General features: G+C 68.2%; 54 protein-coding genes, 1 tRNA gene and 3 pseudogenes (2 of these 58 cut by a window edge). 26 read left to right on the top strand and 32 right to left on the bottom strand.

Going from position 1 to position 55945, the window contains the following annotated elements:
* The 6 genes and pseudogenes from hemL to hemE form a co-directional block, all read right to left on the bottom strand.
* Window positions 1-970, bottom strand: the 5' portion of a protein-coding gene (gene hemL / locus BLR46_RS00530) for a glutamate-1-semialdehyde 2,1-aminomutase (RefSeq protein WP_425441375.1). The gene continues 317 nt to the left of window position 1, outside the view; 970 of the gene's 1287 nt are visible here — the first part of the coding sequence; its start codon is at window positions 968-970; the stop codon falls past the left edge of the window.
* Entirely contained in the window at window positions 967-1887 is a 921-nt protein-coding gene (hemB, locus tag BLR46_RS00525; protein ID WP_245701493.1) for a porphobilinogen synthase, read from the bottom strand. Before hemB ends, hemL begins: the two co-directional genes overlap by 4 nt.
* Before the next feature lie 38 nt (window positions 1888-1925).
* Window positions 1926-2519 (bottom strand): uroporphyrinogen-III synthase, encoded by a 594-nt coding sequence (locus tag BLR46_RS15360; RefSeq protein WP_245701492.1) that lies wholly within the window; start codon window positions 2517-2519, stop codon window positions 1926-1928.
* 150 nt (window positions 2520-2669) lie between these two features.
* Window positions 2670-3551: pseudogene (gene hemC / locus BLR46_RS15355) on the bottom strand (hydroxymethylbilane synthase); the annotation flags it as partial.
* Window positions 3542-4798 carry a protoporphyrinogen/coproporphyrinogen oxidase gene (locus BLR46_RS00515; RefSeq protein ID WP_093247899.1) on the bottom strand — a complete coding sequence of 419 codons (1257 nt, stop codon included), beginning with the start codon at window positions 4796-4798 and terminating at the stop codon, window positions 3542-3544. The gene BLR46_RS00515 and the pseudogene hemC, both read right to left, overlap by 10 nt.
* Window positions 4795-5802, bottom strand: a complete 1008-nt coding sequence (gene hemE / locus BLR46_RS00510) for a uroporphyrinogen decarboxylase (protein WP_093247897.1) — start codon at window positions 5800-5802, stop codon at window positions 4795-4797. The genes BLR46_RS00515 and hemE overlap by 4 nt, the downstream gene beginning before the upstream one ends.
* A gap of 47 nt (window positions 5803-5849) precedes the next feature.
* Between hemE and BLR46_RS00505 the strand changes: the two genes are divergently transcribed.
* The 3 genes from BLR46_RS00505 to hemQ are packed head-to-tail and all read left to right on the top strand — an operon-like array spanning window position 5850 to window position 8891.
* Window positions 5850-7109 (top strand): glutamyl-tRNA reductase, encoded by a 1260-nt coding sequence (locus BLR46_RS00505; protein ID WP_093247895.1) that lies wholly within the window; start codon window positions 5850-5852, stop codon window positions 7107-7109.
* Window positions 7106-8182: a ferrochelatase gene (locus BLR46_RS15175; RefSeq protein ID WP_093247893.1), complete on the top strand. Its 1077-nt coding sequence runs from the start codon at window positions 7106-7108 to the stop codon at window positions 8180-8182. The genes BLR46_RS00505 and BLR46_RS15175 overlap by 4 nt, the downstream gene beginning before the upstream one ends.
* On the top strand, window positions 8163-8891 hold the full coding sequence (hemQ, locus tag BLR46_RS15170) for a hydrogen peroxide-dependent heme synthase (protein ID WP_093247891.1): 729 nt from the start codon (window positions 8163-8165) through the stop codon (window positions 8889-8891). The genes BLR46_RS15175 and hemQ overlap by 20 nt, the downstream gene beginning before the upstream one ends.
* Here hemQ and BLR46_RS00490 read toward each other — a convergent pair whose 3' ends face one another.
* From BLR46_RS00490 to BLR46_RS00465, 6 genes are all read right to left on the bottom strand, one after another.
* A complete protein-coding gene (locus BLR46_RS00490; protein WP_093247889.1) occupies window positions 8892-10079 on the bottom strand; it encodes a TIGR04053 family radical SAM/SPASM domain-containing protein in 1188 nt (395 codons plus the stop codon). It lies immediately after the preceding gene.
* A 65-nt stretch (window positions 10080-10144) separates the two neighbouring features.
* Complete coding sequence (folP, locus tag BLR46_RS00485; protein ID WP_093247887.1) at window positions 10145-11041, bottom strand: dihydropteroate synthase; 897 nt, start codon at window positions 11039-11041, stop codon at window positions 10145-10147.
* The gene (locus tag BLR46_RS00480; RefSeq protein ID WP_093247885.1) at window positions 11038-12444 is read right to left on the bottom strand and encodes an alpha-amylase; all 1407 of its coding nucleotides are present in this window, start codon (window positions 12442-12444) and stop codon (window positions 11038-11040) included. The genes folP and BLR46_RS00480 overlap by 4 nt, the downstream gene beginning before the upstream one ends.
* Before the next feature lie 18 nt (window positions 12445-12462).
* Window positions 12463-12906 (bottom strand): hypothetical protein, encoded by a 444-nt coding sequence (locus BLR46_RS00475; RefSeq protein ID WP_093247883.1) that lies wholly within the window; start codon window positions 12904-12906, stop codon window positions 12463-12465.
* 141 nt (window positions 12907-13047) lie between these two features.
* Window positions 13048-14127 carry a transaldolase family protein gene (locus BLR46_RS00470; protein ID WP_093247881.1) on the bottom strand — a complete coding sequence of 360 codons (1080 nt, stop codon included), beginning with the start codon at window positions 14125-14127 and terminating at the stop codon, window positions 13048-13050.
* 78 nt (window positions 14128-14205) lie between these two features.
* Window positions 14206-14952 carry a GntR family transcriptional regulator gene (locus BLR46_RS00465; protein ID WP_093247879.1) on the bottom strand — a complete coding sequence of 249 codons (747 nt, stop codon included), beginning with the start codon at window positions 14950-14952 and terminating at the stop codon, window positions 14206-14208.
* 135 nt (window positions 14953-15087) lie between these two features.
* On the opposite strand from BLR46_RS00465, the gene iolC reads away from it, so the two are divergent.
* The 4 genes from iolC to BLR46_RS00445 are packed head-to-tail and all read left to right on the top strand — an operon-like array spanning window position 15088 to window position 20371.
* Window positions 15088-16089 (top strand): 5-dehydro-2-deoxygluconokinase, encoded by a 1002-nt coding sequence (gene iolC, locus BLR46_RS00460; protein ID WP_093247877.1) that lies wholly within the window; start codon window positions 15088-15090, stop codon window positions 16087-16089.
* On the top strand, window positions 16082-16948 hold the full coding sequence (iolB, locus tag BLR46_RS00455) for a 5-deoxy-glucuronate isomerase (protein WP_093247875.1): 867 nt from the start codon (window positions 16082-16084) through the stop codon (window positions 16946-16948). The genes iolC and iolB overlap by 8 nt, the downstream gene beginning before the upstream one ends.
* Window positions 16949-18832, top strand: coding sequence for a 3D-(3,5/4)-trihydroxycyclohexane-1,2-dione acylhydrolase (decyclizing) (gene iolD, locus BLR46_RS00450; protein ID WP_093247873.1), 1884 nt, complete (start codon window positions 16949-16951; stop codon window positions 18830-18832).
* Between the two features lie 27 nt (window positions 18833-18859).
* A complete protein-coding gene (locus tag BLR46_RS00445) occupies window positions 18860-20371 on the top strand; it encodes a CoA-acylating methylmalonate-semialdehyde dehydrogenase (RefSeq protein WP_093247871.1) in 1512 nt (503 codons plus the stop codon).
* Between the two features lie 309 nt (window positions 20372-20680).
* Here the strand turns inward: BLR46_RS00445 and BLR46_RS00440 are convergent, their stop codons facing one another.
* On the bottom strand, window positions 20681-21544 hold the full coding sequence (locus BLR46_RS00440) for a sugar phosphate isomerase/epimerase family protein (protein ID WP_093247869.1): 864 nt from the start codon (window positions 21542-21544) through the stop codon (window positions 20681-20683).
* A gap of 183 nt (window positions 21545-21727) precedes the next feature.
* On the opposite strand from BLR46_RS00440, the gene iolG reads away from it, so the two are divergent.
* Window positions 21728-22711 (top strand): inositol 2-dehydrogenase, encoded by a 984-nt coding sequence (gene iolG / locus BLR46_RS00435; protein WP_093247866.1) that lies wholly within the window; start codon window positions 21728-21730, stop codon window positions 22709-22711.
* Between the two features lie 54 nt (window positions 22712-22765).
* Here the strand turns inward: iolG and BLR46_RS00430 are convergent, their stop codons facing one another.
* On the bottom strand, window positions 22766-23356 hold the full coding sequence (locus BLR46_RS00430; RefSeq protein WP_093247864.1) for a histidine phosphatase family protein: 591 nt from the start codon (window positions 23354-23356) through the stop codon (window positions 22766-22768).
* Between the two features lie 164 nt (window positions 23357-23520).
* Between BLR46_RS00430 and nrfH the strand changes: the two genes are divergently transcribed.
* The 8 genes from nrfH to BLR46_RS00395 all read left to right on the top strand — a co-directional run bounded on the left by nrfH (window position 23521) and on the right by BLR46_RS00395 (window position 30568).
* Window positions 23521-24018 (top strand): cytochrome c nitrite reductase small subunit, encoded by a 498-nt coding sequence (nrfH, locus tag BLR46_RS00425; protein WP_093247862.1) that lies wholly within the window; start codon window positions 23521-23523, stop codon window positions 24016-24018.
* Window positions 24019-24023: 5 nt separating this feature from the next.
* The gene (locus BLR46_RS00420) at window positions 24024-25478 is read left to right on the top strand and encodes an ammonia-forming cytochrome c nitrite reductase subunit c552 (RefSeq protein WP_093247860.1); all 1455 of its coding nucleotides are present in this window, start codon (window positions 24024-24026) and stop codon (window positions 25476-25478) included.
* Window positions 25478-26113, top strand: a complete 636-nt coding sequence (locus BLR46_RS14960) for a tetratricopeptide repeat protein (RefSeq protein ID WP_176761596.1) — start codon at window positions 25478-25480, stop codon at window positions 26111-26113. Before BLR46_RS00420 ends, BLR46_RS14960 begins: the two co-directional genes overlap by 1 nt.
* A 2-nt stretch (window positions 26114-26115) precedes the next feature.
* A complete protein-coding gene (locus tag BLR46_RS00415; RefSeq protein ID WP_176761595.1) occupies window positions 26116-27567 on the top strand; it encodes a cytochrome c biogenesis ResB family protein in 1452 nt (483 codons plus the stop codon).
* Window positions 27568-27578: 11 nt separating this feature from the next.
* The gene (ccsA, locus tag BLR46_RS00410) at window positions 27579-28490 is read left to right on the top strand and encodes a cytochrome c biogenesis protein CcsA (protein WP_093247856.1); all 912 of its coding nucleotides are present in this window, start codon (window positions 27579-27581) and stop codon (window positions 28488-28490) included.
* Window positions 28477-29085: a TlpA family protein disulfide reductase gene (locus BLR46_RS00405; RefSeq protein ID WP_093247854.1), complete on the top strand. Its 609-nt coding sequence runs from the start codon at window positions 28477-28479 to the stop codon at window positions 29083-29085. The genes ccsA and BLR46_RS00405 overlap by 14 nt, the downstream gene beginning before the upstream one ends.
* Before the next feature lie 97 nt (window positions 29086-29182).
* Window positions 29183-29265, top strand: a tRNA-Leu gene (locus BLR46_RS00400).
* Between the two features lie 166 nt (window positions 29266-29431).
* Window positions 29432-30568 (top strand): tyrosine-type recombinase/integrase, encoded by a 1137-nt coding sequence (locus BLR46_RS00395; protein ID WP_176761594.1) that lies wholly within the window; start codon window positions 29432-29434, stop codon window positions 30566-30568.
* A gap of 66 nt (window positions 30569-30634) precedes the next feature.
* On the opposite strand, the gene BLR46_RS14745 is transcribed toward BLR46_RS00395, so the two are convergent.
* The 3 genes from BLR46_RS14745 to BLR46_RS00385 are packed head-to-tail and all read right to left on the bottom strand — an operon-like array spanning window position 30635 to window position 31960.
* Entirely contained in the window at window positions 30635-31087 is a 453-nt protein-coding gene (locus BLR46_RS14745) for a HEPN domain-containing protein (protein WP_143008150.1), read from the bottom strand.
* Window positions 31084-31662, bottom strand: a complete 579-nt coding sequence (locus BLR46_RS00390; RefSeq protein ID WP_093247850.1) for a winged helix-turn-helix domain-containing protein — start codon at window positions 31660-31662, stop codon at window positions 31084-31086. Before BLR46_RS00390 ends, BLR46_RS14745 begins: the two co-directional genes overlap by 4 nt.
* 49 nt (window positions 31663-31711) lie before the next feature.
* A complete protein-coding gene (locus BLR46_RS00385) occupies window positions 31712-31960 on the bottom strand; it encodes a helix-turn-helix domain-containing protein (protein WP_176761593.1) in 249 nt (82 codons plus the stop codon).
* Window positions 31961-32332: 372 nt separating this feature from the next.
* On the opposite strand from BLR46_RS00385, the gene BLR46_RS00375 reads away from it, so the two are divergent.
* The gene (locus BLR46_RS00375; RefSeq protein ID WP_093247848.1) at window positions 32333-32695 is read left to right on the top strand and encodes a type II toxin-antitoxin system death-on-curing family toxin; all 363 of its coding nucleotides are present in this window, start codon (window positions 32333-32335) and stop codon (window positions 32693-32695) included.
* Window positions 32696-32863: 168 nt separating this feature from the next.
* On the opposite strand, the gene BLR46_RS00370 is transcribed toward BLR46_RS00375, so the two are convergent.
* Together BLR46_RS00370 and BLR46_RS00365 are read right to left on the bottom strand one after the other, a co-directional pair.
* The gene (locus BLR46_RS00370; protein WP_093247846.1) at window positions 32864-33127 is read right to left on the bottom strand and encodes a type II toxin-antitoxin system RelE family toxin; all 264 of its coding nucleotides are present in this window, start codon (window positions 33125-33127) and stop codon (window positions 32864-32866) included.
* The gene (locus BLR46_RS00365; protein ID WP_093247844.1) at window positions 33124-33378 is read right to left on the bottom strand and encodes a type II toxin-antitoxin system Phd/YefM family antitoxin; all 255 of its coding nucleotides are present in this window, start codon (window positions 33376-33378) and stop codon (window positions 33124-33126) included. The genes BLR46_RS00370 and BLR46_RS00365 overlap by 4 nt, the downstream gene beginning before the upstream one ends.
* Window positions 33379-33598: 220 nt before the next feature.
* Here BLR46_RS00365 and BLR46_RS00360 point away from each other — a divergent pair, with 220 nt between their 5' ends.
* A complete protein-coding gene (locus BLR46_RS00360) occupies window positions 33599-34324 on the top strand; it encodes an AAA family ATPase (protein WP_093249460.1) in 726 nt (241 codons plus the stop codon).
* Window positions 34325-34427: 103 nt separating this feature from the next.
* Here the strand turns inward: BLR46_RS00360 and BLR46_RS00355 are convergent, their stop codons facing one another.
* The 3 genes and pseudogenes from BLR46_RS00355 to BLR46_RS00345 form a co-directional block, all read right to left on the bottom strand.
* Complete coding sequence (locus BLR46_RS00355) at window positions 34428-34967, bottom strand: DUF1990 domain-containing protein (RefSeq protein ID WP_218118267.1); 540 nt, start codon at window positions 34965-34967, stop codon at window positions 34428-34430.
* A gap of 202 nt (window positions 34968-35169) precedes the next feature.
* Window positions 35170-35235, bottom strand: a pseudogene (locus BLR46_RS15565) (ribbon-helix-helix protein, CopG family); the annotation flags it as partial.
* Between the two features lie 75 nt (window positions 35236-35310).
* Window positions 35311-36210, bottom strand: a complete 900-nt coding sequence (locus BLR46_RS00345; protein ID WP_245701416.1) for a tyrosine-type recombinase/integrase — start codon at window positions 36208-36210, stop codon at window positions 35311-35313.
* 473 nt (window positions 36211-36683) lie between these two features.
* Here BLR46_RS00345 and BLR46_RS00340 point away from each other — a divergent pair, with 473 nt between their 5' ends.
* Together BLR46_RS00340 and BLR46_RS15350 are read left to right on the top strand one after the other, a co-directional pair.
* Window positions 36684-37163: a DUF2975 domain-containing protein gene (locus tag BLR46_RS00340; protein ID WP_093247838.1), complete on the top strand. Its 480-nt coding sequence runs from the start codon at window positions 36684-36686 to the stop codon at window positions 37161-37163.
* Window positions 37164-37313: 150 nt separating this feature from the next.
* Window positions 37314-37376, top strand: coding sequence for a helix-turn-helix domain-containing protein (locus tag BLR46_RS15350; RefSeq protein ID WP_245701491.1), 63 nt, complete (start codon window positions 37314-37316; stop codon window positions 37374-37376).
* Window positions 37377-37452: 76 nt separating this feature from the next.
* Here the strand turns inward: BLR46_RS15350 and BLR46_RS00330 are convergent, their stop codons facing one another.
* The 8 genes from BLR46_RS00330 to BLR46_RS00300 form a co-directional block, all read right to left on the bottom strand.
* The gene (locus BLR46_RS00330; protein WP_093247836.1) at window positions 37453-37950 is read right to left on the bottom strand and encodes a GNAT family N-acetyltransferase; all 498 of its coding nucleotides are present in this window, start codon (window positions 37948-37950) and stop codon (window positions 37453-37455) included.
* A 788-nt stretch (window positions 37951-38738) separates the two neighbouring features.
* Window positions 38739-39293: a hypothetical protein gene (locus tag BLR46_RS14740; RefSeq protein WP_143008149.1), complete on the bottom strand. Its 555-nt coding sequence runs from the start codon at window positions 39291-39293 to the stop codon at window positions 38739-38741.
* A gap of 112 nt (window positions 39294-39405) precedes the next feature.
* Window positions 39406-39939 (bottom strand): P-loop nucleotide/nucleoside kinase family protein, encoded by a 534-nt coding sequence (locus tag BLR46_RS00325; RefSeq protein ID WP_093247834.1) that lies wholly within the window; start codon window positions 39937-39939, stop codon window positions 39406-39408.
* Between the two features lie 632 nt (window positions 39940-40571).
* Entirely contained in the window at window positions 40572-41042 is a 471-nt protein-coding gene (locus tag BLR46_RS00320; protein ID WP_143008148.1) for a hypothetical protein, read from the bottom strand.
* 333 nt (window positions 41043-41375) lie between these two features.
* A complete protein-coding gene (locus BLR46_RS00315) occupies window positions 41376-41693 on the bottom strand; it encodes a ribosomal maturation YjgA family protein (protein ID WP_093247829.1) in 318 nt (105 codons plus the stop codon).
* 50 nt (window positions 41694-41743) lie between these two features.
* Window positions 41744-42298: a hypothetical protein gene (locus BLR46_RS00310; protein ID WP_093247827.1), complete on the bottom strand. Its 555-nt coding sequence runs from the start codon at window positions 42296-42298 to the stop codon at window positions 41744-41746.
* Between the two features lie 21 nt (window positions 42299-42319).
* Window positions 42320-42529, bottom strand: a complete 210-nt coding sequence (locus BLR46_RS00305; RefSeq protein ID WP_093247825.1) for a DUF3289 family protein — start codon at window positions 42527-42529, stop codon at window positions 42320-42322.
* Between the two features lie 29 nt (window positions 42530-42558).
* Window positions 42559-43050 carry an MmcQ/YjbR family DNA-binding protein gene (locus BLR46_RS00300; RefSeq protein WP_093247823.1) on the bottom strand — a complete coding sequence of 164 codons (492 nt, stop codon included), beginning with the start codon at window positions 43048-43050 and terminating at the stop codon, window positions 42559-42561.
* 394 nt (window positions 43051-43444) lie between these two features.
* Here BLR46_RS00300 and BLR46_RS00295 point away from each other — a divergent pair, with 394 nt between their 5' ends.
* Together BLR46_RS00295 and BLR46_RS14735 are read left to right on the top strand one after the other, a co-directional pair.
* Window positions 43445-44314 carry a carbohydrate kinase family protein gene (locus BLR46_RS00295; protein WP_143008147.1) on the top strand — a complete coding sequence of 290 codons (870 nt, stop codon included), beginning with the start codon at window positions 43445-43447 and terminating at the stop codon, window positions 44312-44314.
* Between the two features lie 285 nt (window positions 44315-44599).
* Window positions 44600-44743, top strand: a pseudogene (locus tag BLR46_RS14735) (IS110 family transposase); the annotation flags it as partial.
* A gap of 170 nt (window positions 44744-44913) precedes the next feature.
* Here BLR46_RS14735 and BLR46_RS00290 read toward each other — a convergent pair.
* Window positions 44914-46212 carry a hypothetical protein gene (locus tag BLR46_RS00290; RefSeq protein WP_093247819.1) on the bottom strand — a complete coding sequence of 433 codons (1299 nt, stop codon included), beginning with the start codon at window positions 46210-46212 and terminating at the stop codon, window positions 44914-44916.
* Window positions 46213-46819: 607 nt separating this feature from the next.
* Here BLR46_RS00290 and BLR46_RS00285 point away from each other — a divergent pair.
* From BLR46_RS00285 to BLR46_RS00275, 3 genes are all read left to right on the top strand, one after another.
* A complete protein-coding gene (locus BLR46_RS00285) occupies window positions 46820-49330 on the top strand; it encodes a hypothetical protein (RefSeq protein WP_143008146.1) in 2511 nt (836 codons plus the stop codon).
* A gap of 109 nt (window positions 49331-49439) precedes the next feature.
* A complete protein-coding gene (locus tag BLR46_RS00280) occupies window positions 49440-49700 on the top strand; it encodes a hypothetical protein (protein WP_093247815.1) in 261 nt (86 codons plus the stop codon).
* Between the two features lie 116 nt (window positions 49701-49816).
* Complete coding sequence (locus BLR46_RS00275) at window positions 49817-51118, top strand: ISL3 family transposase (protein WP_093247813.1); 1302 nt, start codon at window positions 49817-49819, stop codon at window positions 51116-51118.
* A gap of 74 nt (window positions 51119-51192) precedes the next feature.
* Here the strand turns inward: BLR46_RS00275 and mobF are convergent, their stop codons facing one another.
* Window positions 51193-55221: a MobF family relaxase gene (gene mobF / locus BLR46_RS00270; protein WP_176761592.1), complete on the bottom strand. Its 4029-nt coding sequence runs from the start codon at window positions 55219-55221 to the stop codon at window positions 51193-51195.
* Window positions 55222-55512: 291 nt separating this feature from the next.
* On the opposite strand from mobF, the gene BLR46_RS15500 reads away from it, so the two are divergent.
* On the top strand, window positions 55513-55945 hold the start of the coding sequence (locus tag BLR46_RS15500) for an RHS repeat-associated core domain-containing protein (protein WP_093247809.1). 2399 nt of this gene lie beyond the right edge of the window; only the first 433 of its 2832 coding nucleotides appear in the window; the start codon lies at window positions 55513-55515; its stop codon lies off the right edge, out of view.

Raw genomic sequence — 55945 nt, 5'->3', positions numbered from 1 at the left:
CGTGGGCGTACACGTCGGCGTCGGCCAGCGTGAGGGTGGCGATGCCGGCCGCGGTGGCGAGCGGGTTCCCCGACAGCGTCCCGGCCTGGTACACCGGGCCGACGGGGGCGAGCAGCTGCATGATCTCGGCCCGGCCGGCGAGCGCCGCGAGCGGCATCCCGCCGCCGACGACCTTGCCGAACGTGACGAGGTCGGGGTCGGTGCCCTCCTCGATGCCGAGCCAGCCGCCGGGGCCGACGCGGAAGCCGGTGAGCACCTCGTCGACGATGAGCAGCGCCCCGTGCTCGCGGGTGAGGCGACGCAGTTCGGCGTTGAAGCCCTCGGCGGGCGGCACGACCCCCATGTTGGCGGGGACGGACTCCGTGATGACGCAGGCGATCTGCTCGCCCGCCTCCTTGAAGACGCGGGCGAGCGCCTCGGCGTCGTTGTACTCCACGACGATGGTGTCCGCGGCCGCGGCCGCGGTGACCCCGGCCGAGCCGGGCAACCCCTGGGTGGCGACGCCGGAGCCGGCGGCGGCGAGCAGCGCGTCGGAGTGGCCGTGGTAGCAGCCGGCGAACTTCACGATCTTGTCGCGCCCGGTGGCGCCGCGGGCGAGCCGGATGGCGGTCATCGTCGCCTCGGTGCCCGTGGAGACGAACCGCACCTGCTGCGCCATCGGCACGCGGCCGCGGATCAGCTCGGCGAGCTCCACCTCGGCCCGCGTCGGGGCGCCGAACGAGAGCCCCCGCTTCGCGGCCTCGCGGACCGCCTCGACGACGCCGGGGTGGGCGTGGCCGAGCAGCGCCGGCCCCCAGGAGCAGACGAGGTCGACGTAGCCGACGCCGTTGACGTCGAAGACCTGCGCGCCGTGCGCCTCACCGACGAACACCGGGGTGCCGCCGACGGAGCCGAAGGCGCGCACCGGCGACGAGACGCCGCCAGGGATGATCTCCTTCGCGCGGGCGAACAGCTGGTCCGTGTCGATCACTTGAGCCATGAGGCCATCTCCAATCCCCAGTAGGTGAGCACGATGTCGGCGCCCGCGCGGACGATCGCAGTGACGGACTCCTCGATCGCGCGCTCGCGGTCGATCCAGCCCCGTTGCGCGGCGGCCTCGATCATCGCGTACTCGCCGGAGACCTGGTAGGCGGCGACGGGCACGTCGGAGATCGCGGCGACGTCGGCGAGGACGTCGAGGTAGTAGCCGGCGGGCTTGACCATGACCATGTCGGCGCCCTCGGCGAGGTCGAGCTCGGCCTCGCGCAGGCCCTCGCGGCGGTTGGCGGGGTCCTGCTGGTAGGTGCGGCGGTCGCCCTGGAGCGTGGAGTCGACGGCCTCGCGGAAGGGGCCGTAGAAGGAGGAGGCGTACTTGGCGGCGTAGGCGAGGATGGCGACGTCGGTGAAGCCGTCGCCGTCGAGGCCGGCGCGGATGGCCTCCACCTGCCCGTCCATCATCCCGGAGGGGGCGACGACGTGGGCGCCCGCGCGTGCCTGCGCCAGCGCCATCGAGACGTAGGCCGGCAGCGTCGCGTCGTTGTCCACCTCGCCGTCGACGAGGAAGCCGCAGTGCCCGTGCGAGGTGAACTCGTCGAGGCACGTGTCCGCCATGACGACGGTGTCGTCGCCGACGGCGTCGACCGCGGCGGCGATGCCGCGCTGCAGGATGCCGTCCTCGGCCCAGGCCTGGGTGCCCTCGTCGTCCTTGTCGGCGGGGTCGGGGACGCCGAAGAGCATGATGCCGCCGAGGCCCGCGCGGGCCACGTCCTCGGCCACGCGACGGATGCCGTCGACGGTGTGCCGGCGGACCCCGGGCATGGAGGAGATGTCGCCCTCGTCCTCGGCCACGAACACCGGGAGCACGAGCTGCGACGGGCGGACCGCCACCTCGCGCACGAGGCGGCGCATGGCCGGCGTGCGCCGCAGCCTGCGGGGTCGCATGGGGATCATCGTTTCCACACCCTTCCGATCGCTTGCACCAGTCCGTCGGCGTCCTGGGTTTCGGCCGTGGCGGCCACCGGCACCCCGGCGTCGCGCAGCGCCGCCTCGGACGGCGGCCCGAACGCCACCACTGCGACGTCGTCGCGCCAGCCGAGCAGCGACGCGAACGCCTCGCCGACGGAGCCGGCGGTGATGACCACCACGTCGAACTGGCCGGAGTCCCAGGCCCGCTGGACCGCCTCCGGGACCCGCTCGACCGGCTCCACCGTGTACACCGGCAGACGGGTGACAGCGTAGCCCTTCGCCTCCAGCCCGGTGGCGAGCGTGGGTGAGGACAGCGCGGAGCCGGGGACCGCGACGCGGCCCGGACCAGGGGGGAACGCGTCGACGAGCGCGGCGGCGGTGGCCTGCCCTCTTGGGACGAGGTCGACGGAGTGCCCGGCCCGACGCACGGCCTCGGCCGTGGCCTCCCCGACCGCGGCGACGCGCGCGCTGGTGGGGATCGTCAGGCCCAGCTCGGCGAGTGCCGGGAGGGTGGCGGCGGAGGTGAGGACCACCCAGTCGGCGCCCTCGAGCGTGCGGTCGACGGGGAGCGTCACCGTCCGCTGGACGGGGCAGGTGGTCACCTCGGCACCGGCGGCGCGGAGCCCGTCGGCGAGCGGCCCGTCGGGGCGGGGGAGCAGCACCTGGGCGCCGGCGAGCGTCACGTCGCCGCGCCAGAGCGAGGCGTCGTCGTGGAGCTCGGCCAGCCGCGACTCGCGGGCCGCGGCGAGGTCGGTGACGCGGTCGGCGCCCCGCGCGAGGAGCTCGCGGACGGCCTCGCCGGCGGAGTGGGCGCCCAGCGGCACCTCGCTGGTGGCCGCGGATTCCCCGTCGACCGAGAAGACGCCAGCGCGCAGCACGCCGTCGGAGGCGTGCGCCGCGATGGGGGCGGCGCAGCCGCCGCCGAGCCCGGCGAGGACGGCGCGCTCGGCGTCGACCGCCCGGTGGACGTCGGGGTCGTCGAGTTCGCGGAGGGCGGCGAGCACCTCTTCGGCGTTCTCGCGGCACTCGAGCGCCAGCGCACCCTGGCCGGGCGCGGGAAGGATGGGGAGCAGGTCGTCGATCTCGTGCTCGAGCCCGAGCCGCCTCAGGCCGGCGGCGGCGAGCACGACCGCGTCGAGGTCCCCGTCGGCGACGCGGGCGAGGCGGGTGCCGACGTTGCCGCGTACGTCGACGTAGCGGAGGTCCGGCCGCAGCCTCCGCAGCTGGGCCACCCGGCGGGGCGAGCCGGTGCCGACGGTGGCGCCGGCGGGGAGTTCGGCGAGGGTCCGGCCCCCGGCGCACAGCGCGTCGCTGGGGTCCTCGCGCCCGGGGACCGCGGCGATGGTGAGCCCGGGCACCGCGGCCGTGGGCAGGTCCTTCAGGGAGTGGACCGCGAAGTCGCAGCGGCCGTCGAGGATCGCCGTGCGGAGTTCGGCGGCGAAGACGCCGAGCGAGCCGAGCCGGGTGAGCGAACCCTTCTCGACGTCGCCGCCGGTGCGGATCCGGACGAGTTCGACGTCGTGGCCGAGCGCGCGGAGGCGGTCGGCCACCAGCTCGGACTGGGTGATGGCGAGCGCCGACGCCCGGGTGCCGAGTCTCAGTTCCATGCGATCCGCGCTCCTGCCTCGATGATCGACGAGATGCCGTTGCCGTCGAGCCACGCGCCCAGCACGTCGACGCCGGCCGCGGCGGCGTCGGCGAGGATGCGTTCCCGGGCGGCGGGGTCGAGCTTGCCGGGCATCTCCCACGCGAGCGAGGTGAACCCGGTGACGTGGCCGTCGAGTTCCAGTTTCGTGAGCCGGGACGCGTCCTGCACGGCCTGCGCCTCGGTCGGTGCCACGGCGGCGGGGTAGGAGAGGCGGAGCACGTGCCCGCCCCGGACCCACGGCCACTTGCACGAGTAGTGGGTGAGGGCACGGGCGAGGATGCGGGGGTCGGGCTCGCCCAGCAGGAGGCCCGAGCCGACGGGGTTGCCCGCGAGCCCGGGGTGGTCGCTCGCCAGCAGCACGACGCGGGTGGGGTTGGTGGGGGCCTCGTCGACTACGACGCCGACGCCGGCCAGGAGGTCACGCGCCTGTGCGGCGGGGGTGCAGACCACGACCCGGTCCGCCTCGAACCGCGCCCCGGACGCCTCGACGATGAAGCGGCCGCCCTCGCGGCGGACGCCGCGGACGGCGACGCCGGTGCGGACGTCGGTCCCCTCGGCCAGCGCCTCGACCAGGCGGAACATGCCGCCCACCGGCTGCTCGACGGCGGCGCTGCGCGGCGTGCGCAGCGCGGCCACGGCCGCGAGGAGCGAGCCGTGCTCGGCCAGCGCCTGCGTCAGCCGGGGCGCGAAGGTGGCCAGCGGCAGTGCGTCGGGGGAGGAGTGGTAGACGCCCCTGGCGAGCGGGCCGACGAGCTTGTCGACGGCGGCGCGGCCCATGCGGGCCTCGACGAGTTGCCCGGCGGTCGTGGCGTCGCGCCCGACCTCGGGCCCGAGGGTGAGGTCCTGGGCGAGCCGGTCGCGCTCGTCGGCGGCGAGGATGGCGAGCGCGGGGTCATCGAGGGAGCCGGGGATGCCGAGCACGCCGTCGGCCAGCGGCACGATCGTGTCGGGCCACCAGACGTGCGGACTGCCCTGCGGGGCGGCCACCGTGAGGCCGAGCTCGGCGCAGAGTTCGCGAGCCTGCGGAGCGCGGGTGGCGTACGCCTCGGCACCGCCGTCGACGGTCAGCCCGCCCACCTGCGCGCGCCGGATCATGCCGCCGTGGTGGTCGGACGCCTCCAGCACGACGACGTCGTGCCCGGCCTGCCGGAGCCTCCGGGCGGCCAGGAGCCCGGCCAGGCCCGCCCCGACGACGACCGCGGTCACAGCTCGTGGATGAGCGCCACCAGGTCGGTGAGCACCGCGGGATCGGTGGTGGGCGGCACGCCGTGGCCGAGGTTGACGATGTGGGCCGGGGCCGCCTTGCCGCGCCCCACGACGTCGCGGGCGTGGGCCTCGAGCGGCCCCCAACCGGCCGAGAGCATGGCGGGGTCGATGTTGCCCTGAAGCGGAAGGCCCGGCAGGAGCTGGGCGGCCTCGTCGAGGGGGGTGCGGTAGTCGACGCCCATCGCCTCGACTCCGCAGGCGGCCATGTCCTGCAGGAGGTGGCGTGTGCCGACGCCGAAGTGGATGCGCGGCACGCGGCCCTCGACCGCCGCCAGCGCCGCCGCCGAGTGGGGCGCCACGGAACTGACGTAGTCGGCCTGGCTGAGCGAGCCCGCCCAGGAGTCGAACAGCTGCACCGCGCGTGCGCCGGCGTCCACCTGGACGGCGAGGAACTGGCCGGAGATGTCCGCGCACCACGCGAGCAGGCGGCGCCACGACTCGGGATCGGAGTGCATCATGCTGCGGGCGGCGAGGTGGTCGCGGGAACCGCGGCCCTCGACGAGATAGGCGGCCAGGGTGAACGGGGCGCCCGCGAAGCCGATCAGGGGCTTCTGCTCGCCCAGCTCACGGATCACGATCTGTGCCGCCTCCGTGATCGGGGAGGTGTCGCCCAGCTCGTGGGCGACGAGGGCGTCCACGTCCGCGGCGGTGCGGATCGGGTCCTCGATGACCGGACCGATGCCGGGGCGGATGTCGACGTCGACCCCCGCGATCACCAGCGGCGTCATGATGTCGGAGAAGAAGATGGCTGCGTCCACGTCGTGGCGGCGGACGGGCTGCAGGGTGATCTCCGCGGCCAGCTCCGGCCGGAGGCACGCCTCGAGGATCGTCGTGCCCTGCCTGGCCTCGCGGTACTCGGGGAGCGAGCGGCCCGCCTGGCGCATGAACCAGACCGGGAGGCGCTCCGGCCGCGTGCCCTGCAGGGCGGAGAGAAGAGTGCTCATTGGACTGATTCTGCCCGATCGCCCAAAGATGGTTGAATGAAGGGGCCATGACTATGCGTGTCTTCTCCATCCAGCATGACCGACAAGGGCTGTCGGAGGTCGAGCGGATCAGCTGCTTCACCGAGGGTCTCGAGGAGCGCCTGACGTCCCACCCGGGCGTCGAGGGCGCCCTGGTCCTGTCGACGTGCAACCGCGTCGAGGTGATGGTCGACGGCGACGCCGACGTCGCCTCGCTCACCGCCGCGCTCGGCGAGGACCTGACCGAGCCGCCGCTGTGGGACCTCTACCTCGGCGAGGCCGCCGTCCACCACCTCTTCCGGGTCGCCTGCGGGCTGAACTCCATGGTGGTGGGGGAGCGGGAGATCACCGGCCAGCTGCGCCGCGCCCTCGCCGACGCGCAGGAGGCGGGCCACGCGTCGCTCACCCTCTCGATCGCGGTGGAGGAGGCGCTCAAGACCTCCCGCCGCGTGGCGAACGACACCAACATCGAGGCCACCGGCCGCTCCGTCGTGAGCAAGGGCCTGTCGCTCGCCGGCATCTCCGACTGGCCCGGCACCCGCGCGCTCGTCGTCGGCACCGGTTCCTACGCGGGCGCCGTCGTCGCCGCGCTCCGCGCCCGGGGGGTCACCTCCATCGCGGTCCACTCCGCCAGCGGCCGGGCCGACGAGTTCGCCGCCAGCCACGAGCTGGAGTGCGCCGACGACCTCGTCGCGGCCATGCGCGCCTCGGACCTCGTCGTCACCTGCCGAGGCCTCGGCCCGCTGATCTTCCCGCAGCACGTCCACCCCGGCATGCGGTTCCTCGACCTCTCGCTGGTGCGCGACGTCGACCGCTCCGTCGAGCAGATGGACGGCGTGCGCGTCATCGACCTCGAGACCATCCAGGGCGCCGTCGAGGAGGAGTTCCACGGCGACACCTCGCGGGCCCTCGCGCTCGTCGACGCCGGCGTGGCCAAGACGTCCGCGCGGCTGCGCGCCCGGGTCGTCGACCCCGCCGTCACCCGCCTCCGCGAGACGGTGATGGCGCTCGTCGCCGACGAGGTGGACCGGCTGCCCAACCGCCCGCTCACCCACGAGGACGCCGCCTACGCGCTACGGCGGCTCGCCACGCGCATGCTGCACGTGCCGTCCGCGCGGGCTCGCGAGGCGGCCGAGTCCGGCCGGACCGACGAGTACCTGCTCGCCATGCACGAGCTGTACGGGATCGCCATCGACCCCGACCCGGACCGGATCGACACCGGACGTTGCCCCGTCACGCTCGCCAGCGTCGACGACCTCACCCCCGCCAGCCGTCAGGAGGCCTCGTGACCCTCGCCCCGTACTCCGCGATCCTCTTCTCGTCGTTCGGTGGTCCCAACGGACCCGACGACGTGCTGCCGTTCATGCGCAACGCCACGCGCGGCCGCGGGGTGCCCGACGAGCGCCTCATGGAGGTCTCGGAGCACTACATGCTCTTCGGCGGCAAGTCGCCCATCAACGAACTCAACCTCGCGCTCATCGACCGCATCCGCGCCGAGCTGGACCGCCGCGGGATCGACGTGCCGGTCGTGTTCGGCAACCGCAACTGGGAGCCGTACTTCGCCGACACCGTCGACCAGCTGATCGCGGACGGGCACCACAAGGTGCTCGCGCTGGCGACGTCGGCCTACCAGTCCTACTCGAGCTGCGCGCAGTACTGCCAGGACCTCGAGGGGGCCGCGTCCGGCAAGGACATCCGCATCGACAAGATCGACCCGTACTGGGACGCGCCGGAGTTCTCGCGCGCGAACGCCAACAGCCTCATCGCCGCGGTGCGGGCGCTGCGGGAGCGGGTCGGCGGTGACGCCAAGGTCCGCGTGCTGTTCGTGACGCACTCCATCCCCACGGCGATGAACGACCACTCGTCCACCGGCGAGCCCGAGAACCGCTACGACGCGCAGCACCTCAAGGTGGCGCGCGCGGTGGCCGACCTGGCCGGCGAGGAGCTCGGCGAGTTGCTCACGTGGGAGCTCACCTACTGCTCCCGTTCCGGTTCCCCGCACGTCCCGTGGCTCGAGCCCGACATCAACGACCGGATGGAGGAGATCAAGGACGAGGTCGACGCGGTCGTCGCGGCCCCGATCGGGTTCATCTCCGACCACATGGAGGTCCTCTATGACCTCGACACCGAGGCGGCGCAGACCGCGAAGGAACTGGGCCTGCCCTACGAGCGGGCGGCCACCGTCGACACCGACCCCGTATTCGTCTCCCTCCTCGTCGACCGGCTCGTCGAGTGGGCCGAGGCGGAGCGCGGCGAGCGGGAGCGCAACTCCATCTGCAAGTACGCCACCGGCAACTGCTGCCTGGTGCGCAACCCCAACCAGACGAATACAGGAGCACACCATGCAGCACCCAGGCCGTGACGAGCGCGACGAGCAGAACGTCGACCTGCAGGCGCTGAACCAGCAGTCGCTCTACGCGATGTACTCGGTGTTCGCCACCGCCGCACCGCTGGCGGAGACCACCGAGGTGCCGTCGGAGGCCCTCGCCTCCGACGTCCTCACCGCGATCGAGGGCACCGGCGTGACGCTTCGCGGCAGCTACGACATCGGCGGCTTCCGTGCCGACGCGGACCTGATGTTCTGGACGCTCTCCGACGATCCGCGCAAGCTCCAGGCCGCCTACCACGCGATCCGGCGGAGCGCGCTCGGCTCGGTGCTGGAGCCGGTGTGGTCCGTCGTGGCCGTGCACCGCCCCGCAGAGTTCAACCGCGCCCACGTGCCCAGCTGCTTCGCCGGCTTCGCGCCGCGGCCGTGGCTGACGGTCTACCCGTTCAACCGCAGCTACGACTGGTACTACCTCGACAACGAGCACCGCTCGAAGATGCTCCGCGAGCACGGGGAGGCCGGCCGGGAGTACCCCGACGTGGTGGCCTCCACCCTGTCGGCGTTCGCCCTCGGCGACTATGAGTGGATCCTCGCCTTCGAGGCCGACGAGCTCCACCGGCTCACCGACGCGATGCGCCACCAGCGCGGCGTCGAGGCGCGCCTGCACGTGCGCGAGGAGACCCCGTTCTTCACCGGCCCCCGGGTCGAGCTCGCCGACTGGATCGACGCGCAGCCCCGCGGCTGATCAGTCGGCCGCGAGCGCGGCCGGCTGGTGCACGCACGTCGGGTCCGAGGCCAACGGGTCGCCCAGCATCGCGTGGGCGCGCGCCCTCGACCCGCCGCAGATCCAGTTGAACTCGCACACCCCGCACTTGCCGGTGTAGCAGGAGGGGTCGCGGAGCGCCCGCATGAGTGGCGCCTCGTCGTAGACCTCACGGAATGAGCGCTCCGTCACGGAGCCGCACCGGTAGGGCAGGAACCCCGACGGGTACACGTCGCCCACGTGGTCCACGAACGCGAACCCGCGACCCGAGTTCACGCCGATCGGTGGCCGCGGCGGACGCCGCTCGACGATGCCGCCCAGCAGCCGTTCGGTCTCGGCGGTCAGCCACGCGTGCAGCTCGCCGCGCTCCGGCAGGGGCCGTCCGGCCGCGCGTGCATCGTCGCGCTGGATCGCGACGCGGCGATAGTTGGGGGCCTCGGTGACCTTGATCGCGATGCGGTCGGACACGTCGTGCAGCCAGTGCAGGACGTCCTCCATCTCCTCGCCGTCGAGCGGCTCGAGGTTCGACCCGCGGCCCATGGGGACCAGGAAGAGGACGTACCACATGTGCGCGCCCATGGCCATGGTGTTGGCCAGCAGGCGCGGGAGCTCCTCGACGTTGTTGCGGCAGATCGTCGTGTTCACCTGGAACCGGAAGCCGTGCTTCACAACGAGTTCCGCCGCCTCCATCGTCGCCGCGTAGGTGCCGTCGATGCCGCGGAACGAGTCGTGCGTCTCGGCGGTGGCGCCGTCGAGCGAGAGCGAGAAGGCCTTGATGCCGGCGGCGCGCACGCTGGCGAGCCGCGCGTCGGTGAGCAGGGGAGTGACCGACGGCGACAGCGCCATCGACAGCCCGACGCTGCTCCCGTACTCGATCAGCTCCTCCAGGTCGGGCCGCTCGAAGGCGTCGCCGCCCGAGAGCACGACGATGGGGCGCGGCGTGCCGTAGGCCGCGAGGTCGTCGAGGAGGCGCTTGCCCTCGTCGGTGGTCAGCTGCCGTGGATCCGGCCGCGTGAAGGCGTCGGCGCGGCAGTGCCGGCAGGCGAGTTGGCAGGCCCGGGTGACCTCCCAGACGACGACGTGCGGACGCTCGGCCGCGTCGTGGTGAAGGGTTCGCACCACCCCCCTGCGGGCGTCGTGGTGCGGGTGGGTGCCGGGGTGCGGGGCCATGGGACGACCCTAATCACCGGGCAACGAAGGGCTTTCACCGCGGTCGCTTAGCGGCGGGCCACCCGTCAGCGGCCACGTTCCGAGCGTGCCGGGGGACGGTCGCCGCGGATGCTGGCCACCATGTCGAGCACGCGGCGGGTGGCGCGCACGTCGTGGGCGCGGAACACCGTCGCGCCCTGCCAGGCGGCGATCGCGGTGGCCGCGAGGGTGCCCTCCAACCGGTCGTCCACCGGGAGGTCCAGCGCCTCGCCGACGAAGTCCTTGCGGCTGATGGCCTGCAGGACCGGGTGGCCGAGCGCGACGATCCGGTCCGTGGCCCGCACGAGCGCCAGCGAGTCGATGGTGCGCTTCCCGAAGTCCAGGGTGGGGTCGACGAGCACCCCGTCGGGCCGGACGCCCGCGGCCAACGCGCGCGCGGCCCCGTCGGCCAGCACCCGCAGGACGTCCCCGACCACCGCGTCGTCGCCCGCCCCGTAGTCGATGCCGACGGGGTCGGTGCGGGGCGGCAGGCCGCCGGTGTGCGAGACCACGTAGCCCGCACCGAGGCGGGCGGCCACGTCGACCAGGGCGGGGTCGGCGCCCGCCCAGGTGTCGTTGACGAGGTCGACGAGGCCCGCGCAGGCCTCGGCCACCTCGGCCCGCCACGTGTCGAGGGAGATCACGACGCCGGGCAGCTCGTCGCGGAGGGCGCGCAGCAGCGGCCGGACCCGGTCGATCTCCTCGGCCTCGTCCACCCAACCGCCCTCCTGGCCGGCCCGGACGCCGCCCACGTCGATGAGGTCGATGCCCTCCGTCACCATCTCCCGGGCGCGGGCGAGTGCGGCGTCGAGGCTGGCGAACCGGGCCGCGGAGAAGAACGAGTCCGGGGTGCGGTTGATGATCCCCATCACGGCGGGGCGGCGGGCGTCGAAGGTGCGGCCGCCGAGGACGAGCGGCGCGGACGCCACGGGCACGGCGGTCATCCCTGCCCCATGGCGCCGACGTGGAGCGCCACCGCGCCCATCGGGGGCACCGTCACGCTGACCCGGCCGTCGGCTACCTCGATGCTGCAGTCGTCGCTCAGGACGTCGCAGTAGCTCCCGTCCGGGAGGCCGGTGGTGAGCTCCACCGTCGCTTCCTCCGACTTGTCCGCGTTGAACGCCGCCAGCCCGAGAGCGCCGCGATCGAAGGCGAGGAGCCGGCCGTCGGCGAGCTGGTTGGCGACGGGCGCGTCGCCCACCTGTGCCCGCCACGCCGCCATGGCCGCCTGCTGCGCGTCGAGGCAGCGGAACTCGCCGTCGGCGGGCTCGTCGGAGGTGGCGCAGACGGCGTCGTCCACGCGGCCGTCGGTCTGCGGGGCGCCGGCGTCCCGGTCGGAGAACGCGTAGCCGCTGTAGAGGACGGGGGTGCCGTAGTCGACGGCCAGCATGAGCAGGCTCGCCAGCTGGAACGTCGGCCCGTCGGTGGGGTTAAGGGTCTGCTCGCCGCGCTCGGTGTCGTGGTTGGTGACGAAGGTGTACGCCTTCTCGGAGGGGACCTGCCCGTCGCGCAACTCGGGCGCGAGGCGCAGGGAACCGCCCTGGACGATGCCGGCGAAGTCGCGCGCCCAGCCGAAGGCGAACACGGAGCCGATGTCGAGGTAGTCCTCCGGCTGGATCGGCTCACCGCCGCCGCGGATCACCTCGGAGATGATCATGGGGTCACCGTCGATCCGTTCGACGATGGCCGCGACGTCCTCGCTCGCCATGTGCTTCGCCGCGTCGATGCGGAACCCGTCGACGCCGAGCGAGACGAGGTCGTTCAGGTAGCCGGCGATCGTCTCCTGCACGCCGGGTGCGGCGGTGTCGAGGTCGGCGAGGTTGGAGAGCTCGCAGGTCTGCACCTGGGCCTGGTCGCGGTAGTTGGCGATGTCGTCGTTCGGTGTCAGGCCACAGTGGTGGAAGTCATCGGGGCCGTAGAGGCCGGGGTACTCGTAGTGGGAGAACTCGGTGCCCGCCACCCCGACGCCGCCGTCGATCCCTGCCATGTGGTTGATCACCGCGTCGGCGACCACCTTGATGCCGCTGTCGTGGCAGGTCTCCACCATGTTCCTGAACTGTTCCCGGGTGCCGAGCTTGGACTCGAGCTGGTAGCTCACCGGCTGGTACGAGGTCCACCACTGCTCGCCCTCGATGTGCTCCTGGGCGGGGGAGAGGAGCACGAAGTCGAAGTGGTTGGGCCCGAGCACCTCTGCGCACTCGCGCGCGACGGAGTCCCAGTTGTACTGGAAGAGCTGCACGCCGACGCTGGGCTGCGGCTCAGGTGCGAGCGGCTCCTCGGGCGCGCTGGTGCAGGCGGTCACGGCCAGCAGCGTTGCGGTGAGGACCGGGGCGATCAGGCGAGGCATGGCCCCATTCTGGCAGGGTCAGTCGGCTTCCTCGACCGCCTCGCGCGCCGCCTCCGGGATCGCGCCCGGCGTGAGCTCCGCCAGCCGTGCGTTGATCTGCGCCAACAGCGTCGTGGTCTCGTCGTTCAGCTCGGCGAGCGCCGCCTTGCGCTCCTTGCCCTGCTTCGCATGCCAGGCGAGGTCGCCGCGAACCCGCAGGGTCGACGCCATCTGCCTCCAGGCGGTCACCTCGGGGGCGGCGGGGTACTGCGCCTCGACGGCGTCAGCGCACGCCTCGATCGCCGTGAGCTTCGCCTCGAACCGCACCTTCGGGTTCTTCGATGTCAGCGCCTTGCGGATCTTGCCGACGGCGGACTTGGCGCCCTCCGACAGCTGCGGGTTCTCACGCAGCGCGGTCAGCAGGGCGGCGCTGGCGGCGAGGACGCTCGTCGCGGCCTTGATGATGGTGACGGGGCTAGGCATGCCACCCATCGTAAACGCCCGCGGTTGCACCCGGTGGAGGCCCAGAGACGCCTCCGGTGGGAGACCTTGCACCGAACTTGGTGCAAAGCCTCCCACCGGAGGTGGCCGAGTCGACGGAGTGGCGTCTCGAAGGGCCGGTCCTTACGGGGCAGGGATGAGGATCTCGCGCACGAGGGCGTCGAGGTCCGCGTCGGCGCCGAGGAACTGGCGCAGGGTCTTGCGGGTGGCCCCGAAGGTGTCGAACTCCTCGGGGGTGAGGCCGTCGGGCTCGTAGGCGCGGACGAACTCCGGGATGCTGAGCAGCGTCTCCATGACCTTCGGGTCGACCGGTTCGTCGATGCGGGACACGGCCTTGTAGCCGGAGTCCTGGACGCGCTTGGCCCACTTGAACGGCGGGGAGAGCACCAGCTCACCACCGATGAACTCGCTCCACTGCAGCACATTGCGGTACGCGGCGATGAGCAGGCGTGCGGTGAAGCCGCGCTCCTTGAAGATCTGGTAGGCGCGCTTGGACGCGGCGATGCCCGCCCACTCGAGGTGCCCGGGGTCGACGAACAACTGGTCGCGCTCGACGACGCTCTTCAGCCAGTCGTCGAGGCGGCCGGCCATGATCGTGACGACGGGGCCCATGCCCTCGACGGGGAGGCCCTCGGCCTTGCGGCGGTCGAGCCCGCGCTCGATGACCTCCGCGGCGGCGACGGCCTGGGCGACGGTGAAGGAGACGGTGACGTTGATGCAGACGCCGCGGTACGTCGCCTCCTCGATCGCCTCGATGCCCACCTTGGTGGCGGGGATCTTCACGATGATGTTGGGGGCGAGCTCGGAGAACTCGACCGCCTGCTCGACGAGCTTCTCGGCGCTGCGGTGGAGGCGGGGGTCGGTCTGGACCGACAGTCGGCCGTTGAGGCCCTGGTACTTCTCGAAGGCGGGCAGCAGCAGCTCGGCGGCCTCCACGGACATGTCCTTGATGGCCTGCCAGCCGATCTCGCTCTCGCCCCAGGTGGGGTTCTTCTCGGCGATCTCGCGGATGCGCGGCACCCAGACGTCGGTGTGCTTGCTGATGGTGGTGAACGCAATGACGGGGTTGCACGTCGCACCGACACCGCCCATTGCGATCGACTGTCGCAACTCGACCATGTCTGCCGAGTCATTCCACTGGGCAGTCTGCGGAAACTCCTGTGCCGCGTCCCAGAGCGGACCCGGGATGTGCTCGTCGCTCATTGATTCCTCCTGTAGTCACTCAACCTTGAGCAGGTAGGAATCATTCAACGCCCTCCGACAGACTTTGTCAAGACAAAGTCAGTTGGCGAAGACCGTCTGGCTGTACGTGTACTGGCTGGCGCGGTAGACGTGCATGCCGAACTCGACCGCCTTGTGTGCGGTGTCGTAGGCGGTGCGCTGCATGGTGAGGAGAGCGGCGCCGGGGGGCTCGTTCAGCAGGCGCGCCTCCTCGGCGGTGGCCAGCCGGGCGCCGATCTGCTGCACGCCGATCGCGATCTCGACGCCGCGCTCCTTGAGGAGTTCGTAGAAGCCCTTGCGGCTCAACTCCTCGCGGCTCGGCGCGATCTCCGGGGGGAGGTAGTTGGTGAGGATCGCCAAGGGGCGGTGCTCGATCATCCGCAGGCGGCGGAGGTGCACGACGGTGCTGCCCTCGGCCAGTCCGAGTGCGGTGGCGATGGCCGGGGTGGCGGGCTCCTCACTCCATTCCAGCACGCTGGTGCGCGGGGTGTGGCCGGCCTTCATCAGGTCCTCGTGGAGGCTGGTCAGCGCCATCGGTCGGTGGACCTGGCGCGGCGTGACCTCGGTGCCGGCGCCGCGTCGTCGGACGATCAGCCCGCGGTTGGCCAGGGTCTCCAGGGCCTTCCGCGCGGTGGGGCGGGAGACCTGGAGCCGGTTCGCCATGGAGACCTCGTCCTCGAGCCGGGTGCCGGGCGGCAGCTTGCCGGACTCGATCAGCTGCGCGAGCGGTCCCGCGATCTGGGCGTGCAAGGGGATCGGGCTCTTGCGGTCGACGACGATGTCGAGCGCGAACTGTTCCTTGGACATGATGTGGACCTTCCACTCTGAAGTTGGAGCAATTGTAAGGCCATATCGACAAAGCGGCGCCAATCCAGACTTTGTCTTGACATTTGATCCCGGTCCTTTAGGATGGGCACAGCAGACCTCAACGAAGCGGGTGACATGGGACTGTTCAGCGCCAAAGCGCTCGATGTGCTCACGATGGGCCGCATCGGCGTCGACATCTACCCCCTGCAGACCGGAATCGGCCTGCAGGACGTCGACGCGTTCGGAAAATTCCTGGGCGGTAGCTCCGCCAACGTCGCCGTCGCCGCCGCGAGGCTCGGCAGCGCCGCGGCCATCGTCACCGGCGTCGGCAGGGACCCCTTCGGCCGCTTCTGCCGCCGCGAGCTCTCGCGGCTCGGCGTCTTCGACGACTACGTGAAGGTGGTCGAGGGCCACAACACCCCGGTCACGTTCTGCGAGATCTTCCCGCCGGACAACTTCCCGCTCTACTTCTACCGCCGGCCCGTCGCGCCCGACATGCTGCTCACCGAGGACGACCTCCCCGTCGACGTCATCCGCGAGGCGAAGGTGTTCTGGGTGACGGGCACCGGGTTCTCCGCCGAGCCGAGCCGCACCACGCACCTGCGCGCGCTCGAGATCCGCGACCGCCGCCCGTTCACGGTCCTCGACCTCGACTACCGCGACGTCTTCTGGAAGAACCCCGGCGACGCACGGGAGCTGATGCAGGCCGCGCTGCCGCTCGTCACCGTCGCGGTCGGCAACGTCAAGGAGTGCGCGATCGCCGTCGGCGAGCAGGACCCCGAGGCGGCCGCCCGCAAGCTGCTGGACTTCGGCGTCGAGCTCGCGATCGTCAAGGACGGCCCGCGCGGCGCCCTCGCGATGACGCGCGACGAGGTGGTGCGCGTCCCTGCCACCAGGGTCGAGGTGCTCAACGGACTGGGTGCCGGCGACGCCTTCGGGGGAGCGCTGTGCCACGGGTTCGTCGAGGGCTGGGACCTCGAGGACACGCTGGCGGCCGCCTCGGCCGCGGGTGCGCTCGTCGCCTCACGACTCGAGTGCTCGACGGCGATGCCCACCGAGCCGGAACTGCGCGGAATGCTCCGCCGCAACCCCGTGGATGTTGAAAGATCGAAGCGATACGAGGAGAGCAATGACTGAGTTGGTACTTCGCGCCGGCGAGACGGCGCACGACGCCCTCGCCGTCGACGTGAGCCCCGAGAAGGCGGGCTGGCGCTACTCCGGCCTGGCCGTCGTCGAGCTCGCCGAGGGTGAGCGCCACACCTTCGAGACCGGGGTCCACGAGTACCTCGTGCTGCCGCTCGAGGGCGGGTGCACCATCGACGTCGCTGGCGAGCGCCACGAGCTCGCAGGGCGCAGCTCGATCTGGGGCGAGGTCACCGACTACTCCTACGCCCCCAGCGGGGTCGAGGTCACCCTGACCGCGACGAGGGCCGGCCGCTTCGCGCTGCCCTACGCCGTCGCCGCCGAGCGGCTCGCCCCGCGGTACTGTCCCGCCGACGAGGTGCTCACCGGCATCCGCGGCGCCGGCAGCATGAGCCGCCAGGTGGTCAACTACGCGATCGGCAACGAGCTGAAGACCTCGCGACTGCTGGTGTGCGAGGTGCTGACGCCCGGCGGCAACTGGTCCAGCTACCCGCCCCACAAACACGACGAGGACTCGGAGACCGAGCGCGAACTCGAGGAGATCTACTATTTCGAGGTCCGCGGCGACGAGCACGGCCCCGGCATGGCGTTCCACTCCACCTACGGCACCGCCGAGCGGCCAATCGACGTGGCGGTCCGGGTAGGCAGCGGCGACACCGCGCTGGTTCCGCACGGCTGGCACGGCCCCTGCGTCGCCGCACCCGGCTACGACCTGTACTACCTCAACGTGATGGCCGGCCCCGGTGACTCCACCTGGCTTGCCGTTGACGACCCCTGCTACGGCTGGCTGCGTGGCACCTGGGACACCCTCGACGTCGACCCCCGTCTTCCCTTCAACACCAAGGAGCAGTGAATGTCCACTATCCGACTGACCGTCGGCCAGGCGGTGGTCCGCTACCTGTCGCAGCAGTACACCGAGCGTGACGGCGTCGAGCGGCGCTTCATCCCCGGCATGTTCGCCATCTTCGGCCACGGCAACGTCGCGGGCCTCGGCCAGGCGCTGCTGCAGAACCACGTGGACCCCGCCGAGGGCGAGGACCGCATGGACTTCTACCACGGCCGCAACGAGCAGGGCATGGTGCACGTCGCCGCGGCGTTCGCGAAGGCGACGAACCGGCTGCAGACGCTGGCGGTCACCTCGTCCATCGGCCCCGGCGCGCTCAACATGGTGACCGGCGCTGCGCTCGCGACGACGAACCGGGTGCCCGTCCTGCTGTTCCCCTCGGACATCTTCGCCAACCGCGCGCCGGACCCCGTGCTGCAGCAGCTGGAGGACTTCGGCAATCCCGACGTCTCGGTCAACGACGCGTTCCGGCCGGTGTCGAAGTTCTGGGACCGGGTGAACCGGCCCGAGCAGCTGATGGTCTCGCTGCCGCGCGCCATGCGGGTCCTCACCGACCCGGCCGACACCGGCGCCGCCACGATCTGCCTCCCCGAGGACGTGCAGGCCGAGGCCTACGACTGGCCGGTCGAGTTCTTCGCGAAGAAGGTCTGGCACGTCGCCCGGCCGCGCCCCGACGTCGCCGCCCTGGGCCGCGCCGTCGACGCGATCCGCGCCGCGAAGAAGCCGCTCATCATCTCCGGCGGCGGGACGATCTACTCCGAGGCCTCCGACGAGTTGCGCGCCTTCGCTGCCGCCACCGGCATCCCGGTGGCCGACACGCAGGCCGGCAAGGGCGCCATCAACTGGGACCACCCGCAGGCGGTCGGCGGCGTGGGGTCCACCGGCTCCGGCTCGGCCAACGCGCTGGCCGTCGAGGCGGATCTCGTGATCGGCATCGGCACCCGCTACTCCGACTTCACCACCGCGTCGCAGACGCAGTTCAAGAACGCGGACGTGAAGTTCATCAACATCAACGTCGGCGCGTTCGACGCTGCCAAGCAGGGGGCCGAGATGGTCGTCGGCGACGCGCGGGAGACGCTCGTCGCGCTGACTGAGGCCCTCGAGGGGTACCGCGTCGACGACGCGTGGCTCCAGAAGACCGCCGACGAGGTGGAGGCCTGGCAGCGCGCCACCGACGAGTGCTACCACCGCGGCCACGGGCCGCTGCCGGCGCAGACCGAGGTGTTCGGCGCGCTCAACGAACTCATGGGCGACGAGGACGTGCTGATCAACGCCGCCGGCTCCATGCCCGGCGACCTGCAGGCGCTGTGGCGGGCACGCACCCCGGTGCAGTACCACGTCGAGTACGCGTTCTCGACGATGGGCTACGAGATTCCCGCCGCCCTCGGCGTGAAGATGGCGCTGCCCGACTCGGAGGTGGTGGCGATCGTCGGCGACGGCACCTACCAGATGCTGCCCATGGAACTCGCCACGATCGTGCAGCAGCGCGAGAAGGTGATCTTCGTCCTGCTGCAGAACTACGGCTACGCCTCGATCGGCTCCCTCTCGGAGTCGCGCGGTTCGCAGCGCTTCGGCACGAAGTACCGGATGTACGACGACGAGGGCAACGCCACCGACGAGGTGCTCCCCGTCGACCTCGCCGCCAACGCCCGCTCGTGGGGCATCGACGTCATCGAGGTGTCGTCGATCGCCGACTTCAAGGACGCCTACGCGAAGGCCGTGGCGTCGCCCCGGACCACCATGATCCACATCGAGACCGACCTCTACGGGCCCAACCCTCCCGGCACCAGCTGGTGGGACGTGCCCGTCTCGCAGGTGTCGCGCCTCGAGTCCACCCAGCAGGCCTACGAGGAGTACGTGGAGGCCATCAAGGCCCAGCGTCGCTTCTTCTGATCAACCCCACCAAAGGAGACAACAACCATGACCGGACTGACCATGAAGCACTGGATCAACGGCGAGGAGGTCGCCGAGGAGGGCGTCCAGGTCCTCGACATCGACAGCCCCACCACGGGCGAGATCATCGGCGGCGTCGCCGAAGCCAGCGTCGAGCTCGTCGAGCGTGCCATCCAGGGCGCCCGCGAGGCCCAGAAGGGGTGGGCGGCCCTGTCGCTCGCCCGCCGCACCCGCGTGCTCTTCAACTTCCGCAACCTGCTCGTCGAGCGCCAGGAGGAGCTCGCCGAGATCATCGTCCGCGAGGGCGGCAAGACCCGCGGCGACGCGCTGGGCGAGATCGCCCGCGGCCTCGAGATCGTCGAGTTCGCGTGCGGCATCCACAACGCGCTGAAGGGGGAGTACTCCTCCGAGGTGTCCACCGGCGTCGACATCCACACCATCCGGCAGCCGGTCGGCGTCGTGGGCGCGATCTGCCCGTTCAACTTCCCGATGATGGTGCCGATGTGGATGCACCCGATGGCCATCGCCACCGGCAACGCGGTCGTCCTCAAGCCCGCCACCCCCGTGCCGACGGTGTCCCTCACCGTCGCGAAGATGTACCAGGAGGCCGGCCTGCCCGACGGCGTCTTCCAGGTCGTGACCGGCGACAAGCAGGTCGTCACCACGCTCCTGGAGAGCGACGGCATCGACGCAATCTCCTTCGTCGGCTCCACGCCGGTGGCGAAGATCGTCGCGGAGACCTCGGCACGCACCGGCAAGCGCTACCAGGCGCTCGGCGGCGCGAACAACCACGCCATCGTGATGCCCGACGCGAACCTCGACTTCGCCGCCAAGCACATCGTCTCCGGCGCGTTCGGCGCCGCGGGCCAGCGCTGCATGGCGCTGCCGGTGGTCGTCGCCGTCGGCTCGGCCGGCGACGCGCTCATCGAGAAGGTCAAGGCGCTGGCCGAGAAGCTGGTCGTCGGTCCCGGCGAGAACGCGGAGTCCGAGCTCGGCCCGGTCATCTCCGCCAAGTCGAAGGCCCGCATCATCGACTGGGTCACTGACGCGGAGAAGAACGGGGCGCGGGTCGTCCTCGACGGCCGCGACTTCAAGCCCGCCGACGAGTCGCTCTCCGGCGGCAACTGGTTGGGCCCGACCATCGTCGACAACGTGCCGCTCGAGACCAAGCTGTACTGCGAGGAGGTCTTCGGCCCGGTACTCACGATCGTGCGCGCGGACAGCTACGAGGAGGCGATCAAGATCGTCAACTCCAGCGAGTTCGGCAACGGCTCCGCGATCTTCACCGAGTCCGGTGACTACGCCCGCCGCTTCGAGCTGGACGTGGAGACCGGCATGGTCGGCATCAACGTCCCGATCCCCGTCCCCGTCGGCTACTACTCCTTCGGCGGCTGGAAGAGCTCCCTGTTCGGCGACATCAAGATGCACGGCCAGGAGGGTGTGAACTTCTACACCCGCCAGAAGGTCATCACCACCCGCTGGGCCGGCAAGAGCGACGAGCACGTCGGTCTCGACTTCGTGGCCTCGGCCCACCGCTGATCTCCGGCCCGGTTGATTGAGCCAGCGAGCGCCGGTTGCTGACCCATGATGATTGAGCCAGCGAGCGCCGGTTGCTGACCCATGATGATTGAGCCAGCGAGCGCAGCGAGCGCCGGTCGAAATCACCGGAGTTGGACTTGGCCTCGGTTCACCTGCCGGATCGGGCAGGTAAACCGAGGCACCCGCCAGATTTCGGAAAACCTGCCGGGTCCGGCAGGTAAATCGAACGCAGACAGGTAAACCCAGCCCCGGATGCGAGAAAAGGCCGCCGCGACACAACGTCGCGGCGGCCTTCGTCGGTCTCAGTGGTCAGTTGGCCAGTGCCTGGAGGGCCTTGAAGGACTTCTCGGCGTTGGAGACCGGGCCGCCGTCGGCGGGGGGCTCCTCGTCGAGCATGATGTCCTGCTCGAGCACCCAGTAGCCGTCGAAGCCGGCCTCGTCGAGGAGCTTCACGATGGTGGGGAAGTCGATGTCGCCCTCACCGATGGGGGTGAAGACGCCGGACTTGATGGCCTCGGACCAGTTCAGTTCGCCGGGGAGCAGCTTCTCGGCGAGGTCCTTGCGGACGTCCTTGGCGTGGACGATGCCGACGCGGTCGGCGTACTTCTTGACGAGCGCGACGACGTCGGCGCCGCCGGCGGTCAGGTGGCCGGTGTCGAGGCAGAGACCGACGGTTGAGTTGTCGAGGACGCGCTCGACCTCGTCGACGTTCTGCACCATGGTGCCCCAGTGGGGGTGGAGGACTGCGGTGACGCCCTTGGCGGCGGCGACCTCGGTGATGCGGCTGAGGTTGGCGAACAGCGTGTCCCAGCCCTGCTCGTCGAGCTCGGGGCGGTCGTCGTAGCCGTCACGGCCGGAGTCGGCGGCCAGGACGAGGAACTCACCCCCGGCGACCTCGAACGCCTTCAGTTCGTCCTCGACCGCGGGGATCGGGTCGACCTCGGGGTCGTGCATCACGGCGAGGAAGAAGGAGCCGACGGGCTTGAGCCCGAACTTGCTCACGGCCTCCGCGCGGGCGGTGGGTTCGGTGGGCAGCCAGCCCTGGGGGCCGAACTCGGTGGCGGTGAGGCCGATTTCCTTCATCTCCTGCAGGACGCGATCGGGGGACATCTGGTAGCCCCAGTTCGGTACCTCGCAAACACCCCAGCTGATGGGGGCACCGGCGATCTTCATAAGACCTACTCCTTTGTGGTGTGGCACGTGCGACTCATTATGTCCTATCAAAGGCTGCGACACGAAGCGGACCCCGGTTGAATTTCCGAGTCCCGGTGGTGTGCTTCGAGCCGGCATCCATTATGCTTCTTTGTGCTGACATAGATGGGCGCGCTGGAGCGTCCCGACCCCGGAGGACAAGTCATGATTCGTTTCGCCGTCATCGGAGCGGGCCGCATCGGCCAGGTGCACGCCAGGGCAGTTGCCGGGCACCCGGACGCGGAGCTCGCGTTGATCTGCGACCCGTTCGAGGAGAACGCGAAGAAGCTCGCCGAGGCCTACGGCGTCGCGTACACGCTGGACGTGAACGACGTCTACGCCTCCGACGTCGACGCGGTGATCATCGGTTCCCCGACCCAGATGCACGTCGAGCAGATCCTCGGCTCCGTCAAGGCCGGCAAGCGCGTCCTGTGCGAGAAGCCCGTCGCCCTCGACCTCGACGAGGCCCGCCGGTGCCAGGAGGAGCTCGGCGCCGAGGCCGAGCGGGTCATGATGGGCTTCAACCGCCGCTTCGACCCGACGTTCGCCGACATCCACCGTCGCGTCGCGGACGGGGAGATCGGCGACCTGCAGCAGTTCACCCTCTTCTCGCGCGACCCCGCGGCCCCGCCCGCGCAGTACGTCGCGGGCTCCGGCGGCGTCTTCCGTGACATGACGATCCACGACTTCGACATGGTCCGCCACTTCCTCGGCGACATCGTCGAGGTCTCCGCGTTCGGCACCAACACCATCGACGCGATCAAGGAGGCCGGCGACTTCGACCAGGCCGTGGTAATGCTGCGCAGCGCCGACGGGCGGGTCGCCACCGTCGTGAACTCCCGCACCTGCGTCTACGGCTACGACCAGCGCATGGAGGCCTTCGGCTCCGAGGGCGCCCTGTCGGCCGACAACCTCACCGCCACGCAGGTCCGCAAGTCGACGGCGAAGGCCACCGAGGCCCGTCCCGAGATCCTCGACTTCTTCCTCGACCGCTACGTCGACGCCTACCGCATCGAGCTGAGCGCGTTCATCGACGCGGTCAAGGCCGACGGCCCCGTGGTCCCGAACGTGATCGACGGCGTCAAGGCGCTGGAGATCGCCGAGGCCGCGACGGTGAGCGCGCAGGAGCGCCGCACCGTCACCCTCTGAACCGGCCGACGAGGGGGCGCCGCGCATTTGCGCGGCGCCCCCTCGTCGTTGCCTTCAGCCGAAGGTGTTCGGCCCCCACTGCACGACGCGCCATCCGTCGTCGGAGGACCCCTCCAGCGTGATCCACTCGGTGTTCTTCAGCTCCGGGGTCGAGGCGCGCGGAAGGTGTGGTGCCACGGTGAGGGCGAACACGCGCAGGGCGGCGCCGTGGCTGACGAGCGCGGCGACGTCGTGGCCCGCCTGCTCCACCTTCTGCACTGCCTCCCCGTAGCGGGTGATGAACTCCCGCGCGGTCTCGCCGCCGTCGATACCAACGTCGAGGTTGGAGGGGGACCAGCTCTCGAGCACGCCGACGTAGACGCTCCAGTCGGCGTTCATCTCCTCGGCGCCCGCGGAGATCTCGTGGATCCCGTCGAGGACCTCCACCTCCAGCCCGAGCGCAGCCGCCAGGGGTGCCGCCGTCTCCTGGGCACGAGTGAGGGTCGACGCATAGACCGCCTGGATGGGCTCGTCGGCCAGCGTTCTTGCCAGTTCCTCGGCCTGCCGGTGGCCCGTCGCGTTGAGCGGAGCCCCCGGATGCGCGGTGTCGAGCAGATGGTTCACGTTCGAATCGGTCTGGCCGTGGCGGATGAGGAACAGGCGCATGCCGCCACCCTACCGGGGCGCCGAGCGCCACTCCCGCGCCGGTCACACGCTCGGTTTTCGCGTAAACCCACCCGACACAAACAGCTTTCGCATAGGCTCATGACACGTAACTACTACTAGGCGTAGTGCAACGATGGGCGGCGTTCGACAGTGAGGTGAGGGACATGCGTCGACTGATCACGCGGTTGTGGCACGACTTCACACACGCCTTCACCGGTTGGATGGGCATCGCCCTCGCCGCGCTCATCGGGGTCATCATCGGGGTCGCCACCTTCACCTTCTACTACGCCGGCATCACGAGTTACTTCGGGAACGAACCGGAGACCTGTGCCAGTTGCCACGCGATGCAGGAGCAGTACGACGGGTGGCTGACCGGTTCGCACCGGGACGTCGCCACGTGCAACGACTGCCACGCCCCGCACGACAACCTCGTCAGCAAGTACGTCAACAAGGCCGAGAACGGCTTCATGCACTCCCTGAAGTTCACCCTGCAGAACTACCCGGAGAACATCGTGATCCGGCCGCACAACCGCGACGTGACGGAGGCGGCCTGCCTCTACTGCCACCAAACGATGGTCGACCCCATCGTCCACGGGTCCGCCTACCAGGGCGAGACCCTCTCCTGCATTCGCTGCCATGACGGCGTCGGCCACAAGAGGTGAGAACAATGATGGAGCACGCACCGGACCCCGAACCCTCCCCTCCGCCCCATGGCGGACAGAGGCGCATGTGGGTCGGGCCCCGCGCGCGCTGGGTGCCCGTCGTGGTGCTGATCGCGGTCGCGATCGGAGCGGCGGGTCTGACCTGGCTGCTGACCACCATCTTCGAGCACAAGCAGGAGGCGCTCGCGCCGTTCACCCAGGTGGTCGAGGTCGACGACACCACCTACGACCCTGCCGTGTGGGGGCAGAACTTCCCGCGCCAGTACGAGGGCCACCTCGCGACGTCGGAGATGGATGAGACGAGGACCATCGCACGCGAGGCCACCGACGACGACCCGCGCACCCGCGTCGCCGTCAGCAAGCTGGAGAACGACGCCCGGCTGGTGACCATGTGGCAGGGGTACGCGTTCTCCGAGGACTACCGGATGCCGCGCGGGCACGAGTACATGCTTGAGGACCAGCAGCTGACCCGGCGCATGACGCAGTTCAAGCAGCCGGGTGCCTGCCTGAACTGCCACGCGTCGCTGCCGCAGATCCTTGACTCGCTGGGCGACGGGGACCGTGAGGCGGGCTGGGCGGAGATGAACAAGCTGCCGTACAACGAAGCGGTGGAGCACGCAGGCGGTCCGATCGCGTGCATCGACTGCCACGCACCGGAGACGATGGAACTCCGCATCACCCGCCCGGCGTTCATCGAGGGCATCGCCCGTTACAAGGAGAACGTCGAGGGCATCAAGGGCTACGACGTCAACACCGACGCCACCAGGCAGGAGATGCGCTCGTACGCCTGCGCGCAGTGCCACGTCGAGTACTACTTCAGGGGCGAGGAGAAGACGCTGACGTTCCCATGGACGTACGGCTTCACCGCCGAGGACGCGATCCAGTTCTACGACGAGATCGGGTGGACCGACTTCGAGCACACACTCACCGGGTCCAACGTGATCAAGGCGCAGCACCCCGATTTCGAGACGTGGTCCCAGGGCATCCATGCGGACAACGGCGTCACCTGTGCCGACTGCCACATGCCCTACAAGCGTGAGGGCGCGGCGAAGATCACCGACCACCAGATCGCGAGTCCCATGCGCGACGAGGCATCCATCAACGGCACGTGCCTCACCTGCCACCACTCGACGGCGGAGGAGATGAGCCAGAGGGTCGACACGATCCAGGAGCGCTGGCAAGGGTCGGTCGACATCGCCTTCGACGCGCTCGACGCCCTGATCAAGGACATCGAGGCGAACCAGGGCTCGGCGTCGCCGGAGGACCTGACGAAGGCGCGGGACTTCCAGCGGTGGGCGTCGTTCCTCGTCGACATGAACGTCTCCGAGAACTCGCACGGCTTCCACGCGCCGGCGTACCAGATCGCCACCCTCAACCAGGCGACCGACTACGCGCGCAAGGGCCAACTCGCGCTGAGGGGCATCGACGTGGGACCCGTCTCGGCGAGCGGGCAGAACTGATGGCGCGCCGCGCAGCGCGGGGTGCGGCGACCGCCGCGGGGTCCCGACCCGAGGTCAATTCCACGGCTCGCGGCATCAACAAGGTGCTCGTTGCGGCCCTGGCTGCGGCGATCGTGCTCCTCGTGCAGCAGTGGGGCCAACCGGACGCTCCCTCCGCGGGCCCGGCCCCACAGGGGGACGCGCCGGTGGCCGCCGCCGGTTTCTCCGGCCTCGACGAGGAGCGCGTCGCCGTCCTGGAAGCCGCCCTCGCGGAGGACCCGGACGACCTCTCAGCGAAGCGTGAGCTCGCCAGGCTCTACAACGACGCCGGCCTCTGGAACGAGTCCGCCGACTACCACCAGCGCGTCCTCGAGCAGGCGCCCACGGACCTCGACGCGCTCCTCGCGCTCGGAGTCATCCAGTTCAACATGGGCGACGTGGAGGCGGCGGAGGCCACGTGGCTCCGGGCGGTCCAGGCGCACCCCGGCCAACCGGAACCGTACTTCAACCTCGGCTTCGCCTACTTGGGCATGGAGCCGGCGCAGAACGAGAAGGCCAAGGAGATGTGGGTGACGCTCATCTCTGTCGCGCCCGACTCCGAACTGGCCGCGACAGCGCGGTCCCACATCGACGCACTCCCGGTCGAGGGAGGCTGACCGTGCTGAAGCCCTCGCCGTCCGCCGTCGAACCCGTCGAACCCGTCGACGGGTTCAACGCGCCGATCCGCGTCTCGGGGAGGTCGGTGTTCCGCAGGGCCTACGCGTTCCTGCACAACAAGAAGGTCGGCCTGTTCCTGATCCTCGCCACCGGGCTGCTCGCGCTCGTCGGCGCCCTCGCGCGGCAGATGCCGGCTTCGGTCCGTCTCGACCCTGCCGCCAGCGCGGCGTGGCTCGACGAGGTGCGTCCCGTGTTCGGCGGCTGGACCGACATCGCCCACGCCATCGGCGTGTTCCACATCTTCTCCTCGCCGCTGTTCCTCACGGTCTCCGCCTTGTTGGCCTTGTCCATCGTGGCCTGCACCACCCACCGCCTCCCCACGGTGTACCGGCAGGGCTTCCGTCCGCGCACGAGCGTGAGCGCCAGGTTCTTCGAGCACACGAAGCTCCACGCACAACACGACTCGCCCCTGGACGTCGACAGGACTGTGGATGAAGTCGCCGCGGTGATAGCGCGACGCCGCTACCGCGTCATCCGCGACGCCGATGGGACGACGATCTATTCCGACCGGTTCCACTGGGCGCCGCTGGGCACGGCCGTCTCGCACACCGGCTACGTGGTGATCATGGCCGGGTTCCTCGTGAGCGCGGTCGCCGGCTTCCGCGTCGACAATTTCGACCTCACCGTCGGGATTCCCCGTGAGGTGGGCAATGGGACGGGGCTCACCGCTGAGGCGGCATCGTTCGCCGACGCCTACGACGAGGCCACGGGAACCCCCATCGACTACGTCACCGACCTGATCCTCCGCCGGGACGGGGACGAGGTCGCCCGCCAGGACGTGCGCGTCAACGAGCCACTCATCATCGACGGCGTCTACTTCCACCAGGCGTCCTTCGGCGTCGCCGCGGTCGTGCGGGTGACGGGCCCCGACGGTGACGTGCTCCTGGACGGGGGCGTGCCGCTGGCGTGGCGCACCCCCGACCAGCGCCTCCAGTACGGCGTCGAGGTGTTCCACGAACTCGGCCTCGAGCTCTTCGTCATCAGCAACGCCTCTGGCAGCACGACGCCCGGTCTCAGCGCGGGTCAGGTCCGGTTCGAGGTGTACCCGGTCGCGTCGCGCGAGCCGCTCGGCGTCGCGACGGTCGACGCGGGCGCTGCCGCGTCGGTGGGTGATCTCAGTGTCTCCTTCCTGCGCGAGCAGAAGTACACGAGCCTCATCGTGAAGCGGGATCCCGGGTCCTGGGTGGTGTGGCTGGGTTGCACACTGCTGGTGGTCGGCGTGACCGTGACGCTGGGCCTCCGGCACCGCCGGCAGTGGGTCCGCGTGACGCCGACGCCCACCGGCTCCTGCGTACAGATCGCCACCACGGATCGGCCCGACTCCATCCGCAGCCGCAACTTCCACGAACTCTCCACATCCATCGCATCGGCGCTCCGCCGACCGGCAGACTGAGGAAGGCCCCCATGCTCGAGACCGCGCAGCTGTTGCTCATCGCCACCACGGTGCTCATCACGTTCTCCTTCGTCGGGTACGTGGCGGCCTTCCTCCTCGTGCGACGTACCCCGGCCGCGGCACGCGTGACGGCCGCTATCGCCGTTGGGGCGGAGGGGGCGTCGCGGGGCACCGCCTCCCAGTCTGTGCCCGGCCTCGCACGGCCCCAATCCCGCCGTGACCTGGTCTGGTTCGCGTCGACGCTCGCGAGGGTCTCGCTGCTGGCGCTCACCGCCTCGTTGGTGGTGCGCGCGATGTCGACGGGCCACGCGCCCTTCGCGAATCACTACGAGTTCGCGGTGTCGTTCGCTTGGGGGATGATCCTCGCGCATGTGCTGGTGGAGTGGCGGTACCAGGTGCGGACGCTCGCGCTGGCGGTGCTGCCGGTGATCCTCGGGATGCTCGTCTACGCCACGACGCTCTCCTACGAGGCCGCGCCGCTCGTCCCGGCGCTCCAGAACAGCCCACTGCTGACCCTCCACGTGTTCACCGCCGCGCTGGCGTACGGGGCTGCAGCCGTCGGCTTCGGGGCCGCCGCGATGTACCTGCTGGCGCCGAGGGTGGGCTGGCGCGGGTGGCCGAAGCAGGAGAAGCTCGACGAGATCGGCTACGCCTCGGTCGTCGCCACCTTCCCGCTGCTGACCATCATGATCGTGCTCGGCGCCATCTGGGCGAACATCGCCTGGGGCCGCTACTGGAGCTGGGACCCGAAGGAGACGGCCGCGCTCGTGACGTGGCTCGTCTACGGGGGCTACCTGCATGCGCGCGTGACGCGTGGCTGGACCGGCACCCGCTCGGCGTGGCTGCTCGTGCTCGGGTTCGCGGCGATCCTGTTCACCTACTTCGGCAACCTGTTCTTCGGGGGAATGCATGCGTACGCGTGAGCGTCCCGAGGCCCGGTTCGGCGGTGGGGCACCGGCCACCGGAAACTGGCCTGCGGTCGCGGCGGTCGCCGTAATCACCGCGCTCGCGATCCTCGTCGGCAACTGGTGGGTCGGTGCGCAGGCGGAGGCGGACGGGTCGTCGCAGGTGGAGGTCGCTGGAGCGCTCGCGCCACCGAGGGTGGGGGACCCGGCCCCCGGCTTCACCGCCGTCGACCTCGACGGCGGCGCCCGATCCCTCGCTGCGCTGCGGGGGAAACCGGTCTGGGTGTTGTTCATGGCCTCCTGGTGCGCGCAGTGTCGCGTCGAGGCGCCCGACGTGCAGCAGGCCCACCTCGAGCGCGACGACGTCCACGTCGTCGCCGTCTACCTGAGCGAGGACCAGCAGGTGGCGGGCGACTACGCCCGGCGCGTCGGCCTGACGTTCACGCAGGTGCCCGATCCGGCGGCCGAGATATCCGCGGCGTACGGTGTCCGGGCGATCCCGGCCCACTACTTCGTGGATGCCCGGGGCGTGGTCCGCGACGTGGCTGTGGGTGCTCTGAGCGAGAGCCAGATCGAGACCCATCTTGATCGCCTGGTGGGCCCTGCGACGTAGCAGTCACCCGCCAGCCTCCGATTTCCAGGGCTCCGATCGGCTGTGCTAGTGTTTGGCGTCGGACAGTGAGCGGCGCGAGCCGCGATCTGGACGGGATGCGCGAGTGGCGGAATGGCAGACGCGCCGGCTTCAGGTGCCGGTGCCCGCAAGGGCGTGGAGGTTCAACTCCTCTCTCGCGCACAAATCGGAACCCCTGGTTGACCAGCAGAAATGCCGGTCTGACTAGGGGTTTCGTCGTTCCGGAGCTACGACACCCTATGCCACAGCCTGCCACCGAAGGTACTGTTGTGGGCACGAAATGGGCACAGAATGGGCACAGATCCACGTCGTGCCCACGGAGGGAACCATGAGTGATGGGGTACGCAAGCTCGCCAACGGCAGCTGGAACGCGCGATACGTTGGCCCCGACGGTAAGCGCTACGGCCGCACCTTCGGCGTCAAGCGCGACGCGGTGACGTGGCGGGGCCAAGAGCTGCGGCTGATCGACCTGGACGAGTGGACGCCGCCAGCGGCACGGAAGCCCAAGTACGAGCCTGGCGACGACGGTCCGACGGTCGCGGAGTGGGTGGGGAAGTGCATCGACGCTCGGGCCACTCGGTCCCGCCGGCCGCTGAAGCCGACCACGGTCGACAACTACCGCAAGCTCCTGCGCCTCTCGATCGAGCCGACGTCGCTCGGGTCGATGGCGCTGACGGAAGTCCGTCGGGAGCATGTCGTCGCGTGGCGGGAGCAGCTGCCCAAGGCAACGCGGACCCAGAACGGGAAGGCCTACGAGCTGTTGGTGTCGGTGTTCTCGGACGCCGTCACGGAGGGCTTGATCGCGTCGTCGCCGGCCACGCTCCGTGGGGCCGGGACCCCTGAGCGGGCGCGAGAGCCACAGACGATGACTCCGACGGAGGTCAACGCCTACCTGGATGCTGCGCCGCCCAAGTGGCGAGTGGCGCTGTTGCTGTCCGTCACCTGTGGTCTGCGTATCGGTGAGGTGCTGGCGCTGCGCGATCGAGACCTCGATCTCGAGCTCGGGCAGCTGCATGTGCGGAGGACCGTCGCGAAGGTCGATGACGGCGACGGCCACCGTCGGATCGTCCTGCAGGAGCCGAAGACCAAGGAGGCGGTCCGCACGGTCCATCTCCTGCCCCACACGTTGGGCGAGCTCCGGGCCTGGCGCGAGATGCGCCCGAAGCTGCGTGCCGACGACCTGCTCTTCCCGAACCAGTTCGGCAAGCCGCTCAACGACGACGTGCTGCGGCGGGCCCACAAGAAGGCCGCCCAGGCGATCGGCCGGCCGGATCTTCGCAACCACGACCTGCGTGCGACGGCGGCCACGATGTCGGCCCAGTCCGGGGCGACGGTGCGGGAGATTCAGGCGCAGCTTGGGCACACGACGCCAGCGATGGCGCTGCGCTACCAGACCGCTTCGGCCGAGCGCGATGCCGAACGGGCTCGTCGTGTCTCCGACGCATGGGGCACGGGACAGACCTGAACTGGCTCCTCTGGCCGGACAAGGGCCCGGACTGCGACGAGGCCAAGCCGTCGCGTGGAGCTGGTGCTATCCGGCGCCCCGCGCGGTCGCAGCCTCGATCAATGCGTGTGCCGTCTGTACAGCTTGGTGTGCTTCCGCCTCGCCGATGGGGACCGCGGCGTAGCGGGCCCGATTGCGCGCACGACGAAGCCTGTCGAATCGACGAGCGGCTTCGTCGCCGGGTGGAGAGTCCAAGACCGCTCGTAGAAATGCGCCCAGAGCGTCGTGCTGACCCGCGCCACTCTTCGTGCGGTAGCCGCAAGCGGCGAGCAGCGCCTCCCCAACGTCGTGAGCTGCGTCGTAAGCGAGCGTATAGCGGGTCTGGGGGCGGGTGAGGTTGGCGAGGTCTTCGACGGCTTCGCGTGCGTTCTGGAGGAATGCGGCGGCCTTCGGGCGGTCGATTGGCACGGCTTCCAGGCGCCGTTCCGCCAACAATTGGTCAACGGCTTTGCGCTGTTTCGGGGTGAGCGTGATGATCATGGCTGCTCGCCGATCAGCGGCACGGTGGGGTTGCTCTTCACCTGGCGGATGAAGGGGGAACTGGCCTTCCACTCCTGCTCCGAAAGAATGGTGGCGTTGACCGGGCGTTTGACCTGCTTCTCGACGCGTTCACAGGCGTCGTCGACTTCGTCGGGAGCGGGGCTGCCGATGATCATGACGTCGATGTCCTGAGGTGCTTGTCCTGGTATTGCGTGGGCTCGTGCTGCGAAGGATCCGTAGATGAAGGCACTGGTCACATTTTCGATCTGACGTAGTTCGTGGGTGAGTAGTGGGGCTGGCCCCATGGCGATGAGGAGGATTTCGCGCAGTGGCGGCACCAGCGGGCTGTCGTTGTTGCTTCGCATCAGTCGAGTGCGTCCGGCGCGGCGTTCGTCGAGGATGCCTGCTGCAAGGAGCCGCCCCACTTCGGCATGGACCGTCGGGTACGCAAGCCCGGTGCGGTCTGCGAGGTCGGTGATGCTCAACTCCTGATCGGAGAGCAAGACTTCTGCAAGGAGTCGTGCTTGGCCATCAGAGCGGAAGACAGGCGCTACTAGTGGAGACTCACTTCTCATAAAACTGACAATATCATAGGTTTTGCTGATAGAACTTCTTGTTTATGGATCAGTGGCTCAGCGACGTGCCGCGTTTCATGCCCTGGGTCTTGAAGTCCGTGCCGGAGCCCCGTCCTCGGAGCATGGCGTCGATCTCGTTGAGGTCGACGAGGACCCGGAAGCCGTTGCGGAATCGGGTGAGCTTGCCCTCGGCGATGCGTCGCTCGAGTGTCCGCGGAGTGCTGCGGCAGTACTCCGCTGCCTCTCGTAGAGTGGCGTAGCGCGGACGCTGCGCTGTGGAGGCTGAGTTCGCGGTCATTGTTGCTCCTGTCGCGCCAACGGGTGGGTGGTTGCGTCGTGCCCGCACCCTCGCTGACGAACATCCTCACCTTTGCACCCCGTACGTGGCGGATTGCGGTGTACGCCCATGGTCCACTGGTGGCTGGCTAGGGCAGACAAACGTACCCCCTTCATCGCACGGCTGGTCGCCGCTGGCTCCGCAGCTGCGACTGACGCCCGAAGATGACAAGGCTCTATCCCTGCTCGCGGAAGCCGAAGGGATCAGCAAGCAGGAGGCTACTGTGCGCGCCATCCGAGAGGCGGCGGCCAGGCGGGTGCGTGAAGATGAGGTCCGGAAGTTGTCCTCGGCGGCTCGGCGGAGGTATGCCGATCTGCTGGACCGGCTGGGCCAGTGACTCACTACCTCACTTTGGAGGACGTGCTGTTCCTGGTGGAGGACCTCGGAGCGGGGCCCGTCCGCGACGCTGGGTTGCTCGATGCTGCGGTTCTTCGTCCTAAGGCGAGCATCTTCGGGCGGGACGCCTACGTCAGCCTCGACGAGAAGGCGGCCGTGCTCCTTGAGTCCCTGGTCCGACATCATGCCCTGGTCGACGGGAACAAGCGGCTGGGTTGGTTGTCATTGGTGGTGTTCTACGGACTCAACGGTGTCGATCTCGATGTCCCCGACGATCCGGCATACGACTTGGTTGTCTCCATAGCCGGTGGGCATGCCAATTATCCGGAGATCGCTGCGCAACTCTCTTCCTGGCATTGAGCCGTCGGCACTCGACCCTCGTCTTCGCAGGCTCGGTCATGCTCAGCGGACTACTCGGATTAGGTTGGGTCTTCGTCGACCCTCTCAGGCGGGCGCCCGTTCCGTCAGATGATCGCCGAATCTGCTGCTGCAGCACGCCGAGCGATATGCGGTTCGAGCGGTGGTTGGTCACCGCAGGTTGTAGATCTCTTTACGGTGGCCGACGGCGATGACAAGAACCCGCAGGACGTCGTCGTCGATCTGGTAGACGACTCGATAGTCACCCGTGTGGACCCGCCATTCACCGGTACCGCCCACAAGCTTCTTGGCTCCAGGGGGTCGTGGCTCCGTGGCGAGCAACTCGATCGCTGCCTGCACCCGTCGCTGCGCGGCCCGATCCAGCTTGCGCAACTGGCGCAGGGCCGCCGGGGCAAGTTCGATGCGGTAGGTCATGCCAGGCCGAGGTCGGCCTTGACCTGTTCCCAAGGGATCAACGGCTCACCGGCGTCCATCTCTTCACGAGCGGCAGTGGCCGCCTCAATGTCCGCGAGGTCTTCCGCGGCCGCAACCAGGCGATCCAGGTCCTCGGCGTCGATCACGGCAGCCACCCGGCGTCCCCGACGGGTCAGATACACGGGGGCATGTCCCACGCGGGCGGCATCCACCACCTCCGCCAGCCGCGCGCGGGCGTCGGTCACGGTCATCTCAGTCACGCCCCAAGAGTACGCGCTGAAATAGCTGAAATGTACATCTCGGCTCGCGCTGGGTAATCCGCCCGCAGGCCACCCCGGACGCTCGGCTGACGGTGTCACGGCGACCACCTCCGTTCAGCCCACCGTCCGATCCCGCCTGGAGCGGCGTGAGGGCGCGTTCGAGGCGCTCCCACACCGGGGATCAGTCGGATGCGGCTCATACCCTGTGGTCATGAAGGCGTTCAGTTCACTCGCCGTGCGTGCGGTGGCCGGCGAAGCGGGAGGTGACCCCCGCCGCTGGCCGTTCACAATGGCCCCCGTCGCCCAGCTGCACCGCGACGGGCTGGAGCTCTCCGAACTGACCATCCTCGTCGGGGAGAACGGTACGGGGAAATCCACCATCATCGAGGCCATCGCGATCGCTTACGGCCTCAGCCCCGAGGGGGGCAGCAAGATCATCCGACGGTCGGAGAGGCCCACCGAGTCGCCGTTACACGAGCACATTCGGCTGGAGCGCGGCCTCAGCCGCTCCAGATGGGGCTACTTCCTTCGGGCCGAGACCATGCACGGCCTGCTGACCTATCTCGAGGAGAACCCCTCACGGCACCGACCAGAGACCCGCTACCACGAACGCTCCCATGGCCAGGCCTTCAACGAACTCCTGGCCGCAAAGCTCGACCACCTCACCGGACAGGGCGGCTTCTTGGTCATGGACGAGCCCGAGGCCGGGCTCTCATTCCTCTCCCAGGTCGCGCTCGCCAACCAGCTCGCACAACTCCGCGACTGCGCCGTTCAAGTGCTGCTCGCCACCCACTCACCGATACTGGCCGCGACCCCCGGGGCACGGATCATCGAACTCGACGAAGACGGCTTCCACAGCCGCACCTGGGACGAGCTCATGAACGTCGCGCTCTATCGCCGCTTCCTGGCCGACCCCGGCTACTTCGGCCTCGAATAGCGTCTGCCTAAGACCCTGAAGCCCGCGGCGCGCCACCGGCCGGCGGCAATACAGGATGTCAGAGATCGCCCGGTCCCTGCTTGGTCTGCAGTGCGCGTTCGCGTCAGACTGAGCGCAAGTAGCGGTTCGTGATTGAGGATTGAACGGCGCGGGTCAGGGGGGCTCCGATGCGGGCGAGGAGGGAGTTCGGGCGGGAGAACGCGCTGATGGTGAAGGTGACTTCATCCCCGTCGTGGAGTTCCAGGATGAACGATTCCTCGCCGCTTTCTGGGTGTCCGGGAAGGGTGCCGTAGGCGAATCCCTTTCTACGCGGCTCATCGACGATGTACACGACCCGGACTGGCGCTGCGATTCTCAGCCGTCCGATCCCCAGCCCCAGAGTCGCGACCGCCCCGTCGACCACCGTCGGGTCGGATGCCTGCACGTTGAGCCTCGCACGCCGATGCATGTGCCAACCCAGCAAGGTCTGGACGGCGTCGTCGAATCGCGAGGCCCCGCTCCCCAGTTCGGTCTGCCGTCGGAGATGGGCGTACCCGTGCGGAGGCCGAGAACTGATCGTGCCAGTGTCGCCAACGTTGCCATACGTGAAGGGTGCGTCGCGCAGAGCCGCCGCCGATTCGGGAGACAACTGTTGGGGGTCCACGAGACGCATCCTTCCACACCTCCGAGCACCGGTCCGGAGGCGAGAACACCTTGCGGCATGAGCAAGCATTGGTCGGTCAGCGGCTCAGGGGAGGAGGTCCCAGTACTGCTTTGCGCGCAGGCGTGGCATGGATCACCAGTCTGCGGCCTGAACCGCGTCCTCGGTCGGGCAGGACGCCGTGCGCCTACGCTGCGGTGTACCTTCACGCGGCATAGGCCGCGAGAGCGCGGCGGATCGCCTCAGAGCGTGACACATGGTCCCGCTCCCGAGCGCCGTGACCTACTCTTCACTCACCATACGAATATCGTATGACGGAATAGGAATGCGCAACAGGGCACTACTGTCAGGTCCCGGAGGCCATGAAGGCGGCGAGGATGTAGTTGGGATGCCTGTCAAGGTTCTTGCGAGCACGGTCGTAGCGCATGGTGGTCCTTGGGTCGGCGTGGCGGGCGGCGATCTGCACATCACGCAAATCGACTCCGGCATCGAGCATCGTGGTGACGAACGTGTGCCGCAACATGTGCGGATGCATCCGCGGCAGATGGATCCCGGCGGACTCGGCGAGATGCTTGAGCCGCCGGGTGGCGGCGTGACGGTCCATGCGTACGCCACGACGGTTGAGTAGAATCGGCCCCTCCGCTCGTTCCGCGACTGCGCGTTCGATCGCCCGCTGAACGGCTGGTGGCAGTGGAGCGAGCACGACTTTGCCACCCTTGCCGTGGACCTTGAGCACGCGATGGCCATGCTCCTCTCCCAGGTCCTCGATGCTGGCGCCGCATGCTTCGAAGATTCGGAGTCCAAGCAGCCCCAGCATCACCACCAGAGCGAAGTCATTAACGTTGACAGACACCCGGGAGGCACTGAGCAAGGCCTCGAACTGGAGATGGGACAAGCCCAGAGTCAGGGACTCCGCCGGCACGTTCGGCCGCCTCACGTACTCCGCCGGAGAGGCAGCGATCACCTGATCAATGACGCAGGTGCGGTAGAAGCCCGCCATCACCGAAACACGACGGCTCACCGTCGAAGGCTGGAAGTGGCGAACCTCCTGCATCCAGCGCACATACAACTCGATCTGCGCCCGGCTGGCCTCCAACGGCGCCAGGCCCCGCTCCTGGCACCACACCAGGAAAGCGCGAAGGTCCGACTCAGAATGGACACGCGACTGGCCACGGTACCGAGTCAAGTACGCGGCCACCGCCTTGACGAGCGGATCAGTAGTGGCGTCGACGAGAACCGGGAACAAGACAGCATTAGTACTAGTCATAATAGATCCTCCGCCTTCGAGCCACAGCCCGCGCAGAGCGTCGCGACGTGCACAGCGCGGCATGAGAGCGCCCTCACGTGATTCGCTGTCCTACTGCCGTTCGGCGAGAGTGAAGTCCACAAGCGCCCGCAACGATGCCGTGAGCGACAATGATCTCGCCTCGCAGTGATCTACGACGTCGACACCCCAGACCGGCCGGACCCCGACCTTTTCCACTCCCTCGCTGACCCCACCGGCGCGAGGAATTTCACCGACCTCGGATGAGGCACAGATCGCGAACGTTGCGTCCTGGTGACACACCCGCGTTCGACAGTCGCAACCCCGGATCTCGCAGCCTGACGCCGTTGGGGAGATCCGCCGCTGCGCGACAAGGAGCCGGCGATCCCAACGCTGTGGGCTCATTTCGATGGGTGTCGATTGACTGTCGATAGAAATGTGACGAGACTCGGCATGTGAAGTCATACTTCGCCGTCACCATCCTGCGCGGCGGGCTCCTCGCCGCTGTAGCCATCATCGTCGTTGCCCAAGTGCTCTACTTGCCTTGGTACTCGGGGATGATCGCGAGGGAACTCCCGGCCGAGGCCTACATGCGTTGGCCGATCCTGACGCTGGCGATACTTGGCCTGCTCTGCGTGCAGGTCGTGCTCGTGTGCACCCAACAACTCCTTTCCTTCGTGCCCCTGAATGAGGTCTTCCAGCCCGGAGCTCTGGGTTGGGTGGACGGGATCATCGCCGCATTCTTGGCTGGCAGCTTCGTTTGCCTCGCCACGTTGGTCTACCAAGCCTTCACGGTCTCCGGCCCGCCGCTGTGGTCACTCGCGTTGCTGGCGGGCGTCATGTGCGGCGTCGGACTTGCGTTGTTGGTTTGGGTCATGCGCACGTTCCTCGTCCAAGCGATCGAGATGCGCGCCGAGTCCGACGTGGTGACCTGATGCCGATCGCGGTCCGTATCGAGGTTGAACTGGCCAAGCGGAAGTTGTTAGTGGGCGAGTTCGCCGAAGGTGTCGGGATCTCTCCGGTCAACATCGCCGTCTTGAAGAACGGTCACCCCAGAGCTGTACTGTTCAGGCACCCTCGGAGCCATGTGTGAAGTGCTCCAATGCCAACCCGGTGACGTATTCGAATGGCTACCAACAGAGAACTGAACCGCGAGCACAGCAATTGAAGGCTCCCGCAGTCGCAGAAACCGAAAGCGGCATGAGCGGTAAGGCCTCTCGCGAATCACTCGGCGTCGCGCTCCATGACGAAGACGCTGTGCTCCACCCCGCTGCCGCTGTTCCAAGGCCGTGACTCACCGGTCTGCTCGTATCCCATGCGCTCCCAGAATCCCTGGACATCACTGTTGGTGTCCACGACTGTCAAGCGCCAACGACGGGCCTCTTGGAAGGTAGCAGCGATTTGGTCATGGAATGCCCTCGCCAATCCCTGGCCCTGGCAATCGGCGCGGATCTGCAGCACGCCAAGGTAGTTGGTGCCTAGCTCAGGGAAGTCGGACATGAGTTCAGCCACTCCTACGAGATCATTGTCGACCCAAAGACCGAGGCTGGGCTTCTGGTCGGCCGACGTTCCTGGAGGGCGGGAAGCCATCAGTTCGTCAACGTCTTGAAGTCGCGAAGGCCTACCGAGCACCCGCTCTGCGTAGCCATTGTCGTTGGACAGTACCGCCGCGACAGCGGAGTGGTCCCGCGCAGTCAACGGTCGAACTTCGAGGAGCGTCATACTCGCCACTAAAGCAGCACGTTGAAGCACACGCCAGGCGCTGGTGCGTGTGACCTTGCTGCCCTAAGCCTCCACGCGCGCGTCCACGACCCTCGGCCGACTGTTGTTATCGCGGCATGCACGGATGTTGGCGACGTCCGGGATCTAGAGTCCGCCCAGAATGATCCCCGGCCGCCCCTGTGAGAACAGCCGTTCAAACGTCATCATCACCCAGTCGGTCTGGAGGGGCCGCTGAACTGGATAGGCTCGCGCGATTAATGCTCGTGACCCAGTGATTCTGGCCATACTCCGCGCCGGGCTTCACATCTTACGGAACGAGCAACGAACCTTAGTCTCACCTCCAAGAGATCGAGTTGGAGTGTCCCGTCGTCGAAATGCCAGAGGCCGCCGACCTGACCGCGAAGCCGGGTCGGCTTGCCTGACGAGTTGAACATCGACGGATCCGCCACGTCGTCAACCCACTGAGTGATCTCGGCATCGCCGAAGGTCAACGTCGCTGTTAAGGGGTGGTCCATGAGGTCAGAAGCTACGCACTCGAATGTCAGGCCGAGATCTCGACTCACAGGACTGAATTGGATGCTCACACAAGCCATCTCGTGCAGAAAGATGTAATGCCCGTCGCTCGTCCGGAACTCGTAGAGATCGGGAACGGGTTCAGCGAAGCCACTGAACCTCAGCCGCTGGTGCTCACGATTGAACCTCGCCGCATCTGCTCTGTTCCAAGGGAGCCGCATAGGGCCAGTATGCGGCATCAGCCCGCCCCTAGGGTACGAAGGCTACTGTCCCGCTCACGCGATATCCGTAACCCAGATCGGCTCCAGCCACCCCGTCGATCCTTCGCGGAACGCTCGCCAGATGCCAGACTCCTGCACGTGCACCCATGTGCGAGGCCCTCGACTAACAATCCGGCCTCGAAGCACACCGACCGCAACCCAGAAAGCCTCTCGGATGTCGGAGTTCCGGTCGAACTCCCAAAACGAGTCACCGCCGTCGCCTAGACCCTCCAGGTGTAAATAGAAACGTCCTTGCTGTCGCGGAGTATCTGTTTCATCCCACGACCAGGCCACACCCGCTGAACCCACCACGCCAGGACCGCGCAGCAGCACTTCGTACGGCTCCCGATCGGCCACGACGGTCACTCTCCCGCAAACAGTTGCCAACGCCTCCCGAACGACGTAGACGTTGGCCTCGCCGTCGAGCCCGAGCGCGGTGTTCAACGGCACTGGAGGCAACACGGGCAGAGGATCGCGTCGCAAGCGGCGCACCACCCCCGGCAGCAGGATCCAAACCCATCCCGCGGCGATCGCAAGCACGATCACCCCAGAAATGACTGACTCCCACACATGGACATCATCGCAGAACAGTTCTCACGCCGCCTGATGTCCGAGCTCAAGGAGTCGATCCTCCCGTGACGTAGGGAAAACTCAACGCCATCGGTGCGGCATGACCGGGCGATCAAACAATCCGCAACAACGCGAGCGCAGTTTCACGAGCCTGAGAGGCGCTAGTGGTATCGATCAGGTGCCGTTCGCCGTCTCGGGCCTCGTCCCAGGAAACCCACGGCTCGTTTTGGACTTCTTCCCACGTGGGGACACGGTGCCCTGCAACATCGGGTGTCCGCGATTCAATACGGCGCCGATGTTCGCCTTGGTCGCCTAGCGCGGTCTCCATCAGCACTAGCCGCGCCCCAGCACCGCGAGCCGTCTCCGCCCAGCCAGCCCGTGCCTCTGGCACGGCGTTCACGGCGTCCACGATGACGTTGTTCCCAAGGCACAAGTTCGAGAGGGCTAGCCCATGTGTCACGAAATAGCCGCCGGGGCCGGCCTCTGTGTGCGTCCGTAGCAGCGCTGTCTCGACGACGTCGATTCGCAGGTAGCAGGCGCCCGTGGTCTGGACGAGCGCCTTGGCTAGCGTCGTCTTTCCGGTCCCAGGGCGCCCCGCGAGGACGAGCAGCCAAGGGGAGATAGAGGCATTCTTGGAATCAGCCATGCCTCGATCCTCCCCGACAGCGGTGTCGTTTGGACGATCTGTCGACGACGGCCGAAAGTGAGGCCGTTGTGACGGTCACTCGAAACCACCCGGCCGGAAATGAGGCCGTTGTGGTCGGTGACTAGTCTGCCGGATCTTGCATCTTGATGCTGGGAAGGCTGTCGGCTCCTCGTCCGCGGAGTCGGCGGCTGGCGCCGTATATGGTCTGTCCGCCGGATCGCAGGGTCAGTGACAAGGGATGTTCCCGACGAATATCGGCTGGAAGATGGAGCGGAGGACTACGTGCCGGTCGACCCTTCGCCTGAGCACCGTGGCGTTGGCCAGGTCCATCGTGGAGGCTGAGCCTGTCTTGTCCCGATCCGAGCTGATTCGAATGCGCCAGGTGAGCAATCCCTTCATGCTGACGAAGAGCGAATGGGATGCGTTGGAGCGTTTGCTTAGCAGTGAACCCGGACCATCATGAACCCAAGCGCACTCGGTCGTTGCCACCTCAGCGCTGATACCCCTTTCGCGGATGCTGTAGGACTCCCCATGCGGCATGTGCGGATGTAGGTCGCGTCACTCAGGACCACACCGTAAGTCGCTACCGCTCGAGAAGTGGGCGACCGGTGGGATCCCCGCCGTGGGGTGTGTCATTTCGATCTGATCGACCCCGACCAAAGGGTTCGGCGGCCGAGAATGTCCGACGACACGACCTCGATGACACTTGGCCTGATCCGCGTTGGGGCCAGGGACTCAGCCCTCCGCGGCTGGCCCGAGTCCCGCGCTGCCCATCCCCAGAGATCGGCACATGTCCCCTCCATCTCCCGCAGCAAAATGTCATGGGTGTCCGGCGTCGCGTACCCCAACGCCCACAACACCACGGGGCGCTTGCCCGTCCGACGCACCTGGACGAACCCCGCCGAAACCCCCGAGAAGAAGTTCACGTCCCAGATCTCGAACTCCTCGATCGAGGAGACATCAATGCTCCTCGCAGCGACCAGACCGCGGTAAATGACCTGCGGCCCCGACTGCGACACCGACAATCCCGCGATGAAGAGCGCCCGGTAGCCGACGATCAGGGCCGGGCTGGCAACGGCCAGCCAGAGCGCGACGCTAGACACGCTGGCTCCAGGCGAGAAGGTCACCCACGTCAGAACAAGCCAGAGCACCACCGGCACCATCCACAACCAGCGGACCCACCTGAGCAACGCTGCCCGAGACCCTGCTCCGCCACTGACCATCAACGACACCCTTCTGCTGATGCCGATCCATCGTGCATCGGAACTCTACCGGCAGGTCTTGTCGCGGACCGTCTCGTATGCCCGAGACGCGGCAAGACCGGATGTTCGGGCAGGAGCCCTGATGAAATAAGCCCTACGAGTTGCACTTCACGAATGGTTCGACCACCATCGCGTCTTTGCGTCGATCAACAAGGCGATGAGGGCACCGATGGCTTAGGCCAGCAGGTCTTCCCATTGAAAGGTGGCGCCCACCACCACGGCGAGCAGCGGGTGGTGGGCGATCCCGAGAATCTCGGGGATCCCCAGGTACTGGATCGCCTCCACGATCGCGCCCACCAGGAACGAAACCGTCGCCAATGCGGGGGCCGGCAGAGCAAGCACCATCCGGAGGGTCGCATACACCAGGACCACGGCCAGCAGATCACCGGCGTAGGGGCGAACCCAGGCATCTCGCACGCAGGCACCGATGTAGATCTCGACAGCCAGAATCCCGATGACTGCCGGCAACGGACGCCAATTCAGGTGGAACACTCAACCAGCCTGCCACGAGCTGGGACGGCCGACGCCACCGCTACCGCCCGTCAGCCGTTCCACTGTGCACGATCACGGGCGTCGTCCGGGATGGGTCCGAGCACCGTCCAGTACTCGTCGATGATCCGCAGCGACCGGAAGCCGCGGTCGCGGGCGAAAGCGCCGGGGTCGCGATCGGACGCGGAGTACATCAGCCAGACTGTCGGGCTGTCCTCGCCGTAGAACCGGAAGAACACGCGATCGGCGTCCTTCGCCTGCCAGATCGCCACCTCCTCCCGCAGTGCCCGCAACCGTTGGGCGTCCGCAGGGCTCGTGTCCTCGCAACGCTCGGCGCCGCCCACGGACCGACAGGCATGCCACTCCGTCATGGACACCCGGGTGGTGCCGGGGGTCTGGGCGCTCAGCTCAAGAACCCGCGCCGCCGCGGCGTCGTAGGCGGGCCGGTTGCGCGCGAGTTCCGCCGAGACGGTGTCGAAGCGGGCTGGGTCCCTGCCGGTGAAGTACTCGTTGACCGACCAGGCGATCCACCCCCACAACAGCGCGGCAAGGAGCGCCGCGATGGCGACCACCATCGCCGCGGCCTTGGCCAGGGTCCGCAGTCTCATCGGCGTGCCCGTCGACGAGGGTCAGAAGGCGCCACTGATCGGCACCTCGACGTCGACGACCGAGATGGGCGGAACATACTTCCCATTGAAGCGGTCATGGTGCTGCAACGTGAACCAGACGACGAACCCGTAGGTTTGCTCCAAGTCCCCCGTGTCCAAGCCGAAGTGGTCGTAGGAGTGGAACACCAAGGTGCCCGTGAACGAGTTGCCTGAGCTCAGCCGGCAGGCCATCGTCCGCGCTGCGGCATGTCCGGATGTTGTCAGGCAACGGGGTCGAGCCTGCGGACGGCGGGCAGACCGGCGGCACGCTCGGCCGCGAAGGCATAAGCCGACTGCAGGGCCAGCCAAGCATGGGCGGTACCAACGCCGGCGCGATCGACGAAGGCGGCGGGGTCGACCGGCCACTGCGACTTCGGCACGTTCTTCTCCAGCACGAGGAGGTAGGCCTCGGTGACGAGGTCGTCGACCAGGGCGCCGTCGATGTCGTCGCCCGGGTGCACCGTGATCCAGTGTCGCTTGTTCATGTGGTAGCCGACGGCGATGCTCGCGTGGGTGGACCGGAGGGCCAGCGCATCGTCGGGGTGGGCCTTGACGGTGATGACAGGCTCGCCGTCGAGTTCGGTCTGGAGCATGAAGACCTTGCCGCGCACCTTGCGGACGTCCCACTCGTCGCCGAAGGGGTGGTCGAGGTAGGAGCCGGGGAGTTGCTTGGCGCGCTCGGACGCCCGGCGCTGCAGCGCGCGTCCGTCCATGATTGCCCTCCTCCCGCCGCCTCCCTGGCGGCCCACCGTCGAGGCTACGCCGTCGGTCACCCAAGCACGCCAACGCTTGGGTGAACTCGCCAGCGCTTGGTCCGAGACGCCAACCGTGTTTGGGGACGCCAGCCCGACAGGGTCGGCCCACGCGAAATCGGTTGGCGGATCGACGCGAAGGTTGGCGGCCGTGGTGAGGAAAAGAGGGCAACGGTGGGCGCCGGGTGGCGGCGACGGATGACGAAGTCGTCGGCGATGACCAGCGAGCAGAGGGCGAAGGGCGCGATGCCCCACGGTCAGGGCGCCGAGGAACTGCGCGAGCAGGCCGAGGGTGCCCTCATTCCTTTCTGTCACCGCCGCCAGCTACCGTGGGCACAGACGATTGGAGGCGACCGTGATCGCAACACGCGAAGGGCCCGTGCGCGTGCTGGGGCCGTCGGCTTGGAACACGATGGTCCGGCTCGGGCAACTGCCGGAGCCCCGCACGCAGATGCTCGTGGCCGACGAGTGCTGGGACACCGTCGGCGGCACCTCGGCGGGCAAGGCGGTCCACCTCCACGACCTCGGCGTGCCGGTGGTCCTCATGACCCCACTGGCCGACGACGACGCCGCGGCGCACATTCGTGGGTCGCTGCCCGACGTCGCCGTCGAGGCGCTGCCGACGGCGGCGACAGAACACCACATCAACCTGATGAGCGCGGCGGGGAAGCGTGTCTCCGTCTACACCGTTGCGCCTGCGACGACGCCCGTCCCGCCTGTGGCCGGGCTGGCCGACGCCCGCGCCGTCGTGCTGGACCTTGCGCCGTGGACGCGGGAGTTGGCGCTGACCCTGCGCCGGGGCGACCTGCCAGTGTGGACGGACCTGCACGACGTACCGCCCGAGTCTGATTGGCACGAGCCGTTCTGGCGGGCCGCCACCGTCGTCCAGTGCAGCGACGACAACCTCCCGGACCCGTTCCCGTTCCTCCACCGCCTCGTGGACGACGGTGTCAGTCTCGCCATCTGCACCCGTGGCGCCGCGGGCGCGGTCGCCGTCGACGCCGGGCACCAGGAGCACCGCCAGGACGCTGAGGAGTGCGCGGTGGTGGACACCAATGGTGCGGGCGACGCCTTCTTCTCAGGTGTCATGGCGGCCGTCCTGGCGGGGGAGGCCACCCCTGACGCGCTGGCCGCTGGCGCACGGCAGGCGACGCGCGCGCTGGTCACCCGCCACATCGGCCCCGGGATCCGGGACGGCCGCACGGGCGGGGTGCCCACCACGTAGGGTGGGCTGGGTCCACACGTCAGGAGGGGCGGAGTTGTCGGAGGCGGCGTCACCGACGGTCTCCTCCAAGTAGGTCAGCGCCTCGTGGCAGGAGTCGCCCGCGCCGTCGAGCTGCATGAGCGGGTTGGTTGGGCCCGGCTTTCCCGGCCCCCGCTGGTTGAGTCCGGCCTCCGGGCGAGGAACGAGCCCGCGGCCGGTGTCGAAACCGAGTCTGGCTGCCCATGGACCCGACCCCGACCCGCGTGATGCCCGTCCCGCCCGTCTGGAACGGGCCGAAATCGACATCGCGCCTACTACGACCGCAAACGCGCCGCTGGGAAGAAACACAACGCCGCCCTCGTCTGCCTCGCCCGACGACGCGTCGACGTCCTTCACGCCATGCTCCGCAACGGCACCTACTACCAACCAAGAACACCAGCCGCCGCTTGACAGGAACCATAGGGACACCCCCCGTGCGTCCCGATCTACCAACTACCGAGCGCAGAAGTGCACAGAGTGAAGCGCGTCTCGACATCCGCCACCTCCGGAACTTGTGAACGTCCGCGCGGTCCGCGGCATGTCCGGATGTTGGCGAGTTGGTCGGGATGTACTGGTAGCAGTTAGCCGGCATCGTCTTCGTGAGTCTCGGGGGTTGGTTCGAGGAGGATCGCATCGGGCCGACTGCTGATCGGGTCGTTGCCGGTAAGTTCTCCGATGAGGACGTCGACTGCGGGAAGTTGGAAAGTGCCAGCGGCAGCAGAGATCACTTCCGCCGGTTCGCCGGTGGTACCAAGGAGGGCTTCGAGCTCCTGTACCGGAGGCATCCGGAAGTCTGCCATCTCCGTTGGCCACAGTTTCGCAGGCCATGTGGGACAGATCGCGCGCAGTTCGGATTTGCTGCCGCGACGCCCTACCAAGCGTCCGGGGTTGTTCCACCGGGCACGTCCCATCAAGGCGCCGTGTTCGTATAGGGCAAGGCTCACCTCTGTGCCTTTTTGCGTCAGGACGGCCGCGCTGAGATGTGACTCCATCGGGTTGCGGCTGGCGGAGTCGCCGCGGAATACGATCCATCCTTCCCGGGCAACCGCCTCCGTTTCGCCGTCGATGATGGGTTCTCCGGCTGCTGCATCGCGGCGCATCACAGTTACCGTCCTCGTTGTGCGACGATCCTCCGGCTGGAACGAGCAGGGCCCCCATGGGCGGGGTTCCTCGCGCCAGGAATCAGTGACGTGCACATGCTCTCGACACGACCGGACACAGGCGTCCCCACCCACGTCCGCCAACGAGCGACCGACACCGTACAAATCGTCGAGCTCTCCGGACACGACCGTGTCGCCGTCGATGACCGCCACCACCGCCGACACCACCCCGACCGACGACGCCTCGAGCCAAGCCGCGTCGAAATTGTCCTCCAGCCAAACGACGAAATCCTCCTCGGCGCAGCGGCTCGCGACCTGTAAAGCGCCGTAGCGGTCCTCAGAGACTCCACGCTCCGTGAGGAATCGGATGGCGGCCCACCAGGCCACCACAGCCGAGACGCTGAACAGGATCGCGAAGCCACACGCGCCCCCCAGCTCACCCCAGGTGCCTCGAAGTAGGCGCGTGGCAAATAGCGGCAGCTGGTCGTGAAGCATGGGCACGTACTGCGCACGCACTTCAGTCCCTGGTTCCGGGCACCCGCTCGCGACAGTTCCATCGACCACCGGACCGCCTCCGTCCGGAACGAAGCGTCCCTCCGCAGAGCAGAACAGGTCGAGCGGCAGACTCCACTCACGCGCGGTGATGGTGACCGTTCCCGGGATGCCTTCACCGCGGAGCGCTGTCATGCTCGCGTACACGTCGGTGGCCGCGATCACAGCAGCAAACGAGAGCCCCAGTAGGAGCAAACCGCCTGCTGCCCCGATGAGCCAGCGAATCATGCGCCCATCCTCCCAGCCAGACGCCCGCCCGATATCCCCTTTCGGAAACTCACTCGCCCCGCGCCTCGTTGCTGGATCTACCGACCAATGCACACAGGCACAATCGCGGCGCGCTCGGCGGCATGTGAGGGCGTTCAGGAAGGCTCCTGGCCTTCCGCGCTCTCCTGCCGGGGGCATGTCTGCGGGGCGCCCCCAAAGCCAAGGTGCTGTTTCCCGCGCGGGCACAGACACCCTGGCCATGGCCGCGACACACCTTGCAGTTGTCGACGAAGTTTGAATTCGATGCCGTAACGACCCCGTCTGTGAGGCCTCATTTCGAGCGTCGTCCACACAGGATTAGGCTGACCGAGAGCACCACGCGAACTCATGCGGGTGGAGGGAGATTCGATGAAGAGCGCTGATATCGGGCCTGCGGAGGTAATGTGAGCGAGCGCCGCGGACGAGTAATGCGCGCATGTCGTGGTGATGCTGGAGCGCTGAGATGAGTTCCCGGAGGGCGCGACTGAAGCTGCGGGCGATGGAGACTCGATGGTACTGGCGCCTGCGTTCACGCCGCGAGAACCTTGGCTCTCGTCTGGGATCTGCACTGATCGCCACTGTCTCTCGTGTGGCGGACTTCTGGTCTCTCCTCCGCGTCGGAAACAGCGCACTTGCGAAGTCCCTGGCCCTGATTGTCCCGCCGATACTCGCTGTGGTCCTGACGCAGTCGGTCCTTTCCGCCGATGGGCACTTTCCGAGCTGGCTCAGATCACGCCACAACTGGGTTGAGCGCGGCTGGGCGTGGCTCACGTCGCCTGTTCCAGACAGCGTCGACCCAGCCGCCTTGCCAACAGCGGCTCTCGGAGTGGCCGGAGTTTTCGTCGCCGTCTATTTCGCGACTGTCACCTTCGTTATCTCAACCACTTACAAGGACGCGACGCGGAAACTCCGAGACCAAATCGTCCGCCGGCCCGAGTCGCGATGGTATGCCGTCTTCTTCACACAAGCGGTTGTCTACGTTGCCCTCGCTCTGGCGCTACCGGTCGTTGGCCGCACAGCCACTCACCTGACTCTTGTGATCGCTGGCCTCTCAGCTGCCCTCGTCGTGCTCTCCTTCGGGCGGATTTGGATCACGCTGTTCGTACTGCTCGAGCCGACCTCCCTCTTCCCACAGATCCAGCGGGACCTCAATCGCTGGGTTCTCCGTGCCTACAAACTTGGCCGCCGGAGGAGGCCCTCGTCTGTCGCCGTGCATCGAGCCAACGCAAAGATCCGTGGCAATCTGGAGACGCTCAACGACCTCGTCACTTTGATTCTTGACCGGGAGTATGAACGGGCTGGGGGCCGTGGGATCGCTGCCAGCCATGACCCCAGGATCGGATCGGCCGCCATTAGCCTGCTTCGAGCCTGGGAGGCATACTCCCAGCGGAAGCATACGATTACGACGCTCCCCAGGTGGAACCCGACGCGCACTCAGGCGAAGGACTGGTTTCTGTCATCGCATTCGGAACTGAGCGTCGCTCTGGCGACGGGCACCACGCTAGTGGGCAGTGAGGTTGTAGATGACCTCTGGTACGAGCGCTGGATAGCCGACGTCGCTGAGCGCCTCTTGGCGGGACGAGATCTGCGTACAGTCGAGAGCGCCGTCCGCGGTTTGCCAGTCTTCTCGCGAGCCCTCGGCAGTCGGGGGCAGTTCGAGGAACTCCGATTGTGGCTGACCGCGATGACATTCGCGCCCATGACCTCCGTGGGAGACTATGCGAAGAAGCAGGGCTTGGTAAGCGGCCAGAATGACGGCAATCCGACGCTGGGGCCCCGCCTGTCACGAGAACAGCATTTCGCTCTCCCCGGAGAATCGAGCGCTCACAACCTCGTCGACTACGTCCTGCTGGAGGCGCTGAGCGCCTGCCTCGGCTACATGGACTACTTCGAACGCATGCGCCAGGTGCTTCCTGATGCAGGCGAGCTCGTTGTTGATGATGCGAGGCAAGTAGTCGCTGGAAGGCTAGTCCTTCAAGCCATTGCCAATCTCCGTAAGGCACTCGGGGCTGAGATCGCCATTGAAGGGGAGCGTGTCACACCGGACAACGCTCTGACTCAGCTCGTTGCGCGCGCACTGGCTACCGAATCGGTCGATGAGGTCGCGGCCCTCGTGTCGTTCCTGGAAGACGAGATCTGGCCTTGGGTGATCGATATCGGAGGATCCCGGACGTGGGCAGCCGGCGCGGCGCTCAGCCGTGCCACCGAACTGACCGAGAAGCTCGAAACGATGCTTGGATTCGCGCGCCAACTCCTCGACGATTGCGAGTCGGTTCACATCGAAACGGATGATCGATGGCCCGAGACTGACACAACGGCCCTTACCAGACGCGCAGGCTCACTCAAGGATCGACTGGAGCTACCAGTTGCACGGTTGGCGGTGAATGTCGACTCTGCCCCCGAGTCGGACCGTCCAGATCACTTCGGATGGGCCTACTACAGGGCGCATGAGAACGTCCTGCGAAGGGTGCTCAGTCGTGAGCCCGGAGATCCGGAACAGTTCCGGCAGAAGGTGGCCCTCTTGTATTGGGCGGTCGACGCCGCCACACAGCGTCTGTTGAGAACGGTTCGCCGTCACGACCAGAGGGTGATTAACTCCTATGTCGCGGAGCCATATGTGAGGTTCCTGCAACTCTGCGGCATCGCACTCACCATGTCAGAAGTGACACAAGACGGTTCGCTGTTCGCCCCATTTGAATCGGTGTGGACCGGACTCCTCAACGACGCAAGTCGATCTACTCAACTGCTGGGACGTGCGGCTATTGTCCTGTTGTCGGAGTCAACGCTGTTTGCCCTCACCCCGGGAGGTATCGAGCGCTCGAATATCGAGATCAGGGCCAACCATGCGCTCGAAGAGTGGGGGGTGCCGAGCGAACTCTTCGATCTCGGTGGGTTCAGCTATAACGAAGCCATACAATCAGGATCTCTAAGCCGCGAGGCAATAGGGATTCTGCGGGCGGTGCGATCAGGGAATTACGAAGGAATGTTCTACGCACGCTGGTTGCGCCAGCATGCAATTCAGGCTGGCGCCACCGTACCGACCGAGATCGAGCAACAGCTCCACCTACTCGACTTGGAGTGGGACGATGACGATGCCTAGTGCCGCCGATCTCCGTCCGAGGTTGAGCATGCACCCTTGGGAACTGCGCCGGGCCGAGCAGCTCGCTCGTAGACGGTCCAACCTAGAGCGCAAAGGTTTTTACACGAGCATGCTCAAGGACGACCTTCGGAAGCAGCGCTACGCCTACGAGATCTTCCTGGTTCCTGTAGGCGCCGACCGCTCCCGGGCGAGCGAGGCGATGTTCGCTCTGTTGAACGACTTCAACCACACCGGGTACGACCGTGACCCCACCGCCATCCTTTTTGACTTCGTTGATGCTCTACTTGAGGAGTCAGCCAACGGCCTCGACCTGCTACTGGAACTGCACTCGCTTCCGGATAAGTGGCTCTTCACAGAAGGCGGTGGGTAGCTTGTCAACGATGACGTTGGTGGCCTGCGGATGGTGAGCGTGGCGTAGGGACGCGAGAGGGCCCCTGGTTGCAAGGATGAAGGTGTCTAATCACCACCCGAGAACCAAGGGCCCTGATGCGAAACGCTACCTCACCATGCCTGGATTCGTTCTGCCGACTCGACCGACTCGGCCTCACCGTCACCACGCAGAACGTCGAGCCGGACCACTCGGTACTCGTCTGCTCACCCACCACGCCGGCGACACCATGTCCGGAGTGTGCGGGGTCCGGGACCAGGCATGACACGGTGATCCGGAAGCTGGCGCATGTGCCGTTCGGGTGGAAGCCGACCATCCTGCACATCAACGTGCCGCGCTATCGCTGCGCGGACTGCGCCCGGGTGTGGCGGCACGAGTTGCGCGCCGCGGCCCCGAGCCGGGGGAAGTTGTCCCGGGACGCGGTGACGCTGGCGGTCAAGCACATCGTGATCGACCGGCTCTCGATCGCGAAGATCGCCGCCATCTTGGGGGTCGCGTGGAACACCTGCAGCGACGCGATCCTCGCCTCCGCCGACGAACTGCTCTTCCACGACCCGGCCCGGCTCGACGGAGTCACGGCGATCGGCGTCGACGAGCACGTCTGGCGCCACACCCGGTTCGGCGACAAGTACGTGACCGTGATCATCGACCTGACCCCGACAAGGACCAACACCGGCACCTCCCGGCTACTCGCGATGGTTGAGGGCCGCTCGAAACAGGCACTCAAGACCTGGCTGCAGCAGCAGTCGGACGCGTTCCGGGACGGGGTCGAGATCGTCGCGATGGACGGCTTCACCGGCTACAAGACCGCCACCGTCGAGACCATCGACGACGTCACGACGGTGATGGACCCGTTCCATGTCGTCGCGCTGGCCGGGGAGAAGCTCGACCAGTGCCGGCAACGCCTCCAGCAAGACACCCTCGGTCACCGCGGCCGCTCCGGGGACCCGCTCTACGGCATCCGGCGCGTCGCCCGCACCAGGGCGAAGCTCCTCACCATCAGGCAATGGTTCCGGCTGCTGCACGTCTTCCGCGACGACTGCCACGCGCCGCTGGAGATCACCTGGGAGGCCTACCAGCGCGTCATCGACGCCTACCAAGCCCCCGACCCCGCCGAGGGCAAGCAGATCATGGAGACGCTCATCGACGCGATCAACACCGGGGTCCCGGCCGGGCTGGAGGAACTACGCACCCTCGGCCGCACGCTGCAGCGGCGCCGAGACGACGTGCTCGCGTTCTTCGACCACCCGAACACGAGCAACGGCCCCACAGAGGCCGTCAACGGCCTCATCGAACACCTCCGCGGCACCGCCAGAGGCTTCCGGAACCTGCACCACTACATCGCCAGATCCCTACTCGACGCGGGCGGCTTCCGACCACTCATCCACTCTTATCTGTGAAGAGCCCCTTCGGTTCAGTCCTCGTCGATTTCGTGTGCACTGTGCACGCGGGCAACCGAGGGGATGGCCTGTGGTCAGCGGGGGACACCGCCGGGAGGCTTGCGCGACAGCGCCTGCTGGCGCTGCCGTAGGGCTCTGGCCTCTGCAAGGTGGGCGCGCTCATCGGAGGCGGCGATTCGCATGAGTGTCGCGCGGGCCTCGCGCGGTCGTCTTCCGCGGAGTTCGTTCTCCAGGGATTTCGTATCGGCGGACTCTGTCAGGTTCATGAGCAGTCCGCGGATCGTGGGCCAGTGCGGGGAACGGGTGAGCGTCGGGTTGACGGCGTCTGCCCATGTTCGCCAGCGGGCTTCTGAGTCGACGGCTGCGGGCTGCTTTTGCGCGAGTTCACGGACGCGCCATTGGAGAGCGGCGGCGGGCCGTTCCGCCGGGAGGGGGCCCTGCGCAAGCGCAGCGGCAAGCACGACGCCGACAGGAATGCCTCGTGCTTCGAGCGTCGCCAACTGGCGCGCGAGAGTTGAGATGGCGGGATCGTGTTCGAGGCCTTGGCCGAGGCGGCGTAGCTGTGCGGCACCGAGGATGGGAACGACCGCGAGTAGCTGCCCGTCGAGTTGGTCCTGGTAGTGGCGGGCTGCCCCCGCGAAGAGGCGTTCGCCCGTGGGGCGTCGGTCGCCCAGCGTGACTCCCATAGCTGCCCGCCAGACGGTGACTTCGCCGATGAGCCGGTCTGGTATGTGGTCTTTGACGGGAAGCCATTCAGCAGGACCGCTCCGTCGCGTCTGCTCTCGGACGAGGTCTGCGAGGCCCGCAATCTGCTGCCTCCGTGCGTCGAGATACGGTCCCCAACGACCGTCGGTGGCCAGGATCTCGGGGATCCGGGGGAGCCAGGGGAGTGGGCCGCCGGTAGGTTCCGGAACTAGTGATGCAAGCAATGCTGCTGGGTCGTGGATGCCGTCGTCGAATCGGTGCCCGGCCGCGACGCTACGGAGCGCGCCGAGGGGGGTGGTGTTGTCGGCTGCGGCGAGGAGCCGTTGCCGCAGCGTGGGCCAGGCGTCGCAGTCGGTGATGCCCGGGACGATGTGGTCGGCGTGATGGTCCAGTTCTTCGAGAGCTGTGGCGTGGCGGTGCTCGAGGGCGACGGTGAGCGCGTCGCGATACCGGTTGACCGCGTCTCCCAAGCGCAGACTGGGGTCGTCGGCGTCGGCGAGCTCGGTGCTGACGGAGCGGGCGGTGCCGTCGCGGGCCAGGACGGTCTCGAGGATCTCGACGGCGGTGGGCGGTCGGAGCGTTTCGGGGGTGAAAGCTAAGTGGGGGTCGCCGTCGCCGACGGTGGTGACGTAGGCGTGGTTGGCCTGCCGGCCGCGGGTCATGGCGACGTACAGGCCTTGCCGCGTTTCCGTGCCGGTGAGGAGGGTGTGCGTCGTGTCCACGGTGGCGCCTTGGGCGGCGTGGATCGTGGTGGCGTAGCCCAGCTCGACCTGCGTGGCGACGTAGTCGGGCGGGAGCCAAGCGTGCTGGGCAGTGCGCCGGTGCCGGACCTCCAGTCCGCCGTCCCGGCTGATGGCTTCGATGATCCAGCGGTCGCCGTTCTTGACCCAGTCGGTGGACGAGGTTCGCAGCCGGCGGTCGTTGCGTCTGGTCAGGACCAGGTCGCCCACCCCTGCGTGGTTCCCGTCCCTGAGGGCGATGGCACCCGTTGCGGAGCGCGGTTGGTGTAGGCGGGCTCTGCGGTTGAGTTCGGCGACGTCTTCTCGCGTGCTGGCGAGCATGAGCGAATCGAGGCCTTGGCCTGTGTCCGTGGCCCAAGCGTGGAGGGCGGCCTCGAGCGCGGCGTCTCTACTGCCGTCGTGGAGGCGGCCGTGGTCGAGGTACCAGCCCAGCGCGGCCGGGTCGCCCTCTCGCAGGGCCAGTGTCGCTTCCCTTTCGCCGTCGTCGGTGAAGCGCAGCACCTCGTCGAGCTCGACCGCGCCATGGCGACGTTGCAGGTCGCGGAGCACGCCCCCGGCACCGATGGCGGAGAGTTGGTGATCGTCGCCGACCAGTCGGATCGAGGCACCACGATCAATGGCGAGGTCGACGAGCTCGGCCAAGCTCAGGGTGTCCGCCATGCCGGCCTCGTCGACCATGATCAACGTCGACGCATCGATCGCGTCCGTGCGGTGGTGGCGGTCCCAGAGAAGTTTCGCGATCGTGGTGGTCTGCCCGGTCACGTCCTGGAGGGCGGCGGCTGCGGCGGCGGACGGTGCGAGGCCGAGTACCGTGCCGCCGGTTTCCTCCCACGCCCGGGCGAGGACCCGCATCGCCGTCGTCTTCCCGGTACCCGCAGCGGCCAGCGCGAGCTGGAGCCGGGCTCCGCTGGTCGCCATCTCCCGCACCAGCCCGGACTGCCCCGCAGTCAACGTCACACCATTGGCCATCGACTCGAGCAGCGCCATCTCGACCGCCTCCCCGGCGGCTCGGCGACCATCGGAGCGCGCGCCGGCGGCGACGATCCGTTGTTCGGCGTCGATCACCGCTCGCGACGTGTAGCGCCGTGAGCCGGCCACCTCGTACACGGAAGACCCGTCCACCCGGCGCAATTCGGCGGGCTCCTCGATTCCGTCTCCGGCGCTGCGCAGGGGGACCGAGAGCGCGAGCGCTCGTTCAAGCAGCAGCGTAGTGAGGTGCTCGGCTTGGGCTGCGGTGGTGGCGAGTTCGCGCGCGCGGCGCGACGCTTCGCCGCGCAAGTGCCAGCTCTGCCATGACGCCTGCGATCTCGCCACCCGCTGCACCACCTCTTGGGCCACCCGATCCAATCGCCCGTCCGACACTTCCTGGCGGCGGTAGGAGGAGGGCCAGCGCAGCGTTCGGGTGAGCATCCGCCGGATGCCGTCGGCGCCGATGACGCGCTCGGCTTCGTTGCGCCACGTTCTGCGTTGTTCGTCGAGGGAGCGAGGTTCGTGTTTCGCTTCGCGGGTTTCCAGGGTGGCTTGCTGGGCCAGACGGATCGCCTCGGCGGGGGTGGGTGGGCGGCCGTGTCGGGTCTGGAACGTGGCGGCGAGTTCGGCTTGGCGCGCTGCGATGAGCGCCCGCCGCGACGACCACAATGTCAGCAGCTGGGCGGGGACGCCGGCGATCTCCCGCACGGCCCGCTTCTCCATGGTGCCGGGTTCGCGTTCACGGAACTGGATGCCGAGTGTCTCGCGCAGGTGGGCTTCCAGCATGGTGTTGTAGGTTTCGCTGACGCTGACTTTGGCCTTGTAGATCAGGCGTCCGTCGATGGCGCGCCATTTGCCGTCCAGGCCTTGGACCTTGTTCGCGATCGCGATGTGGGTGTGGAGGTTGGGGTCCCCGGCGCGGGAGTCGCGGTGGGTGAACGACGCGGCCACGAGGCCGTGGACGTCGATCTGGCGCACGCCGGCGTGTCCGGCCCTGGAGTAGAGGGCTTCGTCTTCCAGGTAGCGCAGCGCGTCGTCGACGGCCGCGTCGTGGGCGCGCTCGATCGCCGCGGCGATGTGGGGTGGGGCGACCGCCCACAGTGCCGAGACCGACTTCACCGGCGTGAACGTCAGGTCGTACCCCGCGCACGCGACCGTGGGTTGGCGGCTCAGCCGCGCCACCTCCGCCCCCAGTTCCGGCGCCGACGGGGGACGACCGATGCGCGATTCGAATCGTTGCGCCGCGATCGTGTTGATGATCTCCGCCCGCACGTCCACCGGTACCGGCGTGGTCGGCGGCAGTCCTTGCTGGGTTCGCCACGCGGTGGAGCGTTGCTCAAGCTCGAGCCGGAGCGCGGTCGCGGCCTCGAACACCGGAAACGGCGTTCCCAGCCGGGTCGCTGCCGCGATCATCGCCTTCGACGCTTCCGGGGGGAGGGCAGCGAGCCGTGCCCGCATGTTGGGGTGGAACCCGCCCCCGAACAGTGCCCGCATCTGCTCCGCCGTGACCTCATCCCCGACGGCCAGGTCACCCAGGCCGGCGACGCCGCGGCCGCGCCAGGACCCGGGCACCTCGCCGCGCTCCGAGTAGTACGAGGCGAGCGTCGCGTGGCCCTTCTCCGTCGTGTCATGGGCAGCCACCTGCCGGGTCAGGTAGTCATACCCCGACCCTGCCGTGAGCTTGTGCAACGACGCCGCCACACCCACCACAACCCCACCAAGAACCAGCGAGCGAACATCCCCGCCGCGGCGGTGCACTGGGTGTGTGGCACTTCATCCGCTGGGGGGAACGACTGGTTGAGTGTCCATCGTGTGGCGCACGTTTATTTCTTCGGGGGATCTTTGTGATTGGGTCTTGTAGAACGGGTCGTAGTAGGGCATGCTTTTCGCAATCTCTGAGGAGCTTCCCGCCCCTAGCCGGTTGTCGATCGGAGGGCTCAGTGTTGAGTTTCTGATCGGGTAGGGCGTGCGGATGTGTGGTTGACCGACGACGACGGGTACACGATCCATGAGGCCCGCTACGGCGCCGGCCAGTGGCAGCTGACCGCCAACGTCTACGACGAGTCCGACAATGTGGTCAAGGCATGGGACTCCCGCGCCACCGCCGCGATCCGTGTCGGCGACTACACCGACCTCGACGCGGCTGCCACCGTGACCACCTACAACCCGGTCGATGTGCTCGCCGCGGATGGGACCGTGTTGGCCCCGGCCCGCACTAGGGTCACCGATGTATGGACCCCGGCGGCCATGATCCATGCACCGGGCGGGGAGCAGCCAGAACTGTTGCGGCGGCACGTCGCCACCAGCTACGGCGAGCATGCCTCGGTGCCGGGGGTGTCGCTGCCGGTGAAGACCGTCGCCACCGCCGAACGCCTCGACGGGTCGGTGGTGGAGACGCTGGCGACGACGTTCA

It is taken from the genome of Tessaracoccus oleiagri, from assembly GCF_900103275.1.
Taxonomy (GTDB): domain Bacteria; phylum Actinomycetota; class Actinomycetes; order Propionibacteriales; family Propionibacteriaceae; genus Arachnia; species Arachnia oleiagri.
This window is presented reverse-complemented; position numbering and strand designations above follow the sequence as displayed.

Excerpts from the sequence above, each read along its gene's own strand:
- hemB (WP_245701493.1), bottom strand. The coding sequence starts at position 1,887 with ATGCGCCGCCTCGTGCGCGAGGTGGCGGTCCGCCCGTCGCAGCTCGTG.
- hemE (WP_093247897.1), bottom strand. The coding sequence starts at position 5,802 with ATGAGCACTCTTCTCTCCGCCCTGCAGGGCACGCGGCCGGAGCGCCTC.
- BLR46_RS00505 (WP_093247895.1), top strand. The coding sequence starts at position 5,850 with ATGACTATGCGTGTCTTCTCCATCCAGCATGACCGACAAGGGCTGTCG.
- hemQ (WP_093247891.1), top strand. The coding sequence starts at position 8,163 with ATGCAGCACCCAGGCCGTGACGAGCGCGACGAGCAGAACGTCGACCTG.
- BLR46_RS00490 (WP_093247889.1), bottom strand. The coding sequence starts at position 10,079 with ATGGCCCCGCACCCCGGCACCCACCCGCACCACGACGCCCGCAGGGGG.
- folP (WP_093247887.1), bottom strand. The coding sequence starts at position 11,041 with ATGACCGCCGTGCCCGTGGCGTCCGCGCCGCTCGTCCTCGGCGGCCGC.
- BLR46_RS00480 (WP_093247885.1), bottom strand. The coding sequence starts at position 12,444 with ATGCCTCGCCTGATCGCCCCGGTCCTCACCGCAACGCTGCTGGCCGTG.
- BLR46_RS00475 (WP_093247883.1), bottom strand. The coding sequence starts at position 12,906 with ATGCCTAGCCCCGTCACCATCATCAAGGCCGCGACGAGCGTCCTCGCC.
- BLR46_RS00470 (WP_093247881.1), bottom strand. The coding sequence starts at position 14,127 with ATGAGCGACGAGCACATCCCGGGTCCGCTCTGGGACGCGGCACAGGAG.
- BLR46_RS00465 (WP_093247879.1), bottom strand. The coding sequence starts at position 14,952 with ATGTCCAAGGAACAGTTCGCGCTCGACATCGTCGTCGACCGCAAGAGC.
- iolC (WP_093247877.1), top strand. The coding sequence starts at position 15,088 with ATGGGACTGTTCAGCGCCAAAGCGCTCGATGTGCTCACGATGGGCCGC.
- iolB (WP_093247875.1), top strand. The coding sequence starts at position 16,082 with ATGACTGAGTTGGTACTTCGCGCCGGCGAGACGGCGCACGACGCCCTC.
- iolD (WP_093247873.1), top strand. The coding sequence starts at position 16,949 with ATGTCCACTATCCGACTGACCGTCGGCCAGGCGGTGGTCCGCTACCTG.
- BLR46_RS00445 (WP_093247871.1), top strand. The coding sequence starts at position 18,860 with ATGACCGGACTGACCATGAAGCACTGGATCAACGGCGAGGAGGTCGCC.
- BLR46_RS00440 (WP_093247869.1), bottom strand. The coding sequence starts at position 21,544 with ATGAAGATCGCCGGTGCCCCCATCAGCTGGGGTGTTTGCGAGGTACCG.
- iolG (WP_093247866.1), top strand. The coding sequence starts at position 21,728 with ATGATTCGTTTCGCCGTCATCGGAGCGGGCCGCATCGGCCAGGTGCAC.
- BLR46_RS00430 (WP_093247864.1), bottom strand. The coding sequence starts at position 23,356 with ATGCGCCTGTTCCTCATCCGCCACGGCCAGACCGATTCGAACGTGAAC.
- nrfH (WP_093247862.1), top strand. The coding sequence starts at position 23,521 with ATGCGTCGACTGATCACGCGGTTGTGGCACGACTTCACACACGCCTTC.
- BLR46_RS00420 (WP_093247860.1), top strand. The coding sequence starts at position 24,024 with ATGATGGAGCACGCACCGGACCCCGAACCCTCCCCTCCGCCCCATGGC.
- BLR46_RS14960 (WP_176761596.1), top strand. The coding sequence starts at position 25,478 with ATGGCGCGCCGCGCAGCGCGGGGTGCGGCGACCGCCGCGGGGTCCCGA.
- ccsA (WP_093247856.1), top strand. The coding sequence starts at position 27,579 with ATGCTCGAGACCGCGCAGCTGTTGCTCATCGCCACCACGGTGCTCATC.
- BLR46_RS00405 (WP_093247854.1), top strand. The coding sequence starts at position 28,477 with ATGCGTACGCGTGAGCGTCCCGAGGCCCGGTTCGGCGGTGGGGCACCG.
- BLR46_RS00395 (WP_176761594.1), top strand. The coding sequence starts at position 29,432 with ATGAGTGATGGGGTACGCAAGCTCGCCAACGGCAGCTGGAACGCGCGA.
- BLR46_RS14745 (WP_143008150.1), bottom strand. The coding sequence starts at position 31,087 with ATGATCATCACGCTCACCCCGAAACAGCGCAAAGCCGTTGACCAATTG.
- BLR46_RS00390 (WP_093247850.1), bottom strand. The coding sequence starts at position 31,662 with ATGAGAAGTGAGTCTCCACTAGTAGCGCCTGTCTTCCGCTCTGATGGC.
- BLR46_RS00385 (WP_176761593.1), bottom strand. The coding sequence starts at position 31,960 with ATGACCGCGAACTCAGCCTCCACAGCGCAGCGTCCGCGCTACGCCACT.
- BLR46_RS00370 (WP_093247846.1), bottom strand. The coding sequence starts at position 33,127 with ATGACCTACCGCATCGAACTTGCCCCGGCGGCCCTGCGCCAGTTGCGC.
- BLR46_RS00365 (WP_093247844.1), bottom strand. The coding sequence starts at position 33,378 with ATGACCGTGACCGACGCCCGCGCGCGGCTGGCGGAGGTGGTGGATGCC.
- BLR46_RS00360 (WP_093249460.1), top strand. The coding sequence starts at position 33,599 with ATGAAGGCGTTCAGTTCACTCGCCGTGCGTGCGGTGGCCGGCGAAGCG.
- BLR46_RS00330 (WP_093247836.1), bottom strand. The coding sequence starts at position 37,950 with ATGACGCTCCTCGAAGTTCGACCGTTGACTGCGCGGGACCACTCCGCT.
- BLR46_RS00325 (WP_093247834.1), bottom strand. The coding sequence starts at position 39,939 with ATGGCTGATTCCAAGAATGCCTCTATCTCCCCTTGGCTGCTCGTCCTC.
- BLR46_RS00310 (WP_093247827.1), bottom strand. The coding sequence starts at position 42,298 with ATGAGACTGCGGACCCTGGCCAAGGCCGCGGCGATGGTGGTCGCCATC.
- BLR46_RS00305 (WP_093247825.1), bottom strand. The coding sequence starts at position 42,529 with ATGGCCTGCCGGCTGAGCTCAGGCAACTCGTTCACGGGCACCTTGGTG.
- BLR46_RS00300 (WP_093247823.1), bottom strand. The coding sequence starts at position 43,050 with ATGGACGGACGCGCGCTGCAGCGCCGGGCGTCCGAGCGCGCCAAGCAA.
- BLR46_RS00290 (WP_093247819.1), bottom strand. The coding sequence starts at position 46,212 with ATGATTCGCTGGCTCATCGGGGCAGCAGGCGGTTTGCTCCTACTGGGG.
- BLR46_RS00280 (WP_093247815.1), top strand. The coding sequence starts at position 49,440 with ATGCTCAAGGACGACCTTCGGAAGCAGCGCTACGCCTACGAGATCTTC.
- BLR46_RS00275 (WP_093247813.1), top strand. The coding sequence starts at position 49,817 with ATGCGAAACGCTACCTCACCATGCCTGGATTCGTTCTGCCGACTCGAC.